Origin of the sequence: Streptosporangium sp. NPDC020145 (assembly GCF_040631275.1) — a bacterium.
Taxonomy (GTDB): Bacteria; Actinomycetota; Actinomycetes; order Streptosporangiales; family Streptosporangiaceae; genus Streptosporangium.
The window spans coordinates 108,902-166,127 of sequence record NZ_JBEXZT010000013.1; the positions used below are offsets into that span (position 1 = coordinate 108,902).

At 71.5% G+C, this 57,226-nt stretch carries 51 protein-coding genes and 1 pseudogene (2 of these 52 cut by a window edge); 31 read left to right on the forward strand and 21 right to left on the reverse strand.

From position 1 onward, the window contains the following. The 3 genes from ABZ463_RS23595 to ABZ463_RS23605 all read right to left on the reverse strand — a co-directional run. Positions 1-272 carry the 5' portion of a hypothetical protein gene (locus tag ABZ463_RS23595; protein WP_352013416.1) on the reverse strand. The gene continues 166 nt to the left of window position 1, outside the view, so the window shows 272 of its 438 coding nt (coding positions 1-272); its start codon is at positions 270-272; its stop codon lies off the left edge, out of view. 117 nt (positions 273-389) lie between these two features. Further along, positions 390-1,211, reverse strand: a complete 822-nt coding sequence (locus ABZ463_RS23600) for an NAD(P)H-binding protein (RefSeq protein WP_352013417.1) — start codon at positions 1,209-1,211, stop codon at positions 390-392. A gap of 13 nt (positions 1,212-1,224) precedes the next feature. After that, positions 1,225-1,863, reverse strand: a complete 639-nt coding sequence (locus ABZ463_RS23605; protein WP_362778952.1) for a TetR family transcriptional regulator — start codon at positions 1,861-1,863, stop codon at positions 1,225-1,227. 197 nt (positions 1,864-2,060) lie between these two features. Here ABZ463_RS23605 and ABZ463_RS23610 point away from each other — a divergent pair, with 197 nt between their 5' ends. Further along, the gene (locus ABZ463_RS23610; RefSeq protein ID WP_362778954.1) at positions 2,061-2,825 is read left to right on the forward strand and encodes a methyltransferase domain-containing protein; all 765 of its coding nucleotides are present in this window, start codon (positions 2,061-2,063) and stop codon (positions 2,823-2,825) included. 72 nt (positions 2,826-2,897) lie between these two features. On the opposite strand, the gene ABZ463_RS23615 is transcribed toward ABZ463_RS23610, so the two are convergent. Beyond that, positions 2,898-3,641: a hypothetical protein gene (locus tag ABZ463_RS23615; protein WP_362778956.1), complete on the reverse strand. Its 744-nt coding sequence runs from the start codon at positions 3,639-3,641 to the stop codon at positions 2,898-2,900. Next, a complete protein-coding gene (locus ABZ463_RS23620) occupies positions 3,641-4,003 on the reverse strand; it encodes a hypothetical protein (RefSeq protein ID WP_352013421.1) in 363 nt (120 codons plus the stop codon). The genes ABZ463_RS23615 and ABZ463_RS23620 overlap by 1 nt, the downstream gene beginning before the upstream one ends. Positions 4,004-4,169: 166 nt before the next feature. Here ABZ463_RS23620 and ABZ463_RS23625 point away from each other — a divergent pair, with 166 nt between their 5' ends. The 10 genes from ABZ463_RS23625 to ABZ463_RS23670 all read left to right on the forward strand — a co-directional run bounded on the left by ABZ463_RS23625 (position 4,170) and on the right by ABZ463_RS23670 (position 14,826). Then, a complete protein-coding gene (locus ABZ463_RS23625) occupies positions 4,170-4,292 on the forward strand; it encodes a hypothetical protein (protein WP_352013422.1) in 123 nt (40 codons plus the stop codon). Positions 4,293-4,612: 320 nt separating this feature from the next. Next, the gene (locus ABZ463_RS23630; RefSeq protein ID WP_362778960.1) at positions 4,613-6,190 is read left to right on the forward strand and encodes a YcaO-like family protein; all 1,578 of its coding nucleotides are present in this window, start codon (positions 4,613-4,615) and stop codon (positions 6,188-6,190) included. 26 nt (positions 6,191-6,216) lie between these two features. Next, positions 6,217-7,293 carry a hypothetical protein gene (locus tag ABZ463_RS23635; RefSeq protein ID WP_362778963.1) on the forward strand — a complete coding sequence of 359 codons (1,077 nt, stop codon included), beginning with the start codon at positions 6,217-6,219 and terminating at the stop codon, positions 7,291-7,293. Beyond that, the gene (locus tag ABZ463_RS23640) at positions 7,290-8,546 is read left to right on the forward strand and encodes a hypothetical protein (RefSeq protein ID WP_362778965.1); all 1,257 of its coding nucleotides are present in this window, start codon (positions 7,290-7,292) and stop codon (positions 8,544-8,546) included. The genes ABZ463_RS23635 and ABZ463_RS23640 overlap by 4 nt, the downstream gene beginning before the upstream one ends. Next, entirely contained in the window at positions 8,543-9,526 is a 984-nt protein-coding gene (locus ABZ463_RS23645) for a TylF/MycF/NovP-related O-methyltransferase (RefSeq protein ID WP_362778967.1), read from the forward strand. Before ABZ463_RS23640 ends, ABZ463_RS23645 begins: the two co-directional genes overlap by 4 nt. Before the next feature lie 5 nt (positions 9,527-9,531). Then, entirely contained in the window at positions 9,532-10,560 is a 1,029-nt protein-coding gene (locus ABZ463_RS23650; RefSeq protein WP_362778970.1) for a hypothetical protein, read from the forward strand. Between the two features lie 3 nt (positions 10,561-10,563). Beyond that, positions 10,564-11,304, forward strand: a complete 741-nt coding sequence (locus ABZ463_RS23655) for a class I SAM-dependent methyltransferase (protein ID WP_362778972.1) — start codon at positions 10,564-10,566, stop codon at positions 11,302-11,304. A gap of 11 nt (positions 11,305-11,315) precedes the next feature. Then, positions 11,316-12,536, forward strand: coding sequence for an MFS transporter (locus tag ABZ463_RS23660; protein ID WP_352013429.1), 1,221 nt, complete (start codon positions 11,316-11,318; stop codon positions 12,534-12,536). Continuing rightward, complete coding sequence (locus ABZ463_RS23665; RefSeq protein ID WP_362778974.1) at positions 12,533-13,663, forward strand: hypothetical protein; 1,131 nt, start codon at positions 12,533-12,535, stop codon at positions 13,661-13,663. The genes ABZ463_RS23660 and ABZ463_RS23665 overlap by 4 nt, the downstream gene beginning before the upstream one ends. Beyond that, positions 13,660-14,826, forward strand: coding sequence for a hypothetical protein (locus ABZ463_RS23670; protein ID WP_362778976.1), 1,167 nt, complete (start codon positions 13,660-13,662; stop codon positions 14,824-14,826). Before ABZ463_RS23665 ends, ABZ463_RS23670 begins: the two co-directional genes overlap by 4 nt. Here the strand turns inward: ABZ463_RS23670 and ABZ463_RS23675 are convergent. Both ABZ463_RS23675 and ABZ463_RS23680 read right to left on the reverse strand, forming a co-directional pair. Continuing rightward, on the reverse strand, positions 14,796-16,028 hold the full coding sequence (locus tag ABZ463_RS23675) for a hypothetical protein (RefSeq protein WP_362778979.1): 1,233 nt from the start codon (positions 16,026-16,028) through the stop codon (positions 14,796-14,798). The two genes, ABZ463_RS23670 and ABZ463_RS23675, sit on opposite strands and share 31 nt — an antisense overlap. Then, positions 16,025-16,621: a DUF2087 domain-containing protein gene (locus ABZ463_RS23680; RefSeq protein WP_352013433.1), complete on the reverse strand. Its 597-nt coding sequence runs from the start codon at positions 16,619-16,621 to the stop codon at positions 16,025-16,027. The genes ABZ463_RS23675 and ABZ463_RS23680 overlap by 4 nt, the downstream gene beginning before the upstream one ends. 82 nt (positions 16,622-16,703) lie before the next feature. Between ABZ463_RS23680 and ABZ463_RS23685 the strand changes: the two genes are divergently transcribed. From ABZ463_RS23685 to ABZ463_RS23705, 5 genes are all read left to right on the forward strand, one after another. Further along, positions 16,704-17,687: an aldo/keto reductase family protein gene (locus ABZ463_RS23685; protein ID WP_362778982.1), complete on the forward strand. Its 984-nt coding sequence runs from the start codon at positions 16,704-16,706 to the stop codon at positions 17,685-17,687. Positions 17,688-17,849: 162 nt separating this feature from the next. After that, positions 17,850-18,224: a TetR family transcriptional regulator gene (locus tag ABZ463_RS23690; protein ID WP_352013435.1), complete on the forward strand. Its 375-nt coding sequence runs from the start codon at positions 17,850-17,852 to the stop codon at positions 18,222-18,224. Positions 18,225-18,257: 33 nt separating this feature from the next. Beyond that, on the forward strand, positions 18,258-18,791 hold the full coding sequence (locus ABZ463_RS23695) for a PadR family transcriptional regulator (protein WP_352013436.1): 534 nt from the start codon (positions 18,258-18,260) through the stop codon (positions 18,789-18,791). Continuing rightward, positions 18,788-19,528 carry an ABC transporter ATP-binding protein gene (locus tag ABZ463_RS23700; RefSeq protein WP_352013437.1) on the forward strand — a complete coding sequence of 247 codons (741 nt, stop codon included), beginning with the start codon at positions 18,788-18,790 and terminating at the stop codon, positions 19,526-19,528. Before ABZ463_RS23695 ends, ABZ463_RS23700 begins: the two co-directional genes overlap by 4 nt. A 26-nt stretch (positions 19,529-19,554) precedes the next feature. Continuing rightward, positions 19,555-21,318, forward strand: coding sequence for an FtsX-like permease family protein (locus tag ABZ463_RS23705; RefSeq protein ID WP_362778987.1), 1,764 nt, complete (start codon positions 19,555-19,557; stop codon positions 21,316-21,318). A 13-nt stretch (positions 21,319-21,331) separates the two neighbouring features. Here ABZ463_RS23705 and ABZ463_RS23710 read toward each other — a convergent pair whose 3' ends face one another. Continuing rightward, positions 21,332-22,189, reverse strand: coding sequence for an SDR family oxidoreductase (locus ABZ463_RS23710; RefSeq protein ID WP_362778990.1), 858 nt, complete (start codon positions 22,187-22,189; stop codon positions 21,332-21,334). An 85-nt stretch (positions 22,190-22,274) separates the two neighbouring features. On the opposite strand from ABZ463_RS23710, the gene ABZ463_RS23715 reads away from it, so the two are divergent. From ABZ463_RS23715 to ABZ463_RS23735, 5 genes are all read left to right on the forward strand, one after another. Further along, positions 22,275-23,060 carry a helix-turn-helix domain-containing protein gene (locus ABZ463_RS23715; RefSeq protein ID WP_362778992.1) on the forward strand — a complete coding sequence of 262 codons (786 nt, stop codon included), beginning with the start codon at positions 22,275-22,277 and terminating at the stop codon, positions 23,058-23,060. 65 nt (positions 23,061-23,125) lie between these two features. Continuing rightward, positions 23,126-23,653 (forward strand): PadR family transcriptional regulator, encoded by a 528-nt coding sequence (locus tag ABZ463_RS23720; protein WP_352013441.1) that lies wholly within the window; start codon positions 23,126-23,128, stop codon positions 23,651-23,653. After that, positions 23,650-24,366 carry an ABC transporter ATP-binding protein gene (locus tag ABZ463_RS23725; RefSeq protein WP_362778995.1) on the forward strand — a complete coding sequence of 239 codons (717 nt, stop codon included), beginning with the start codon at positions 23,650-23,652 and terminating at the stop codon, positions 24,364-24,366. The genes ABZ463_RS23720 and ABZ463_RS23725 overlap by 4 nt, the downstream gene beginning before the upstream one ends. Then, positions 24,363-26,657, forward strand: a complete 2,295-nt coding sequence (locus ABZ463_RS23730; RefSeq protein WP_362778998.1) for an FtsX-like permease family protein — start codon at positions 24,363-24,365, stop codon at positions 26,655-26,657. Before ABZ463_RS23725 ends, ABZ463_RS23730 begins: the two co-directional genes overlap by 4 nt. Next, positions 26,654-29,002, forward strand: a complete 2,349-nt coding sequence (locus ABZ463_RS23735) for a penicillin acylase family protein (protein WP_362779000.1) — start codon at positions 26,654-26,656, stop codon at positions 29,000-29,002. Before ABZ463_RS23730 ends, ABZ463_RS23735 begins: the two co-directional genes overlap by 4 nt. On the opposite strand, the gene ABZ463_RS23740 is transcribed toward ABZ463_RS23735, so the two are convergent. Further along, positions 28,962-30,191, reverse strand: a complete 1,230-nt coding sequence (locus ABZ463_RS23740) for an erythromycin esterase family protein (RefSeq protein WP_362779003.1) — start codon at positions 30,189-30,191, stop codon at positions 28,962-28,964. The two genes, ABZ463_RS23735 and ABZ463_RS23740, sit on opposite strands and share 41 nt — an antisense overlap. A 46-nt stretch (positions 30,192-30,237) precedes the next feature. Between ABZ463_RS23740 and ABZ463_RS23745 the strand changes: the two genes are divergently transcribed. Further along, positions 30,238-30,624: an alpha/beta hydrolase gene (locus tag ABZ463_RS23745; protein WP_362779006.1), complete on the forward strand. Its 387-nt coding sequence runs from the start codon at positions 30,238-30,240 to the stop codon at positions 30,622-30,624. A gap of 72 nt (positions 30,625-30,696) precedes the next feature. Continuing rightward, on the forward strand, positions 30,697-31,983 hold the full coding sequence (locus ABZ463_RS23750; RefSeq protein WP_362779009.1) for a serine hydrolase domain-containing protein: 1,287 nt from the start codon (positions 30,697-30,699) through the stop codon (positions 31,981-31,983). On the opposite strand, the gene ABZ463_RS23755 is transcribed toward ABZ463_RS23750, so the two are convergent. Continuing rightward, positions 31,971-35,162 (reverse strand): BTAD domain-containing putative transcriptional regulator, encoded by a 3,192-nt coding sequence (locus tag ABZ463_RS23755; RefSeq protein WP_362779012.1) that lies wholly within the window; start codon positions 35,160-35,162, stop codon positions 31,971-31,973. The two genes, ABZ463_RS23750 and ABZ463_RS23755, sit on opposite strands and share 13 nt — an antisense overlap. Positions 35,163-35,571: 409 nt before the next feature. Here ABZ463_RS23755 and ABZ463_RS23760 point away from each other — a divergent pair, with 409 nt between their 5' ends. The 3 genes from ABZ463_RS23760 (at position 35,572) to ABZ463_RS23770 (ending at position 39,823) form a co-directional block, all read left to right on the forward strand. Next, entirely contained in the window at positions 35,572-35,730 is a 159-nt protein-coding gene (locus tag ABZ463_RS23760; protein ID WP_352013449.1) for a hypothetical protein, read from the forward strand. 92 nt (positions 35,731-35,822) lie between these two features. After that, on the forward strand, positions 35,823-36,605 hold the full coding sequence (locus ABZ463_RS23765; protein ID WP_362779017.1) for a cupin-like domain-containing protein: 783 nt from the start codon (positions 35,823-35,825) through the stop codon (positions 36,603-36,605). Further along, a complete protein-coding gene (locus ABZ463_RS23770; protein WP_362779019.1) occupies positions 36,602-39,823 on the forward strand; it encodes a lantibiotic dehydratase in 3,222 nt (1,073 codons plus the stop codon). The genes ABZ463_RS23765 and ABZ463_RS23770 overlap by 4 nt, the downstream gene beginning before the upstream one ends. Here ABZ463_RS23770 and ABZ463_RS23775 read toward each other — a convergent pair. Continuing rightward, positions 39,759-40,316, reverse strand: coding sequence for a class I SAM-dependent methyltransferase (locus ABZ463_RS23775; RefSeq protein WP_362779021.1), 558 nt, complete (start codon positions 40,314-40,316; stop codon positions 39,759-39,761). The genes ABZ463_RS23770 and ABZ463_RS23775 overlap by 65 nt on opposite strands. A 572-nt stretch (positions 40,317-40,888) precedes the next feature. Here ABZ463_RS23775 and ABZ463_RS23780 point away from each other — a divergent pair. Both ABZ463_RS23780 and ABZ463_RS23785 read left to right on the forward strand, forming a co-directional pair. Continuing rightward, positions 40,889-41,500, forward strand: a complete 612-nt coding sequence (locus tag ABZ463_RS23780; protein WP_362779024.1) for a PDZ domain-containing protein — start codon at positions 40,889-40,891, stop codon at positions 41,498-41,500. A gap of 133 nt (positions 41,501-41,633) precedes the next feature. Next, a pseudogene (locus ABZ463_RS23785) lies at positions 41,634-41,825 on the forward strand (Tn3 family transposase); the annotation flags it as partial. A 209-nt stretch (positions 41,826-42,034) separates the two neighbouring features. On the opposite strand, the gene ABZ463_RS23790 reads toward ABZ463_RS23785, so the two are convergent. From ABZ463_RS23790 to ABZ463_RS23805, 4 genes are all read right to left on the reverse strand, one after another. Then, on the reverse strand, positions 42,035-42,388 hold the full coding sequence (locus ABZ463_RS23790) for a VOC family protein (RefSeq protein ID WP_362779027.1): 354 nt from the start codon (positions 42,386-42,388) through the stop codon (positions 42,035-42,037). A gap of 307 nt (positions 42,389-42,695) precedes the next feature. Beyond that, the gene (locus tag ABZ463_RS23795; protein WP_362779029.1) at positions 42,696-43,880 is read right to left on the reverse strand and encodes a hypothetical protein; all 1,185 of its coding nucleotides are present in this window, start codon (positions 43,878-43,880) and stop codon (positions 42,696-42,698) included. A 504-nt stretch (positions 43,881-44,384) separates the two neighbouring features. Further along, entirely contained in the window at positions 44,385-44,516 is a 132-nt protein-coding gene (locus ABZ463_RS23800) for a hypothetical protein (protein ID WP_362779032.1), read from the reverse strand. Positions 44,517-44,781: 265 nt separating this feature from the next. After that, a complete protein-coding gene (locus ABZ463_RS23805) occupies positions 44,782-45,267 on the reverse strand; it encodes a MarR family transcriptional regulator (protein ID WP_362779034.1) in 486 nt (161 codons plus the stop codon). Positions 45,268-45,507: 240 nt separating this feature from the next. On the opposite strand from ABZ463_RS23805, the gene ABZ463_RS23810 reads away from it, so the two are divergent. Next, positions 45,508-46,701, forward strand: coding sequence for an MFS transporter (locus ABZ463_RS23810; RefSeq protein ID WP_362779037.1), 1,194 nt, complete (start codon positions 45,508-45,510; stop codon positions 46,699-46,701). A 968-nt stretch (positions 46,702-47,669) separates the two neighbouring features. Here the strand turns inward: ABZ463_RS23810 and ABZ463_RS23815 are convergent. Together ABZ463_RS23815 and ABZ463_RS23820 are read right to left on the reverse strand one after the other, a co-directional pair. Continuing rightward, entirely contained in the window at positions 47,670-48,935 is a 1,266-nt protein-coding gene (locus tag ABZ463_RS23815) for a hypothetical protein (protein ID WP_362779039.1), read from the reverse strand. A gap of 222 nt (positions 48,936-49,157) precedes the next feature. Next, on the reverse strand, positions 49,158-49,376 hold the full coding sequence (locus ABZ463_RS23820) for a hypothetical protein (protein WP_362779042.1): 219 nt from the start codon (positions 49,374-49,376) through the stop codon (positions 49,158-49,160). A gap of 181 nt (positions 49,377-49,557) precedes the next feature. Here ABZ463_RS23820 and ABZ463_RS23825 point away from each other — a divergent pair, with 181 nt between their 5' ends. After that, on the forward strand, positions 49,558-49,872 hold the full coding sequence (locus tag ABZ463_RS23825; RefSeq protein ID WP_352013459.1) for a hypothetical protein: 315 nt from the start codon (positions 49,558-49,560) through the stop codon (positions 49,870-49,872). 253 nt (positions 49,873-50,125) lie between these two features. Beyond that, positions 50,126-53,305, forward strand: a complete 3,180-nt coding sequence (locus ABZ463_RS23830) for a S8 family serine peptidase (protein WP_362779044.1) — start codon at positions 50,126-50,128, stop codon at positions 53,303-53,305. Positions 53,306-53,745: 440 nt separating this feature from the next. Here the strand turns inward: ABZ463_RS23830 and ABZ463_RS23835 are convergent, their stop codons facing one another. From ABZ463_RS23835 to ABZ463_RS23850, 4 genes are all read right to left on the reverse strand, one after another. After that, positions 53,746-54,618 (reverse strand): TIGR02569 family protein, encoded by an 873-nt coding sequence (locus ABZ463_RS23835; protein ID WP_362779047.1) that lies wholly within the window; start codon positions 54,616-54,618, stop codon positions 53,746-53,748. Between the two features lie 210 nt (positions 54,619-54,828). Then, positions 54,829-55,770 carry a pyridoxal-phosphate dependent enzyme gene (locus ABZ463_RS23840; RefSeq protein WP_362779050.1) on the reverse strand — a complete coding sequence of 314 codons (942 nt, stop codon included), beginning with the start codon at positions 55,768-55,770 and terminating at the stop codon, positions 54,829-54,831. Between the two features lie 306 nt (positions 55,771-56,076). Beyond that, positions 56,077-56,523: a hypothetical protein gene (locus ABZ463_RS23845; protein WP_362779052.1), complete on the reverse strand. Its 447-nt coding sequence runs from the start codon at positions 56,521-56,523 to the stop codon at positions 56,077-56,079. Positions 56,524-57,098: 575 nt separating this feature from the next. Next, positions 57,099-57,226: the 3' end of a hypothetical protein gene (locus ABZ463_RS23850; protein WP_362779055.1), read on the reverse strand. 715 nt of this gene lie beyond the right edge of the window; only the last 128 of its 843 coding nucleotides appear in the window; the start codon falls outside the window, past its right edge; the stop codon is at positions 57,099-57,101.

The window sequence follows — 57,226 nt, forward strand, 5'->3', positions numbered from 1 at the left end:
ATCGGAGCGGAGGCGTTGTCGCTGCGGATCCAGCGGTAACGGACCGTTTCCGGGGTGAGCAGCACCGAGATCTGGCCGGTGAAGGTGAAGGTGTGCCCGCGTGAGCAGTCACCGCTCCAGCTTGTGGGGCTGACCCACACGTTGGCGGTGGGGTAGGCCAGGGCGCCGGAGGCCCCGGCCGGGGGCGGGCCGGTGACGGCTCCCGCCGGTGTCGCCGGAATCGCTGCCGCCACGCTCAACGCGGCGATCGCCGCCATTCGCGTCCAGTGCATCGTTGTTCCTCTCGTGAGGCCGGTGCGCTCAGTGAACAACGGCTCACAGAACCGGTCCATGACCGTCGGCGCCGAGGACGTTCACACCGCGACCGACGCCCCGCCCCGTCGGCCCCGTCAAGGACGGAAGTCGTCGGCGTGCTCGCGGGCCCACTCGGCGAACGTCTGGGCGGGCCTCCCGGTGAGTCTCTCGACGATGATCGAGGTCTCCGGGACGGCCCTGGTGCCCGCCTCCCAGGCACGCATGATCGCCTCGACCCCCATCCGGGGGATCTTCTCGCTCAGATCGGCCCGCGCCTCCTCGGGCGTCACCACCTCGACCGGGATCTCCCTGCCGATGGCCGCGCCGATGTGCCCGACCTGTTCGCGCAGGGTGAGCGCCTGCGGGCCGTACAGCGTGTAGGCCTGCCGCCCGTGCCCCTGCTCGGTCAGCGCCCGTACCGCGACCGCCGCCATGTCCCGTTCACCGACCGGGGCGATCATCGAGTCCGGGTACGGCAGCCGCACGGCCTCGCCCTTCTTGATCGGCTCCGTCCACCACCAGCGGGTGTTGGTCGCGAACATCCCCGGGCGGACGAAGGTCCACGAGATCCCGGACTCCTCAAGGGCCGACTCCACGGCCCGGTGCTCGCGCGCTATCGGGTTGTGGGCGGAACCGGGTTGCACGACCGCGGCGGAGGAGAGCAGCACCACGTGCCGCACCCCGGCCGAACGCGCGGCCGTCACGAACCCGTCGACGCCCTCTGACCTGGCGTAGAGGAAGACCTGCGAGGCGCCCTCCAGCGCGGCGGGCAGGGTGTGCGGCGCGTCCAGATCCGCCGCCACGTGGGAGTCGTCCGGGGTTCTGCTCGTCAGCCGGACCGGCACGTCCAACGCGGCCAGACCCGCGGCGACGTGGCGGCCGACACTTCCCCTGGCGCCGAAGACAACGGTGACCATCGTGTGGGTTCTCCTATTCGTCTTCCTCGGTCTGCTCATCGGTGAGCAGCCTGACGAGCTGGGTGCGAAGGATCCGCCGGGTCTGCGGTGACAGCGGGTCGCCACCGAGGACGTCCTCGACGAGCTGCGGCATCGTGACGGGCGCGAGCGTGATCGCGTAGGCGGCCAGGAGCGCGAACGCCGGGTCGATCCCGGCGCGGACCTCACCGTTCTCCTGCCGTCTTCTGGCCTCGGCCACCGCCGCGACCGTCTTCTCCCGCTGCTGTTCCGCCCGCAGGCGTTCCTCCTCGGCGTCGGCGAACGGGCAGTCGCCCAGCGCCTGCCAGGCCACGAACCTGGCCCAGTCGGGCCGGTCGAACGTCGCGTCGAGGTAGGCGCGGATCCGTCCGGCGAACGAGGCCCCCGGCGGGACGATCGTCGCCTGGATCTCCTCCCTCCGGCGCCGGAGCTCGTCGAGCAGCCCCTGCTTGCCGCCGAAGTGGTAGGAGATGAGTTGCTGGTTGACCCCGGCCCGCGCGGCGATGCACGCCGTACGGGCTCCGGCGTAGCCCTTGGCGCCGAACTCGGCGACGGCCGCGGCGAGGAGGCGTTCTCGTGTCTCCTCCGCCGTCCGCGCGCGCCCGTCCGGAGAGGGCTTCCTCGACGAGGCCATGTGGATCACGATAGTCAACCATTTGATTGAACGAGGACTTCTCCGGGGCCGCCGTGCGGCGGCGGGGCGGCGGATGCGATGCTCCTCGAAGAGAGTGCCCGGCCGCCGGTCCTCACGTGGCGAAATCACCCCCCCGGGGCGTGTCAGGGGCCGTGCTCCGTCCGGGCCGTCGTCACCCGCTCCTCACAGGAGGTCTCTTGACCACCATTCCCGCCGGGGACTTCGACTACGAGCGTCACGGCCACGGCTACGCCGGGCAGCGCCGTACTGACCCCCGTATCGCCGCCCACGTCCACGCCGCGCTCGGGCAGGCCAGGACCGTCGTCAACGTCGGCGCGGGCGCCGGCTCCTACGAGCCGCAGGACCGGCACGTCGTGGCGGTCGAGCCGTCGGCCATGATGCGCGCCCAGCGGCCCCGCCACCTGGCCCCCGCGGTGAACGCCGCGGCCGAGCGGCTGCCCTTCGACGACGGCGCCTTCGACGCGGCCATGGCCACCGTCACCGTCCACCAGTGGAGCGACCTCGGGCAGGGCCTGCGCGAGCTGCGCCGGGTCAGCCGGGGCCCGGTCGTCGTCCTGACCTTCGACCGCGACCTTCTCGGCCTGTACTGGCTCGCCGAGTACGCCCCCGAGATCATCGCCGTGGAGCACCGGCGTTACCCGCCGATCGACCTGATCGCCTCCCACATCGGGAGCCGTGCCGAGGTGCTGCCGGTCGCGATCCCGTTCGACTGCGTCGACGGTTTCGCCGAGGCCTACTACGCCCGCCCCGAACGCTTCCTCGACGCCGAGGTCCGGGCTTCGCAGTCGGCGTGGGGCTTCGTCGACGACGCCGTTCAGGCCCGTACCGTCGATCGGCTGCGGCGCGACCTCGAAAGCGGCGCCTGGGACGAGCGCTTCGGCCACCTGCGTGAGCAGCCCGAATTCCTCGGCTCCCTCAAGCTCGTCGTCGGGCGTCCATGACCTCGTGGAACGGGATTCGTTCCACGGAACCTCCGCCTTCGCCGGCGACGGCTTCTGGGCACGGCGGGCCGTTCAGGCCTGGGACTCGGCCTTCCACGCGGGCCAGCGCTGCTCGACCGGGCGGGGAAGATCCGCGGCGTACCACGTGCGCAGCGGCACCCGCACCGGTTTCGACGGCTCAGCCGGCACCGGCGCGTCGGTCAGCCGTGCCAGGGCCTCGTGGTCGGAGGCCTCGGTCGCCAGCCGCTCGTTGCCGACCATCGGAGCTGACCACCAGTTGATCGGCACGCTGGTGCGGACCCGCTGCGCGTGGTCGCGGCTGGGCAGCACCGCGTGGACGGCGTCGCCCCGGGCGACCACGAACCGGTTGCGGCGTGGCGCGATGGTCCACGCGCGTTCGAGGCGGCGCGGGAGGAGGGCCGTGCCCTCCTGGTCGCAGACCTGGGAGGAGAAGATGGTCGCACCGCCCGCGTCGCCGAGGTAGAAGACGCTGGCTGCCGTCGGCGGCCGGACGACGCCGTCGCGCATGAACAGCGCCTCGTCCTTGTCCACGTGCCAGGGTTGGAAGTGGTAGGCGGGGGCTCGGCGGACCCACCACTCGACCCCGGCGCCGGGCCGGTCGAGCTGCGGGAGCCCGACCAGTGCCTTCAGGTGGCGCAGGACGGCCGCGATGAGCGGTGGCCCGGGCGCGTCGAGGCCGGTCCAGAAGGACAGCGTGCGGTTGGGCAACGCGGCGGCCGCGGCGCTGAGCGCTTCGAGCAGTGCCGGGGGCAGCACGTCGTCGAAGACCCGCGGCGCGAACGGATCGGCATCCATCAGGCACCTCCCCGGGAGCAGCGTTCGGCCAGCGCGGTGCGTACGACGCCGAACCGTTCCAGTGTCATGAGCGCTTCGGCCAGCTGGGGGAAGGGGATGGACAGTCTCCGTGCCAGGTCGCCCGCGGTGAGTGGCGGCCGCGCGGCGAGGTGCTCGGCGAACGCGGCCGACCACGACACGCCCCGGATCCGGCCGGCGACGGTCCCGGCGCGGACGATCTCGACGCCGTCGGTTTCGGCCCTCAGCACGACGTTCTCGGACAGGACCGGCTCATCCTGCGGCACCCAGTCGTGATAGGGCGACGCGACCTCTTCGATCCGGTCCAATGCCCAGAGATCCGGCACGCCGGCGTGAGTGACCATGCAACGACCCCTCAGAAGACATGTCAACGTCCGGGCGCTTGATTTGCCGCCGCCGAAATCCGACCATAACAGCGGCCGTCCATTCCCGCCACCCGCACCATTGATTATGTTGTCTGTGCCTGTTAACTTTTGTCAGAATCGTCGTCGACCCTCGAAAGAGGTACGCATGGCTGAGAACCTGGCTTCCGAGTCTGAGCTCCCCGCCGCAGGCGAGGAGCATGTCCAGTTCACTGTCGAAATGATGGAACTCGACAGCAACCCGATCATTCTGCAGCCGAAGTCCTACTGACGTCGCGCATGGCGAATTCGTATCCGGCTGCCTCTGGATCACGTTCTGTGGCGTCCGAAAGCAGCGATTTCGCCTATGGTCTCGCCCCTTGGGTGGTCACCGCCGCCCAGGGGGCGAGTGCATTCCTCCTGGGGCCGAAACTTTCATTGGTCCGCCTTGCGACCGATATGATCGATGCGTCCACAATTGCGCAGGCCATGGGTGCGGACAATGCGGTGGAAGCGGGTTTCATCGAGCCTCTCGCGCTTTCCGGCGATTTGGAAACGGGAGATTTCGGCCCGGACGTTTCCGGGCCCGGCGCACCGGTGACGGGAGTGCTCGTGCGCGGCGCCGGCGTGCCGGCCCGCGCGTGCGCCGCGCTGGCCCGCCGTCTGACCGCCGCCGGTCAGGCCCGGTGGGTGGTCGGGCGTCCGTCGCTCCCCGAGACGCTCGTCCTGATCGTCACGCATCGCCAGGCCGACCACGACGCACTGGCCCGCACGCTGCGCGCGGGCCGGCTCCTGCGCGTGGGCGAGTCCTTCGAGGGCCTGTACGTGACCGGCCCCGAGCCGCTGTCCGGGCCGCTGTCCGGGCCGGGGCCGGACCGGCGCTGGGCCTTCGAGCACCGGCTCGCCGAACTCGGCCTGCACGACCGGCCCTCCACGACGCTGTGGCGGTTGCGCGCCGATCCGGACGGCCTGGTCCGCGCCGTGCTGGCCGCGACCCGCCACACCGCGGACGACGCCGTCCTCGCCGACTCCGGGAGGCGGGTCTCCTTCGCCACCCCCGCCGCCCTGCGCCGTGCCGCGTTCCGCGACGTGCCGGACACACAGGCGTGGACGTTCGGGATGGTGCGCGGGCTGAAGAGCGGGCCAGGAGCGGTCGCGGGCAGCCACATCGCCACCTGCCGGACCCCCGCCTCCGGTCAGGACCACCTGGAGGGAAACAGCGGCAAGGGAACCGATCCACAGGCCGCGGTGACCGGCGCGGTAGGGGAGGCCGTCGAACGCTACACGGCCTACGAGGCCAACTGGAGCCTGCCACCGGCGGCCAAGACGTCACGCAGGGTCGACCTGGCGCAGTTCCATCCGTACGGCGACGCCTGGGACCGCGGCCCGGCGCCCACGGCCGACTACGTCGACGGCACGGATCTGACCGACCACACCACCGTCGCGGTGCCCAAGGCCCTGGTCACGTTCCCCTACGTCGGCGCCGACCGGCCCACCTACGGCGGCACGACCGGTCTCGCGGCGGCACCGGATGTCGCGGACGCGACCCTGCGCGGCCTGCGCGAGGTGCTTGAGCGCGACAGCCTCTACCACCACTTCACCGGGCTGCGGCCCGCGTACCGGCTGGACACCGCGGCCTCCCTGCGCCGCCTCCGCCTGACCGGCGCCTTCCGCGGCGACCTCTGGGTCCTGCACTGGCCGAACCGGGAATACCTCATGCCCGACGTGCACGCCTTCCACCACGATCCGCACGCCGGGCTGCTCGTGCGCTCCAGCGGATCCGGCCTGACGTTCGACGAGGCCGTCGACTCGGCGATGCTGGAGCTCTGCCAGGTGTACCACGAGGGCGTGCGCGCGCATCGCGCGGGCGCCGCGACGAGCACCGTGCACGCGCGGTGGCGGCGGCCGTCCGTCATCGACGAGTGCCGCCGGTACCTGGACTCCCAGCGCCCGCACGCCGTACCCGAGATGCCGTACCACGACGCGCCCGGACAGCTGGAGCACCTGGTGCGCCGACTCGCCGCCGCGGACCGCGGACCGATCGTTGTCCGGCTGCCGCTGCGCGGCCCCGACTGGACCGTGGTGCGGGTGCTGGTACCGGGGGCGGCGACCGTGCCGTACGCCTCGGCCAGCCGCGGCGGGGCCCGGTTGCCCACCGACGCGCCGTGGCGGCACGGCATACCGACCTGACCGGCCGACGACGACAAGGAGCCGAAGTGAGCACCATCGACGCGTTCCGTGAACTTCAGGACGCTCTGACCGCCGTCGAGGAACAGACGGAAACGGCCGACGACGACCGTTCTGCGCACGCGCTGGCCGCCGCCCTCGCGGGCTCGACGGCACTCGCCCGGGTGGACCCGGGCCTGCTCCTCGCGGAACTGCTGGCGGACCCGCGAGGCTGGCCGGACCAGTCATGGGAGAACTACTTCGGCAACGCCTGCATCACCGTGGTCAGGACCGAGACGATCCGGGTCGACGTACTGTACTGGCTGCAGAACTCCTCCACCCTGCACAAGCACGTGTCGTCCGGCGCGTTCCTGGCGCTCAGCGGCCGCCGTGTCCACCTTGAGTACGACTTCTCCGCACTCGACGCGCTCGGTGACGGTGTCACGTCCGCGACACTGTCGGCGACCAGCCGCACCATGATGCGCGCCGCGTCGGTCTCGCCGATCCTGCCGACCCTCGTCCACGAGCTCTACTGGATCGAGAAGCCGTCGGTGACGGTGGCGGTGCGACGCGCGCCCGCCCAACCCGAGGCGGGTGGCCCCGCGCATCGGCCGCACGAGTTCGTCGGTCCCGGCATCGGATACCTGCCCGCCGCCTTCCACCGCACGTCCAACGTCCAGCGATGGATCGACGGGCTCGGCATGCTGCGCCGCGCGAACCGGCGGCTGTACCTGCGAACGCTGGAACAGGCGATGACCGTGGTGGACCCGATCCATCTCATCCACGTGCTCGACGAGCTGAGCGACAACCCGCCCGACGAGGTGTCGGCGCTGCTGGAACGGGCCGCCGCGGCCCGCGCCGACGACGACCTCGCCAGACTCGCCCCGACGGTGCCCGAGTTCCGCCGCCGGAAGATCTTCTCCCGTGTGTTCGCCCCCGGTGTCGACGCGCAGCTGCTGGCCGGCCTGCTGTGGGCGGGCGCAGAGGGCGGAGAGCTGGCCGCCTTCCTCAAGGACGAGGGCGTCACCGATCCCGACCGGTTCGTCCGCGACCACGGCGAGTCGCTCAGCGCCCGGGACCCCCGCGTCGCCCCCTACGTCGAGCACGCCCGGCGGTCGCTGCGATGAGCGGGCGACCGGACATCACCACGTTGTGGGAGAGCGGGCCCGGCGTGATCGACCCGCCCTGGGACACCGGTGCCTTCACCGAGGAGCGGCTGTTCACACTCGCGTGCACCGCCGCCGCCACCCGTACGAGGCTGCCCGACCCGCAGGACGTACGGCTCTTCACCGACGACAACATCGTCAACCCCACCCAGCTCGACCCGTACCTGCCCGGCCGCGGGCTGGACAGCGGCTTCGCCGGATACGCCGACCGTCTCCGCGGTCGGGTGCGGTCCTTCGCGTTGACCGTCAACTCGCTCCAGCAGTTCGACTGGGACTTCTGGCGCGTCCTGCGCCGCCAGGCCGACGCCGTCATCGCCGCGACCGGTTCGGAGGCGGCCGGTGGGGTCGACTGCCACCTCATCGCCTCCGCGTACGGCACCGCGCCGACACTGATCCACAAGGACACCGCAGGCGTCTTCACCCACGTCATCAGCGGCACCAAGCGCTACTACACATGGCCCTTCGAGGTGTTCGGCCACGTCGCGGGTGCCGAGGCGACCCAGCGTCAGGTGAACCTGCCCGCGTCGGTGCGCGTCGAGGACCATCGCGACACGGCCACCGTGGTCGAGGGCGGCGCGGGCACCGTCATGTACTGGCCGTCGGACCGCTGGCACTGCGCGACCTCCGACGGGGAGGCGACGGTGTCCCTGCACATGGCGTACTACCAGTGGGACGACCGGCTCGCCACGATGCTGCGGCGGCTGCGCAAGCAGGCCGAGGCAGACCTGGGCGTCGCCCGGTTCCTGGGCGGCACACCGGGGGAGGAGGGCACCGACCGGGCCGACGCCGTCGAGGCGGCCGTGCGCAAGGCCCTGACCCGCGTCCTCGAAGGCACCGGCCTGGACCTGCAGACGCGCCTCAGCCGGTTGCGGCGCAGGACCGCGTCGAACTTCGAGGTGGTGCCGCCGCCGCGGCCGTGCCCCGGCCTCGCGGCCGCCGACCTGCTCACGGTCCCGGACGTGTCGGCCGTGGCGACGCTGGCCGTCGACGACACGACCTATCTGGCGGCCAACGGGCACGTCATGCGTGTGCGCGGCGGCGGATGGCTCGACGGATTCCTGGCCACGCTGGAGCCGGGTACGACGCGGACCCTCGCCGGATGGAGCGAGACGATGCGCGCCTCCGGTGGCCCGCCGGGCCTCGCCGAAGCCGCGACGCTCATGCGGGAACTGGTCCGGCGCGGCGCACTGGACCAGGAAAGGACGACGTCATGAAGCTGACAGACGGGGCGTTCGTGGCCGTCAAGGACGGCCGGCTCGTCCTCGGCCACGTCGACCGGCCGTTCACCCTCTGGCAGGTCGATCCGGGTGTCCTCGTCGTGCTGGCGGAGATCGCGCGCGGCACGGCGGCGCAGGACCTGCCCGAGGCGCTCGCCCCTCTGACCGGGCTCGACCGGCACTCGGCCGCCGCCCTGCTCGGGCATCTGCGCGGGGCCCGTGTCGTGGCCGACGAACCGGGCGTCGCCCTGCGTGACGTACACGCCGAAATCGCGAAGGTCGTGTCCGCCGCTCCCGACCTCGACCACGACCACGACTTCCTCCAAGCCGCCCGGCAGTGTGAGGACCTCACCCTCACCTCGGCCGCCGCGCAGTACGCCCTGTGGTCGGCGGTGGGACACATCGCCGGCAACGCCATCCCGGGCGCCGTGGTGGAGTGCGGCGTCTGGCGGGGCGGCAGCATGCTGCTGGCCGCGCTGGCCCTGCTCAACCACCACGTCGAGGACCGCGACCTGTACCTGTTCGACACCTTCGACTGGGCCTGGGAACCGGCCGGCGGGCACGACGGCATGGTCGGGGCGGAGGAGCGGACGACCGGCGCCGAGGCCGCGACGCCGGAGCACATGTCATCCGGCACCTCCGCCGCCGAGATCCACAAACGGATCACCACGGCGGGGTACCCGGGCGAGCGTGTGCACTGTGTGACCGGGTTCGTCCAGGACACCGTCCCCGGGCACGCGCCGGACCGCATCGCGCTGCTGCGCCTGGACACGGACCAGTACGAGTCGACCCTGCACGAGCTGCGTGAGCTGTACCCGAGAGTGGTACCCCACGGGGTGGTCATCGTCGACGACTACGGCAAGTTGAGCGGCGCCACGCGAGCCACCGATGAGTACCTCGCCGGGCTGGACCATCGGGTGCTGCTGCACCGCATCGACACCCAGGGCCGTGTCTTCGTGAAACCCGCTGAAAGGTAGGACCGATGCCAGACGTCATTGATTTCGCGGTACGCCCGCGGTTCAGCGACCGCGCGTCCCTGACCGTCGACGACGGCGTGGTGCGCATCGAGGACGGCACGTACCGCGCCGAGTTCCCTGCGCGCACCGCCGAAACCCCGGACCTCACGCGGCTGGCGCACGGCGTGCCGCCGCAGCAACTGCTGTCCGAGGTGGGCGGCTGGCTCGGATGCGGCGAACGTGAGGCGCGCGCGGCCGTCCAGCGGCTGTTCAGCACCGGCCTGCTGGTCGACCCCGACGCCGCCCGGCAGGAGCACGTGCCCGGGACGTACGTGGCGTGCAGGCTGCTCGACGTGTTCCGCCGCCGGTTCCCGGCCGCGGTCCGCGACGCGCCCCTGCTGCGCGCCCTGGCCGAGGGCCCGAACCCGGGGCTCGCGCTCGGATTCCTCGTGGAGACCTACTTCGTCGTGCGGAGCGCCCGCTGGTCCAGCGAGCCGGTGTTCCGGCACGACATGACCGGCGCCCAGCGCGCGGCGCTGGAGGATTTCCGCGACTCGGAGTCCGGCCACGGCGAGCTGCTGCTGAGCGGCTTCGCCTTCGCCGGTCTCGACGTCGACGTCCTGCGCCGGGCTCCGGAGGCCGTCGAGACGATGGCCTACAGCCACGCCTACGGCGCCTTCGCCTGGCAGGGCGTGGCGCAGTTCGCGGCCGCGCTCGTCCTGCCCGAGGTTCCGGCGCCGCGGTCCGGCGGGACGCGGTCGGGCGACGACGTGCTGGACCTGCTCGCCCGCGACCACGGCGTGCCGGACCGCCTGATCAAGGTGTTCCGCGCGCACGAGGACGACGACGTCGAGGGCGACCACGCCGGGCTGCCCGCGTTGCTGCTGTCGGAGGAGCGTCACCTCACACCGGCCGTCGTTGAGCATCTGTTCGTCATCCTGCGGCAGATGATCGACCTGTACCGGGGGCATCTCGACGCGGTGCACCGGCGGTACGCGCGGTGGACACCCGACGCGGCGGCGGCACGGCTGCCCGACAACGCGTTCCGGATCTGAGCCATGACGACGACGAGCTTCTACGATGGCCTCCTCGGGACCGTGTACGCCAACGCCATCGCCGACCAACGCTTTGTCGAGGACGACGTGTTCACCCAACTGGTCGCCGGCGCCGACGGCCCGGCCCTGGAGCTGGGCAGCGGCACCGGACGCCTGATGCTGCGCCTGCTCGCCGCCGGGCACGACGTCGAGGGGCTGGAGATCTCCGACGAGATGACCGACGTGTGCGTCACCGAGGCGGGCCGCCTCGGGCTGCGCCCGGTGGTGCATCGCGGCAGCTTCGCGCCGCTCGACGCGTCGCTGCGCGGGTACGCGGTGATCTTCTGCCCGCTCAACGCGTTCAGCTTCATCGTGGACGACGCCCTCGCCATGACCGCGGTGCGCAGCTACGCCGCCGCGCTCAAGCCCGGCGGCGTCCTCGCGCTCGCCGGTTCGGCCGGTGAGGACGCGCTGCGCGACGGCACCGGCTGGATCCGGCGCCCCGACGTGCCGGTCGCCGAGGCCACACTCGCGCAGGTCGAGGAGCGACGGACGCCCGACGCCGACGGCCGGTGCCTGCGGATCGAACGGGTCATCCGGATCGTCGGCCCCGACGGAACCGTACGGCGGACACAACACGGGACACAGCTGCGGCGGTTGCGCCCGATCGCCGCGCTCGCCGAGATGTTCGCGGACGCGGGGCTCGACACGCTGCACGCCCACGGCACCGACGCCGACTACATTCTCACCGGCCGCAAGGGATGAACCACACCACCATGTCCACCGATGTCACTCAGGTCCGCCGAGGCGCCGCCGCTGTCTTCCTCGTCGCGGTGTTCGTCTCGGCCGTCGGCGACGAGATCGCCGCCATCGCGGTCATGTTCCACCTCGCCGAGACCGGGCGGTCCTTCCTCGTCGCCGCGCTGCTGGTGCTGCAACTGGTGCCCGCCGTACTGCTCGCGCCGCTGGCCGGCCAGCTGCTCGACCGGCGTGACGCCGGGCGGATGCTCGCCCTGGTGTCCGGAATTCAGGCCGTCGTCGTGCTGGCCATGAGCGCCTGGCCGAACACGGCCGTCCTGCTCGGCGGCTCGACGCTGGTCGGCCTGTGCGCGGCCGTTTCCACTCCGGCGGCGATCGTGCTGATCCCGCTGCTGGCCGGCGAGGCCTTCCCGACCCGGGCGAACGGGCTGCTAGAGGTCAGCCGCTCGGCGTCCACGCTCGCCGGGCCGGTCGTCGGTGGTGTGCTGGTGGCGAGCATCGGGCTCCGTCCGGCGCTGCTGGTCGACGCCGTGTCCTTCGCCCTCGCCGCGGCCGCGATCGTGCTCATCAAGGTGCGCCGCCCGGTCGACGACGACGGTCGGGTGTGGTGGACGGGCGCGACCGACGGCATCAGGTTCCTAGCCCGCCAGAGCGACCTGCGCACCATCCTGCCCATCGTGGTCATCACCGTTTCGGCCAGCTCGATGGTCAACGTGGCGCTGGTGTTCCTCGTCAAGGGCCCCCTACACTCGGGAGCCACGGCCCTGGGTGTGCTGACCGCGGCGTGGGGCGTCGGCGCCCTGGTCGGCGCGGCCCTCGGATCCCGTCGCGAGTTCCGGACTCCCGAACGTGTCGTGCTGGTCGGCGCCGCCGCCATGGGCGTGGCGATCCTCGCGTACGGACTCGTCAACGCCGTCGTGCTCGCGGTCGTCGCGGCGCTCGCGGCGGGCGCGGCCAACGCCTACCAGAACATGGGCATGCGTACGGCGGTGCAGATCCGCACCCCGAACGAGCTGCTGGGCCGCGCGCACGCCGCGGCGGGTTCGATCGTCAACTCGTTCTTCCTGGTCGGTTTCGTGCTCGGCGGTGTCTTCGCCGCGGGCAACCCCCGCGCCACGTTCATCGTCTCCGGCGCGGTCACGGTCGCGGCGGCCGCCGTCGGCCTCGTGCTCATGGCCGCCCGGCGCGCGACCGTGCCGCAGGACGGCGCCGCCGCGCTCCCGGGAGATCTCAATTGATCTCCTCCTCGCGCCGCGGTGACGTCGGCGCCGCGGTGCGCGTGGTCCCCGACAGCCCGTACAGCGCGATCTGCGTGGTGGTGGCCCGCGGTTACCTCGACGACCCGGTGTCCGGTGCGGGCCTCGCCCACCTCTTCGAACACGTGTGGTTCGCGCATGAGCTCGACGCGCCGACCGTCGAGTGGGGGGAGACCCGTGAGCACGCCGTCGTGCTGCACCACGTGTGCCCGCCGGAGGAGGTTCCGGTGGTCGTCCCCGCCCTGGCGCAACGGCTGTTGCGCTGCCGCGCCGCCCTGCCCGACGCGATGGCGCCGCGCGTCGCGGCCTCGCTGAGGCTCATCGCGCTGGAGCGGCGCACCGGACGGGAACGGCGGGTCTTCGGGTTTCCGCGCCGCGACATCGCCCGGGCGTTGCGCGGCGACCCCGGCTTCGATCCTGTCGCCGTCGACACCGACGGCCTGCGGTTCGACGACATCACCTCCTTCCTGACCGGGCGCCGCCTCGCCGTGTGCGTCGCGGGACCGCAGGCGTCGCCCCTGCCGTCGCCCGAGGACCTGCTGGCCGCCTTCGCCGTACCGCCTGACCAGGACGGAACGGCGCCGGCGTCGGCGCCGGCACTGGCCGGCGGCTGGACCGTCGCCACCGACGACGTCGAGGCGAGCGCCACCGCCTGGCTTCTTCCGCCCACCGTGGACGTCGCGGCGGCGGCCTGGCTCGCCATCGGCCTGATCGAGCGATGCCCGCCACCGGCCGGGCTGCGGTGGGTGTCGGGACGGGTCGTCTCCCCGTTCGGCGCGGCGGCGGTGCGCGGCGGCCACCTGTTCGCGGTCGCCGCCGGTCTGGCGGACGGACCCGCTCCGGATCTCGTCCACGATCACCTGCTTCCGTTGCTGCGCGGCGACCTGGCACAGTTCGACGCGGTGCGCGCCACCACCGACGCGACCCGGATCGAGGCCGCCGACCAGGCCGCCATCGACGCGATCGACCTGATCGGCCCGGCGACCGGTCACGACGCGGTACGGCACGCGGTCCGCGAGGCGTCCACGGACACGATGCGGGACTTCGCCGAGCTGCTCGCCGAAAGCCCGCACGCGGACTTCCGCGCGTACGCCGGGTCGCGGCGGTGACGGCCTGGGAGCGCCGCGACGGCGACCGCAGCGTGCGATACGTGCACACCGGCGACCCACAGCCACGTCTGCACCTGCGCGCAGACGGCCCCCCACCGGACGAGCCCGTGGTCCAGCTCGTCCACGACGCGCTGACCCTCCCACGGGTCTGGACCTTCGGCGCCCGCCTCGGTGAGGCCGCCCCGCTCGTCGACCACGGCCGCGTCATCGGCGTGGACGTGACGATGCCGGAGCTCGACCCGGCATGTGTCTGGGAACAGGCGGCGCGCCTGCACGACGTCGTGCGGGCGGCCCCGGTGTTCGACGAGCGGGCCGGGCGTGCGCTGGAGCGGGCCGCCGCAGCGTCCGTCGAAACGTCGCACCGCCTCGCCACCCTGGCCACGCTCTTCGCCCGGCCGGGAATCCCCGACCGGATCCACGCCGGGCGGCTCGTCGCCGACGTCGTGCGCGCCGCCCGGAGGCTGCTTGAGGAGCCCGCGGAGGCTGTGCCGGTCGGCGTGGCCGTCACCGCGGCGCTCGGGCCGGGCACCCTGGCGTCGGGCGAGGACCCGGCGCTCGGCCTGCACCGGCCCCGCAGGCCACCGGCGTGGCTTGAGGTCGGTTCACCACGCGCGGATCTGGCCTATCTGCAGGTCCGGCGTGCGATTCCGCCGGTCCGCACGGTACGGGAGCTCGCCGCGACCCTCATCGCCAACCAGGCGGCGTTCGGGCCGTACCACTCGGAGCTTGACGACGTCATACGGTCCCGTGCGGCGGTGAGCTACCTGTGGGACTGCGTGACGGACCTCGCCCGCGGCGAGTTCGTCATGCTCGCCGCACCGGACGCGGCGACGGCCGACCGCGTGGTGTCACTGATTCACGCGGCGCACGCGGACGCGGCGCGTCCCTCGGCACGCCCGGTCGAGGACGCCAGGCGCATCGTACGGACCCAGGTGCTGCGCCGTCTCGCGTCGACGAACTCCCTGCTGCTCGCGCACGGAGAGGCGCAACGTTCCGGCCTGCCGGTGGATCTGTGGACGGCCCTGTCGGCGGCGCTGCGGGATGTGACCTTCACCGAGGTGGACGCGGCGGTGCCCGGCGTGTACGCCGAGCCGCTCGCCACCACCCTGGTCGTGCCGGTGCGGCCGGACGTTCAGCAGGCGTCCACCGCCCCGGCGGCGTAGGCGACGTCGAGCACCGCGACCACGTCGGCCGGCAGCCCGTCCTTCCCCCGCCACGCGTCGAGGCTCAGGACCGCGCCCACGGCCAGGTCGCCCAGCGCGGTGAGCAGGGAAACCAACGGCTGTCGCGGCGGGATGCGGAACGAGCGGCCGTTGACCGCCACGATCACCGTTCTCTGGTCCGCGGCGTCGGTCGCCCAGGAGAGGGGTGTACGCTGCGCCGCGCGCACGCCCGTCGCGCGCCGCCAGTCGGGCGGTGTGCGCTGAGGGAGGTCGGGGAGGATCTCGAAGTTGGCCGTGCTGTGCCGCGTCAGGCCCCACTGGTGCACGGCGGAGGTGGCGGCCGCGGCGGCGGTGTGCCCGAACGTCAGCGCTTCCGCGGCCAGTTCGTGTTCCGCGGTGCTCCATCGCGGTGTCGGCGCGCCGAGCCCGGCGCGGGCGAAGGCGCCGGCCCACACCGGCCCCATGTCGCGGAAGTTGTGCGTCGCGAGATGCAGGCTCAGCGACGGCCGTCCGTCGGACTCGCCGCAGTGCCAGTAGGACGCCGGCCAGTAGAGCACGTCGCCCGGTACGCCGGTCAGCCGCAGCGGCGGCGTGCCGACGGCCTCGGGCCCGATGCCGAGCGCGACGTACTCGTGCTCCGGGTCGCAACCGTCCGGCGCGTGGCCGACGAGCGTCTCGAACGGCCACAGCAACATCGTCTTGACGCCTTCGGCCACGTACAGGAAGACGTCGGCGGTGTCCTTGTGGATGCGGGTCGGCCCCGACGCGTACGAGCCGGCGACGATGAAACAGTCCGAGACGCCCGCGGGAAGTCCGCGCTCGGTGCCGCGCAGCCGGACGAACACGTCACGGGCGAACCGGTACAGGCCGGCGGAGTGCGACTGTGCCGAGTTGGCCACCACGCTCCAGCCGACGTTCAACGACTGTGACACCCGTCGCGCGTAGGGGCCGAACTCGGACTCGCCGGGACCGGGGAGGCAGTCGCCGAGCTCCGCCGCCACCCGCGGCACGGTGAAGACCTTGACGTCGTCGGGCCGGCGGTGGGTCCCGGCGCGCACGGCGGTGCCGATGCCGCGCAGGATGCCGTAGGTGTCGACCGCGTCGATGCCGTCGAGGCCACGCAGGACGCACGGGTCGTGCCCCCAGCCCGGTGGTAGCCGATCGAAGTCGAAGACCGGGACGGAGGCGGTGCGCCCGGTCACAACGCCCTGGCCGGCGCCGCGGCGGGGCGCCGGTACTCCGCCGATCCGGACCGCTCGACGAGGCCGAGATCCGCCAGCAGCCGCCGCAGCCGTGCGACGTCGTCGCCCGCGTGGGAGAGGATCGCGTTGACCTCGCCCTCGGTCAGGGTCTGGTCCTCGGGCAGAAGGCCGGCGAGGACCCTGGCGATCACATCGAGGTCTTCGGAGCGCTTCGGCAGGTCGACGATGCGGCCGTGGGCGAGGTAGCGGCGCAGCGGCGACTCCGGTGGGATCGCCTGGCACAGCGCGGTCATCTCCACCACCGAGTCGCCGACCCGCCCCAGCGAGGCGATGTCGGCGATCAGCGCGTCACCCTCGCGACGCAGCACGCCGGCCTCGACCAGTCGCATCACGTCGCGGGACAGGCTCCTGACGTCCAGCTCCAGAGCGCGGGCCAGCTCCGCCAGCCGCACCGCACCGGACTCCTTGTTCATCGTCACGACCGTGTTGACGATGGCCAACCGCCGGTCGTTGGACAACGCCAGCAGAATTTCAGAGGCGTCACTGAGGATGGCGGAAGTGGCGCGGGACCCCGATTTCGCTGCGGCAGACATGGGTCGACAGTTTACCAGTTGCCGAATATCTTTCAACGAAAGATGATTCATAAATGGTTAACCTCAGCGGGCGGTCGTCGGCGTGAAATTCCGGCGGCTTGGGCGCAGCGGCCTCGTGGTCAGTGAAATCGCCTACGGCAACTTCCTCACCCATGGCTCACAGGTCGATGAGGAAACGGCGATCGCCTGCGTGCGCGCCGCGCTGGACGTCGGCGTCACCACCTTCGACACCGCCGACGCGTATGCCGGCGGACGTGCGGAAACGGTGCTTGGACGGGCCTTGGCCGGTGAACGTCGTGAAGGACTCGAAATATTCACCAAGGTCTACTTCCCGACCGGGCGCGGCGCCAACGACAGAGGCCTGAGCCGTAAACACATCATCACGTCGGTCGAACGGTCGCTGCGCCGTCTGCGAACGGATCACATCGACCTCTACCAGGCGCACCGTTTCGACCACCACACTCCATTGCGGGAGACCATGAAGGCGTTCGCCGATGTGGTTCGGTCCGGCAAAGCCCTATATATAGGCGTATCCGAATGGACGGCCGATCAGATCCGGGCCGCGCATGTCCACGCCCGCGAACTCGGTGTGCCGCTGGTGGCCAACCAGCCCGAGTACTCGGCGCTGTGGCGGGTCATCGAGGCCGAGGTCCTGCCGGTCTGCCGCGAGCTCGGTATGGGGCAGGTGGTCTGGTCGCCGATCGCCCAGGGCGTGCTGACCGGCAAGTACGCACCCGGTGGCGTGGCTCCCCACGGAAGCCGGGCGTCCGACCACACCGGTGGCGGCGCCCTGAACATCCAGGGCTACCTGCGCGACGACGTCCTGGAGCGGGTGCGGTTGCTTCGCCCGCTCGCGCGCGAGGCCGGGCTCACCATGGCGCAGCTGGCGGTGGCGTGGGTGCTGCGCAACCGCGACGTCGCCGCCGCGATCGTCGGCGCATCCCGTCCCGACCAGCTCATCGAGAACGCAGCGGCGTCCGGCGTCACCCTGGACTCCGGCCTCGTCGCCCGGATGGACGCCGTGCTCGCCCCGGTCGCCACCGTCCACCTCGACCGTCGCCCCTGAGGACACGGGGCTCCGGTAAGAGGCCGCCAGGCGGTTGGTCGTGGTTCCGGGGCCGCGGAGATCCGCGCCCGGCGCGGGCAGGCCCACGGGGCCGAGTCCTCGCTCGACGGATAGTTTTGGATCGGGTTCATTTACGGACCCGATCCGTGTGCCCTGTCCGCTGTGATCGCAGAGGAGAAACGAGCCCGGCGCAGGGCCCACATCGCGGACGCGGCGATGCGGCTGTTCACCGAGCGGGGGTTCGACGAGGTAACCGTCAACGAGGCCGCCGAGGCGGCCGGGGTCGTCAAGGCGACGCTGTTCAACTACTTCCCGACCAAGGAGTCCCTGGTCCTGCACGCGCTCGACGACCTCGCCCGGGTCGTCACCGACGAGCTGCGCCGCACCGCCGCCGTGCGCGTCACCGGCGGCACGCCGGAACGGCTCTCACTCGCCGCCGAGCTCGCCGTTCCACACCATGGCCGCCCGCTACGCGAACCCCTGACGGTGCCCGCACACCCCGCCCGTGCAGGGGCTTTTGACATCTTCCATAGGTAACCGCTATCTATTTGCCAACCGTCAGGGGGTGGAGTGCAGGACGCGGTGCTGGCGATGCTCGCCAAGGAACCATCACACGGGTACCACCTGCGTGCCCGGCTGCGGCAGTGTCTCGGCCCGCTGGGCGAGTCGATGAACTCCGGTCAGATCTACGTGACCCTGACCAGGCTGGAGAAGGCGGGACTCGTCGTCTGCGAGCGGGCGGACGGACTTCCCGAACGGCCCGAGCGCAAGGTCTACGCGCTGACACCGGCCGGGCAGCGGCGGGTGGCCGCCTGGCTGACCGAGGTGGGCTGGCCGAAACCCGACCTGGCGGAGTTCCACCTCAAGCTCGCCGCCGCCGCGGCGGCCCGGCTGGCCGACCCGGTCGAGCTGGTGGCGGCGCAGCGCCGCGAGTTGCTGCGCCGTCTGCGTGAGGTGCAACAGGCGGCACTGGCCGAACCGGCGGGATCGGGTGCCGGCCTGCTGCTGGAGGGGGTAGTGCTGCGGTTACGGGCCGACCTGCGCTGGCTGGACGCCTGCGAACGGGCCTGGTCCGGGGCCGATGACGAAGTCGAGGGTGGATGAACGTGTCAGACGTCGTGGTCCGGGCCCGTGGCCTGGTGAAGACCCACGGTCAGGGGCAGAGCCGGGTCCGCGCGGTGGACGAGGTCGACCTGGAGGTGCCCCAGGGGCAGACGCTCACGGTGATGGGGCCGAGCGGCTGTGGGAAGTCCACTCTTCTGCACCTGCTGGGAGGCCTGGAACGGCCCACCGGCGGGGAGGTGTGGGTGGCCGGGCGACGCGTCGACACGCTGAGCGAGCGAGCGCTGGCACGCATGCGGCGCCGTTCGGTGGGGTTCGTCTTCCAGGCCTTCCACCTGGTGGAGGAGTTGTCCGCGGCCGAGAACGTGGAACTGCCCGCGCTATTGGCCGGACGCTCACGCCGCCAGGCCAGGCGGTGCGCGAACCTGCTGCTGGAACGGGTCGGGCTCGCCGACCGCGCCCGGCACCTGCCGTCCCAGCTGTCGGGCGGGCAGCGTCAGCGGGTCGCCATCGCCCGCGCGCTGGCCAACGAGCCGTTGGTCGTCCTGGCCGACGAGCCGACCGGCAACCTCGACACCGCGGCGACCCTCGACGTGCTGAGAATCTTCGAGGAACTGCGTTCCGCGGGACAGACCCTCGTGATCGTCACCCATGACGAACGGGTCGCGGCCACGGCGGACCGGCTGGTCTCGATGCGCGACGGGATGTTCGTCGACGACACCCGGCTGGCCGCCTCCCACCCGCGCGGACTCGGCGGGCTGATCGGACTGGGGGACTGAACGTCATGGGCTCCGCCGTACTCGTCGTGCGTCTGGTGTTGGCCGACCTGCGCAGGCACAGGGTTCAGGCCGCGATGCTCCTGCTCGCGGTCACGGTGGCCACCGCCACGATGGCGCTTGGCCTGTCCCTGCGCGAGGTGAGCGACGCGCTGTACGAGCAGACCCAGGAGGCCAGCGCGGGACCGGACGTGGTGGCGCTCTCCGGTGAGACGGGCCCCGAGGTGACCTCGGCCCTGACCTCGTTGGCGGAGGCTCCGGAAGTCGTCGCCCACCACGGCCCCTACCGCATCGTCTACGCCGACCTCACCGTGCGCGGCTCCACGTCGTCCCCGGTGGTGGTGCACGGCTTCGCCGAGACCCCCGGGGAACTCGACCGGCCGCTGGTGACCTCGGGGCGGTGGGTACGCCCGGGCGGCACGGTCCTGGAACGCGGCTTCGCCACCGCGCTCGGCGTCGGCGTCGGCGACCGCGTCACCATCGCGGGCCGGCCGTACCCCGTCGTCGGGATCGCCGTGACCTCGGTCACCTCCATCTACCCCTGGGCCGCGCAGATCGGCCCGTACGGCGGCCCCAGCGACTACAGCGGCCTGGCCTGGATGACCCGCTCAGACGCCCGGGCCCTGGCGTCGTCCCACGACCTCCCGGTGACCCTGGCCCTGGACCTCAAGCTTCGCGACCCCGCAGCGACCGAGGCCTTCCGCGACGCCCACGCCTCCAGCGCCATGATCACCTTCCATTCCTGGCAGTTCAAAGCCGAACAGGACACGGTGATCCTCAGGAACAGCCAGCCGATCCTGGTTTTCGGCGGCTGGCTGCTCAGCTTCCTGGCCGTCACCGGGGTGGCGGCGCTGGCCGCGGGACGCGCCGTCGAGCAGACACGCCGGGCGGGGCTGCTCAAGGCCGTCGGCGCCACCCCGGGACTGATCGCGACCGTCCTGCTCACCGAGTATCTGGTGCTGGCGCTGGCCGGCGACGCGCTGGGGCTGGCGATCGCCCGCCTGACGATGCCCGCCGTCGCCAGTCCCACCGCCAGCAGGATCGGCACCGCCGGGCTGACCGGCGGCACCGTCGCCACGGCGACGGTCCTCGCCGTGGTGGTGGCGGTGCTGTCCACGCTGGGCCCCACACTGCGGGCCATGCGCACGGCGACGGTCACGGCGCTGTCCGCCACCGCGCACCAGCCCCGCCGCCGCCCCTGGATCACCGCGTTGTCGGCGCTGCTGCCCACCCCGCTGCTGCTCGGGGTACGGCTGACCGCCCGCAGGCCTGGCCGTGCCGTGCTGCAGGCGTGCTCGACCGCCACCACGGTGATCGCGATCGTCGCCGTGCTGACCCTCAACGCCCAGCCGGAGAGGGGCTACGGCCTGGACGGTTCCTCCGTCCTGCCCAACCTGCGGGGCGAGCACGACCGCGGGCTGATGCTCCTCGTCACCATCCTGCTGATCACCCTCGCCGTCGTGAACACCATCACGTTCACCTGGACCACCGCCCTGGAGGCCCGGGCGAACATGGCCGTCGCACGCACACTCGGCGCCACCCCGGGGCAGATCTCCATGGGGTTGTCCGCCGCCCAGCTCCTGCCCGGCCTGCCCGGTGTCGTCGTCGGCGTTCCCCTGAGCATCGGCATGCTCTCCCTCTTCACCGCCAGGAACGCGGTGGAGACCCCCTTCCTCTGGATGGCGGGCGCCGCGCTCGCGACCCTCCTGGCGACGGCGGCGCTCACCGCGCTGCCCGCGCGCCTGGCGGCCCGCAGGCCCGTGGCGCCGACCCTCAGCGCCGAGACGGCGTGACCGGACCCCGGGTTCAGCCGGAGACGAAGGCGGCCCGGTGGTCGGCCGCCCAGGTGGCGAACGTGCGGGGCGCGCGGCCCAGCACCCGCTCGACGTCACCGGTGAGCCGGGCGTTGCCGCCCCGCGCCACCGTCCGGGAGCCGTCGACCGCGATGTCCGCGAACCCGGGATCCACTCCGGCGGCGATCAGGCTCTCGCGGTAGACCTCCAGCGGCACCTCGACCGTCTCGACGGTCCGCCCGAGCGTCTCGCCCAGTACCTTCGCCATGTCCGGGACGCTGAGCAGTTCCGGCCCGGTCAGTGTGAGGACGGCCCGTACGTGCTCCTCGGATGTCAGCGCCGTCACCGCCACCTCGGCCACGTCCCGCGGGTCGACGACCCCCTGCCTGCCGTCGCCCATCGTGTTCGGCACCGGCTGCCCCCGCAGGACCTGGGGAGCCCAGCCCAGGGCGTTGGAGGCGAAGCTCGACGGCCGCAGGATCGTCCAGTCCAGCTCACCCGAGCGCAGCGCCCGCTCCCCGGCCAGATGCCAGTCTCCTACCGTGACACCTTCGCGTTCCTCTCCCGTGCCGATGGCCGAGACCTTCACCACCTTCCGCACCCCCTCGGCCCGCGCCGCCGCGACCATCGCCTCGTCGTGCCGGGCGACCCACGGGCCGGGGGCGCTGAGCAGGAACAACGCGTCGGCACCGCGCGCCGCCCCGGCCAGTGACGCCGGATCGTCGAAATCCCCCCGGACGACCTCCACCCCCGGCGACTCCTCGACCTTCGCCGGTTCCCGCGTCATCGCCAGGACGCGTTCTCCCCGGCCCGCCAGCAACCGGACCACCTCACCGCCGACCGTGCCCGTGGCACCCGTGACAAGAATCATGCGCCAACCCTGGCGCCCCGCCCACCAGCCCCTATAGGAGTTTTCGGCACGCCTGCCCGCCCTGCGGCCCGGCTAGCGTGAGGTGGTGAGCATCGAGGTCCCGATGGCCGTGCCGTACGGCCTGCGGTCGCTGGTCAGGGCGGTGAGCGCGCTGCGGGCGGGCGATTCCGTACGGGGAGGGCGGCTTCCGCTCGTGCACGTCCCCGAAACCGACACCTCCCTGGTCTTCCGGACGACCCCGGCGGGGCGCGGAGACCTGCTCGTGGTCGGCCCGCGTACCCGCGCCTCGTACCACGCGGGCAAGGACATCCCGTACGGCCTGCGGTTGCGGCTGCGTCCCGGTGCCGCCCGGCCGTTGCTCGGCGTCCCGGTGAGCGAGGTCGTGGACCGGGTGGTCGGCATCGGGGAACTGTGGGGCGCCTCCTCCGACCGGCTGCAGGAGGCGCTGACGGAGGCGGCCGGTGACGACGGCCTCGTGCTCGGGCATCTGGAGGCGGCGCTGTCCGCCAGGGCCCCGGAGGACGGGGCGCGGGGCGCGCTGGTCCGGGCCGCGGCCCGGGCGCTGCGCGGCCGCAGGGGTGGACGGCACGAACCGCTGCCCGTCATCGCCCGTCACCTCGCCGTCAGCGAACGGCACCTGCGCGACCTGTTCGCCGACGCGGTCGGCCTGTCACCCAAACACTTCGAACGCATCGAACGCCTCCGTGCGGTCCTCTCCCTGGCCTGTGCCGACGGTCCCCGCTGGGCCCGCCTGGCCGCGGCCACCGGTTACTACGACCAGTCCCACATGACGGCCGAGTTCCGTACGTTGATGGGCGTCACCCCGGCCGCCTTCTTCGAGGGCCGCCTCCCCGCCCTCCAGTCCTGCTGACCTCTCGACCCCGCCCGCGTTTCCTTATGCACCGCGTATATACCCCCGGTATATAGTCAGGCTCCATGACAGTCCCCCTGGCCCTCCTGGGCCTGCTGGATCGTGAGCCCAGCTACGGATACGACCTGAAACGCGCCTACGACACCTACTTCGGCAGGGGCAAGCCGTTGCCCTTCGGGCAGGTCTACTCGACGCTCGGCCGCCTGGCCAGGGACGGCAAGGTCACGGCCGGTCAGAGCGAGCCGGGCGACGGCCCCGACCGCAAGCGTTACGCGATCACCCCGCTCGGCAGCCAGGAGGTGGCGGTGTGGCTCGCCGAACCGGTGGCGGCCGAGCCGTTCCTGCAGACCGTCCTGTTCACGAAGGTCGTGCTGGCCCTGCTGCTCGGCCAGGACGCGCAGGGCTACCTCGACGCCCAGCGCGCCACGCACATGCGGCGCATGCGCGAACTGTCGGAGATCAAACGCGGTGACGCCCTCGTGGACACCCTGCTGGCCGACCACGCCCTGTTCCACCTTGAGGCCGACCTGCGCTGGATCGACGTGACCACGGCCCGGCTCGGCGCGCTGGCGGAAACGGTGCGCAACGCATGACCGCCGCCATCGACGCCGTTCCCGTTCCAGGCCCACTGCTCGAAGCCCGTTCCGTGGACCGTGCCCATGGCCGGACACCGGCGCTGCGCGCGGCGAGCCTGTCCGTGGCGGCGGGGGAGATCCTGGCGATCATGGGGCCGAGCGGTTCTGGAAAATCCACCCTTCTGCACTGCCTGGCGGGCATCCTCACCCCCGACACGGGAGAGGTCTGGTTCGACGGGCGGAGACTGGACCTCCTCAACGACGCCAGACGTTCCGAGCTGCGCCGTACGGCGTTCGGCTTCGTCTTCCAGTTCGGCCAGCTCGTGCCGGAGCTCACGGTGGCCGACAACGTCGCGCTGCCGCTGCTGCTCGGCGGAACCCGGCGCAAACAGGCCTACCGGCGGGCGGGGGAGGCGCTGCTGCGGCTGAAACTGGACGACCTGGGGGAGCGGCGCACCGGTGAACTGTCCGGAGGGCAGGCACAACGGGTGGCGATCGCCAGGGCCCTGGTGACGCGGCCCAAGGTGATCTTCGCGGACGAGCCGACCGGCGCGCTCGACTCCCTCTCCGGCGAGCAGGTCATGGAACTGCTCGTCGGCCTGGCCCGCGAGGAGGGCGTGACCGTGATCGTGGTCACCCACGACGCCCGGGTCGCCGCCTGCGCGGACCGGGAGGTCGTGGTGCGCGACGGCAAGGTCACCGACCCCTACGCGAGCGAGGCCGTCCGATGACGTTCCTGCTCGGCCTGCGGCTGTCGCTGCGCGGCGGCGGGCAGGCCGCCGTCAGGCTGGCGCTCGTCACCGTCGCCGTCGCGACGGGGGTGACGGTGCTGCTGGGCACGGTGGCGCTGTTCAACGCCTTCAGGACCACCGCGAACCGCCCGTGCTGGGAGTGCACGACCGGCTCCGCGCCAGGCGGCTGGGCGCTGGGCGCCACCCCGGGCGCCGTGCTGTGGAACCACCGCCGGGACGTCTACGCGGGCCGCCCGATCAAACGGCTCGACGTCGCCGTCCTCGACCGGGGAACGGCCACGCCGACCGTGCCCGGCCTCACCGCCCTGCCCGCAGCCGGGCGGTACCACCTCTCACCCGCGCTCGCCGAACTGGTCGACGCCGTCCCGCGCGAGCAGCTCGCCGACCGCTTCCCGGGCGCCCGCGCGGGCCTGATCGGGACGGCGGCGCTGTCCGGCCCCGACGACCTGGTCGTCGTCGTGGGCCGTACCCCGGCGGAACTGGCCGCCATGGCCGGAACCACGGCCGTCGACACCGTCGCCACCACCCCCGCCGACGACGAGACCACCGCCCTGTACGAGCACGGCTTCGGCATCGCCGCGGTCGGCCTGATCCTCCCGCTGCTCGTCCTCATCGGCACCGCCACCCGCCTGGCCGCGGCCCGTCGTGAGGCGCGTTTCGCGGCGATCAGGCTGGCGGGCGCCACCGCGCGGCAGATCAACGCGATCGCGTCGGCGGACGCGGCGCTCGGCGCGGCGGCGGGTGCGATCGCCGGCGTCCTTCTCTTCCAGGTGGTGCGGCCGGTCCTGGCGGGCGTCACGGTCACCGGTTCCCGTTTCTTCCCCGAAACGGTCGCGCCGACCGGGCCGCAGTACGCCGCCGTGCTCGTCGGTGTGCCGCTCGCCGCCGTCGGCGCCGCCCTGTGGTCGCTGCGCCGGGTGCGGATCACCCCGCTCGGTACGGCGCGCCGGGTGCGGGCCTCCGCCCCGGGATGGTGGCGGACGCTTCCGCTGCCGGCCGGGCTGGGGCTGTTCGCGGGCCCGGTGTTCGCCAAGGGCGGGGACCCGGACACGGTGCTCGTCGACGTGGGCCTGGCGCTGACCATGGTCGGCCTCGTGGTCGCCGGGCCGTGGCTGACGCTGCTGGCCGCGCGACCGACCGCCCGTGTCACCTCGGGAGCGGCGACACTGCTGGCCGCGCGACGACTGGCGGCCGACCCGAAGGGGGCCTTCCGGTCGGTGAACGGCATCGTGCTGGCCGTCTTCATCGGCACGGCCGTCGCCGGTGTCGTCCCCGCGGTCGTCTCCGGCCAGAAGGCGGCGGGAGGCGGCACGCTGAACGAGGTCATGCGGGCCTCCTTCGGGTACGGCGAGGCCGCCGACGGCCTGCCGCTGCCGCCGGACACGGCGGCCGGGCTGCTGGCCGGGATACGTGCCCAGTCCGGCGTCACCGTGCTGCCGGTCTACCGCAGGACCGACGCGCCGCCCGGACCGGACGGGCCGCCGCCGTGCGACCCGGGGCCCGGTTGCCGGCCCGACTTCCTGCTCGGGCACGTGGTCGGCTGCGACGCCCTGACCGCTTTCCCGGCGCTCGGCCGGTGCGCCCCCGGCGTCCGCGAGGTGAAGGCCGACTTCAACCGGCTGCTGACCGGCGACAACATGCTCGCCGTCGATCGTCACCTGCCGATCGTGGACACCGACAACCCCGACACCTTCGCCGCCTCCGCGGGCCTTCCCCTGGCGGCGGTACTGGTCCGCGTGGAGGACCCGGCCGTCCGTGAACGAGTCCGCACGCTGCTCACCCCGTACGTCGCCGCCTCCGGCAGTACCGAGACGCCGCAGACGTTCGCCGAGGTCGCCCAGGCCCGCGCGGTGCTGCTGGAACAGGCGGAACGCGCCGCGCTGGCCGTCGTCTCGCTGACCCTGCTGGTGGCGGGATGCGGTCTGCTGGTCTCGGTCGCGGGAGGGGTGGTCGAGCGCAGGCAGCCGTTCACCCTGCTGCGGCTGGGCGGCACGCCGACACGGACCCTGTCCAGGGTGGTGCTGCTGGAGACGGCGGCCCCCGTGGTACTGGCCGCCCTGGTGGCCGCCGCCGCGGGCCTCGGTGTGGCCAAGCCGTTGATCGACCGGCTGGCGATCAGGAACGTGTCGGTGGCGCTGCCGGGCCCCGCCTACTTCCTGACCGTCGGCGGCGGTCTGCTGGCCGCCCTGCTGGTGATCCTCGCCGGTCTGCCACTGCTCAAGCGTGTGACCGCGCCCGACAACGCCCACTTCGAACAGGACCCCCGATGATCATCACACGTGTCCGGCGGCTGGCCGTACCGCTCCTGGCAGCGCTGACCGGTGCGCTTCTCGTGGCGGTGCCCGCGCCGGTGCGGGCGGAGGAGGGCCGCTACTCCGCCGACATCAGGCGTACCGAGTACGGCATCCCGCACATCCAGGCGAAGGACCACGGCGGTCTCGGCTACGGCTACGGCTACGCCTTCGCGCAGGACAACCTGTGCGTCATGGCCTTGTGGGTGCTCACCCTGCGCGGCGAACGCTCGCGGTACTTCGGCGCGGAGGCGATGTCCGACGACCCGATCGACCCGGTCTCCAACCTGGCCAGCGACGTGTACTACAAGGGGATCCAGGCGTCGGGCACGTTACGCCGGATACTCGCCCGGCCCGCGCCGCACGGCCCCGGAGCCGAGCTGCGCGCCCTCGTGGACGGTTACGTCGCCGGGTTCAACCGGTACCTGGGCGAGACGGGTGTGGACCGGCTGCCCGACCCCACCTGCCGGGGCAAGGAATGGGTCGGGCCCATCACGGCCACAGATGTCTGGACGAACCTGCTCGACCTCGCCCGGCTGGGCGGCGGCTCCTCGTTCAAGGAGGCCATCGCCGCCTCGGGACGGACGTCGGAGCAGGGAGAGGACCGGCCGGTCAGGAGAGGGCCGTCCGCCCCCGGCAGCAACGCCTACGCCATCGGGCGCGAGGCCACCCGCGACGGCGCCGGCATGCTGCTGGGCGACCCCCACTTCCCGTGGAACGGCAGCCGCCGTTTCTACCAGGTCCACCTGACCATCCCGGGCGTGCTCGACGTGTCGGGCGGCAGCCTGTACGGCACGCCCATGGTCCAGATCGGCCACAACGCCACCGTGGCCTGGACGCACACCGTCTCCCACGCCCAGCGGTTCACGCTGTACCGGCTCGAACTGGCTCCGGGCCTGCGCACCTCCTACCTGGTCGACGGGCGGCCGGAGCCGATGGGCAGGCAGGAGGTGTCGGTCACCGTCCGGGACGCCCGGGGCGGGACCCGCGCCGTCACCACCACCCTGTACACCTCCAGGTACGGCCCGGTGCTGGCCACCGGCTGGACCGGGAAGGAAGCGCTCGCCCTGGCCGACGTCAACGCCGCCAACCTGCGCTTCGCCGACGAGTGGCTGGCCATGGGCGCCGCCCGCGACCTCACCGAACTGCGCCGGGCACAGGACACCTACCAGGGCATGCCCTTCGTCTACACGCTCGCCGCCGACTCCAGGGGCGAGACGTACCTCGCCGACGCCTCGGTCGTGCCGCACGTCACCGACGAACAGGCCGAACGCTGTCGCGCCGGGGACGACCTCGAGGCGCTCGTCCTGGACGGCTCCACATCGGCGTGTCTGTGGGGCCGGGACGCGGACGCGATCGAACCGGGCGTCTTCGGCCCCGCCGCCCAGCCCAGGCTGACCCGCGCCGACTACGTGACCAACGCCAACGCCAGCCCCTGGCTGACCAATCCGAAGGCCCCGCTCACCGGCTATCCGCGCGTCTACGGTGACGTCCGTACCGAACGGGACCTGCGCACCCGGGTCGGCCTCGACATGGTCGCCCAGCGGCTTTCCGGCGGCGACGGGCTCGGCGCCCCCGGCTTCACGCTGGAGACCCTGCAGCGGACGGCCGTCGGCAAGCGCAACCTGAGCGCCGAACTGCTCCGCCCGGACCTGCGCGCGCTGTGCCGGGTCAGGCCGGTGATGACCGCGAGCGACGGTGGGAAGGTCGACGTCCGCCGGGCCTGCGCCACGCTGGCGGCCTGGGACGGACGGGCCCGCCTCGACAGCCGTGGTGCCATCCTGTGGCGTGAGTTCCTGCAGAACCTGAACCGCCCGCACAGACGGTCAGAGGCGGCTGACCCACGGAAGAGCTGGTGGAAGGTGCCGTTCGACCCCGCGCACCCGCTCACCACGCCACGCGGACTCGACGTCGCCGACCCGCTGGTGGCGACCGCGCTGGCCGACGCCGTACGGTTCTTCACCGCCAACGACATCCCGCTGACGCTCACGCCGGGTCAGGCCCAGCGCTACGGCGCCGTCCCGGTGCCGGGCTGTACGGAGGGGGAGGGGTGCTTCGACCGGATTCGCACCGGCGGCCCGCTGGGTGAGCAAGGGCGTTACCCGGACGTGAACACCGGCTCCAGCTTCCTGATCGCCGTGGAGCTGACGCCGGCCGGGCCGCGCACCCGTACCGTGCTGACGTACTCGCTGTCGGCCAACCCGGCCTCGCCGCACCACACCGACCAGACCGAGCTGTTCTCCCGCGGCCTGTGGGTGACGGAACGGTTCACCGAGGCCGAGATCAGGGCGTGTCCGGAGCTGACGACGACGTCGTTGCGGTAGGTCCCAGGTCCCTGACGAACACGATCCCGTCGTTGTCCGCCAGATGGGCCGGATCCAGGGGGAAATAACCGAAATATGGGGACACACGGGGGGTGAGCCGTGTGTCCCCGAGGGCGGAGACCAGGTCATGGGCGCCGACGACGGACCGCTCTTCGGAGAGCCCGTACAGCAGGCCCTCGACGGTCTCCGGAGGAGGGGTGCCCACCCCCCGGTGCCGGAGCGTGCCGAGAGCCGTCGCGAGGAAGGCGTACTCCTCTCCCAGGCGCGCGCTCACGAGGGCGCCCGCGCTCCACCACTCCAGGTTCAGGGCACCCAGCCGCATCGTGCTCCGCTCCCGCTGGAGATGACGGTTGTGGGCGTGGACCAGTACCGGCCCCCGTTCGGCGAGAGCGAGGAGGTTGGCGGCCATCATCGCGTCGCGCAGGCCGATCAGCCTCGTCATCCGGCCCGGCGAGGTGTCGGCCATCCAGGAGTGGTAGAGCAGCAGGCCGGTCGCGGTGCGCCCGTACAGACGAGCCCGCTCCCACTCCTCCCGCGATGACGTCGCGATCAGGTCCGGCGTCTGCGCGTCGAGCAGCGCGACCAGGTCGTCGGCGAGCAGTCGCAGCCGTACGGCCTCCTCGGACCGTCCGACCGAGTGGGACGGGTCCATCATCGCGGCGGGGTCGGTCCACCGTTCGTCGGCGCCGAGCAACCGGTCGAGTGTCTCCCCGGTGCAGGCGAGCAGGCCAGCGTCCACCCGGGCCGCGAGGTAGGTGTGGAGCGCGGTGAGGGCGGGCCGGGGGCTCGCGGCGCCACTGATCTCCAGCGGGCCGTCGAACCCGGCGAAACGCAGTCGTTCGGCGGCGGGCCTGTCTTCGTTGTGGGCGCGCATCCGGCGCACGAGTTCGCGGTTGGCCGGGGACGCGCCGAAGCCGTGGCTGAATCCGCGTTCCATGACCTCGTCGAGAGTGCCCGCTCCCCCGGTGACGTAGTCGTCGACGACCAGCCCCGCCAGGCAGTCGCTCTCGATCGCGATCGTCCGGTAACCCTCCTGTTCGACGAGCCGCTCGAAGAGGTCGTTGCGCAGATCGAGCAGGACATCCTCGCCGTGGGTCGGCTCCCCGAGGGCGAGCAGCCGTGGCGGGGAGGGGAACAGCCCCATGACGGACTCCACGGGACGCACGACGCCCCTGACATCAGCAACCATGCCTTAAACGGTATCGTTGATCACTCTGTTGAGACTTTCCACGACAATGGCAGGGTCTCTGAAGGGAAACCCTCAAAGCAGGCTCAAGGCCCCTTCCCTGCGCGGGGCGTGGCCCGGCCGGTACCCGACCGGTCGCCTCATCACGGAGTTCAGGACCCCGCAGCCCCTCTGGTGGGAAAAGCTGAAGGCCGTCAGCGCGTCCACGCTGCTGGTCGGCGGCGGGCCGAGCAGCCACGTCTCGCCGGACGCGCTGGCCAGGGTGTGCGAGATCGTCGGAGACTGCCGCCTGGTGACCGTCGAGGACGCCGGGCACCGCGTGCACAGCCTCAAACCGGAGGAGTTCTGGTCGGTCACGGCTCCCTTCCTCCTGACGGACAACCCGGGGGACGGCCAGGCGGACGGCCTGGAGGAAGGCGGCATGACAGACGGCTGACAGCGCACTGAGTGCGGTCTGTGCGCGGAGGGGCCGAGGGTGGGGACGTCCATCCTCGAAAGGAACAGTCCGATGCCCCGTAATCTCCTCCCGCACGACCGTGCCGTACGGCGCCGCCGCCCGCGCGTGGCCGCCGCGCTCGCGCTGGCGGCGAGCCTGGTCGCGAACTCCGTGGCCCTGGCGTCCCCGGCCGCCGCGACCCAGAGCAGCGCCTCCCAGACCGGTGACGAGGCGCGAAGCGCCCAGCTGAGGCGGCTGGCACGCGAACTGGTCGCCGCCGGAGCGCCCGGCGTGATCGCACGGATCGACGACGGCGACGGCCGACCGGTCGAGATCGCCGAACAGGCCTCCTGGACGAGGAGGGACCACCTGCTCAAGGCGGGGGACGAGGTCCGGATGGGGTCCAACACCAAGACCATGATGGCCACACTCGTGCTGCAGCTGGTCGCCGAGGGCAGGGTCGCCCTGTCCGACCCGGTGGAGAAGTGGCTGCCGGGCAGGGTGCCCAACGGCAGGACGATCACGCTGCGCATGCTGCTGAACCACACCGCCGGCCTGTTCGACTACACCGAGGACCCCGCGCTCCGGCCGTCGATCCTCGGCAGGGACCGGCGGCGATGGACCCCGGAGAAGCTGCTAGCCGTGGGCGTGAAGCACGACCCGCTGTTCGCGCCCGGCACGAAATGGTCATACAGCAACACCAACTACGCCGCGATCGGCGCCGTTCTCGAACGGGTCACCGGGACGAGCCTGGCGAACCTTGTCCGGGACCGGATCGCCCGGCCGCTCGGCCTCAGGCACACCTACTACGCCACGGACTCCACCTGGCGCGGGCCGTACGCCCGCGGCTACGAACCGGACGCCGCCCACATGCCGCCGACGGTGCCCGCCGGGCTCAGGAACTTCGCCGGGACCCGTCACGACGGGCACGTGGACGTCTCGGGCAACGACCCCGGGTGGGGAGGACCGGCCGGGGCGATGGTCTCGACCGCACAGGACTGGGCCCGCTTCTCCACCGCGCTGATGTCCGGCAAGCTGCTGCCCGCCGCCCAGCTCGCGCAGCTGCGCGCCACCGTGCCGGTCGACCCCCGGGAACCGGACGGTGCCGGCTACGGGCTCGGCGTCCAGACCAGCGCCACCCCGTGCGGCACGTTCTGGGGCCACGACGGCGGCATCCCCGGCTACCTCACCACCAACGTCACCGACCGCGCCGGTGGCCGTACGGCGACCCTCATCGTCCTGGCGGAGTCCTGGGCCGAGTACGAGAGCGACCCGAAGCTCGCCAAGGCGGCCCAGGCGTTCCAGCTCGCGGCGATCTGCGCCATGTTCGGCAAAGCCGCCCCGGCTCACACCGGCTGACCCGCACGGCCGACCCCGGCGGAGGTGACGACCGAGGACACCAGCCGCTCGGCCTCGGCGCGTGACGTCGCCGCGCCCACGGCGTAGGCGGCCGTGAACCCGGCGGCTCCCAGGACGGCGGTGACCCGCCGCTCGACCGTCCGCGCGTCCGCGTCACCGGGATCGTCCCGCCCCCGCAGTACGGCGGCGGCCCCGAGCAGCCGTCCGGCCCGCTCCGCCCGGTTCCGGCACAGCTCGATCGCGGCGGTCGCGACCGCGATCGAGGCCGCGACCGGCGTGTGCCAGGCCAGCGTCAGGCGCACCGCCGGGTGGTCGAGCCGGCGCGCCGCCTCGTCGGGCGCCCCCTCCGCGACGTCCACCTGGGCGAGCACGGCCAGCAGCAACGCGGTCAGGTGCGGGGTCGCCCGGCCGGGCGGAGCCTCGGTCAGACCGGCCTCGGCGTGTTCGCGGGCGGCCCCCGGCCGTCCGGCCTGCCACTCCAGCCGTGCCAGGCCGAGACACACCTGGGCCTGTGACTCCGCGGACCCGGCCCGGCCCGCCTGGGCGAGCAGGTCCGTCAGCAGCCGTCGCCCGCCGTCCGCGTCACCGGTCTGGGCCAGACGCAGCGCGGTGGCGACCTCACTCTCCATCGTGTGCTCGGGCATGCCGAGCTCCCGGAAGTGCCGGGTGGCCCGCTCGGCCAGCACGGGCGAGGCCGGTTCGCCGGCCCGCTGCGCCGCCGAGTTCAGGGTGCTCATCGTGGTCGCCAGCCCCCACCGCTCGCCGAGCTCCTCGAAACCGGTCAGCGCGTGCGACAACAGATGTCTCGCCTCCACGGCCCGCCCGGTGTTCATGGCCAGCACGCCCCGGACCAGCAGGGTCAGCGACCGGCTCCACGGATCGGTCTCCTCGTCGGGGGAGCCGGGGATGTCCGGTGCGCCCGCGCCTATGGCGAGCACCAGCCGGGCCATCCTCAGGACGGGGTGGGTGCCGGAGGCCTCTTCGAGTGCCTTCCCGATCCGGTCGAAGGCCTCCTTCGCCTCCTCCGGCTCGCCGACGGCCTCGACGGTGGCCAGTGCGTGCGCGACGACCACCAGCGCGCGGGCCTGCGGCTCCGCCGGACCACGAACCTGGAGCACCCGGTCGAGCAGGTCGAGTGACTCCGGTGGATGGTCCCGAAGGAACCAGAACCAGCACAGCGCGACGCCGAACCGGACCGACAGACCGGCGTCGCCCGACTCGGCCGCCCAGCGGATCGCGGCCGACAGGTTGTCCCGCTCCGCGGACAGCCGTACCAGCCAGCGAAGCTGCTCTGAGGTGCGCAGATGTAGGTCGGCGGACTCGGCCGTCCGCAGGAGGAAGGCGACGTGCCGCCCCCGTACGGCCTCCACCTCGCCCCGCTCCGCCAGACGCGCCAGGCCGTACTCCCTGATGGTCTCCAGCACGCGGTAGCGCGGCTCGACCGGGTCGGCGGACTCCACCGGGTGCAGCAGGGACTTGTCGACCAGCGCCGCCAGCGACTCCCGCACCTCACCCAGCCCGCCGACGGCCTCCGCCGCGTCCTCGGCGAAGGTGCCGGGCACGACCGACAACCGTTCCAGCAGCGTCCGCTCGTCGGAGCCGAGCAGGTCCCAGCTCCAGGCCACCGCCGCGCCAAGCGTCCTGTGCCGTGGCAACGCCGTACGGCTGCCGCCGGTGAGCAGCCGGAAGCGGTCGTCCAGCCGCGCCGCGACCGCCTCGACCGGCAGGGCGCGCAACCGCGCCGCGGCCAGTTCGATCGCCAGCGGAAGGCCGTCCAGACGGCGGCAGATCTCGGTCACCGCGGTCAGCGCGCCACCCTCGGGGGCGAAGTCCGGCCGGACCGCGGCGGCCCGGTCGTGGAACAGGCGGACCGCCGCGCAGGCACGGGCCCGCTCGGGGCTCGCCCCAGGTTCGGGGAGTTCCAGCGGGAGCACCGGATGCAGGGTCTCACCGTCGATCCGCAGGGGTTGCCTGCCGGTGGCCAGCACCCGCAGGCCCGGACAGCGGGCGAGCAGGGTCCCGGCGAGCGTCGCGACGGCCTCGATCACGTGCTCGCAGTTGTCCAGCACCAGCACCAGGTCGTCGTCCGCGAGCGTCTCGGCCAGATGGTCCGGGACGTCCTCCCGGGTGACGGGCCGGGACGGCACACCCTCCCGGCGGCTCCGCAGCAGGTCGAGCACCACGCGGGGCACGTCGTCCGCGGCGACCGGGGCCAGCGGGACGAACCACACCCCGCCGGGCGGCGAGAGCCGTCGGCCGACGGCGTTGGCCAGCCGGGTCTTCCCCGCTCCGCCGGGGCCGACCAGGGTGACCAGCCGGACGCGGCCGAGCAACCCGACCACCCGGCGGACGTCCTCGTCGCGGCCGACGAAGCTGGTGAGCGGGACGTCCAGGTTTCCGTGCGATCGGCGGGGGCCGGGAGACGTGCCGCGCAGCACCGCCAGGTGGGCCTGCTGAAGGTGCGGTCCCGGATCACCGCCGAAACCGTCCGCGAGCAGGTCACGGATCCGCTGGTAGGCGGCAAGGGCCTCGGCGCCCCGGCCGTTCAGCGCCAGGGCCCGGATCAGCTGGGCGTGCAGCCGTTCCCGCAACGGGTGCGCGGCGGTCAGCGACTCAAGCTCGGCGACAAGGCCGGGCTCCGCGCCCAGCGCGAGGTCGGCCTCGATCCGGTCCTCCAGGGCGGACAGCCTGGCCCGTTCGAACCGCTCCGCCTCGGCGTCGGCGAACGGCGCCTCACGCACGTCCACCAGAGCGGGACCGCGCCACAGTTCCAGGGCCTCGCGCAGGGTCGCGGCGGCCTCGGCGGGCCGGGACCGCGCGTACGAGTCGCGCCCCTCGCGGGCCAGCCGTTCGAACCGGACGGCGTCGACCGCCTCCGGCTCGACGGCCAGCCGATATCCGGCGGGCCCCAGGGTGAGCAGCCCGGGGTCGCCCAGGACACGGCGCAGCCGGGAGACCAGCGACTGCAGCGCACGCTGGGGGTCCTCCGGCGCCTCCGCACCCCACGGTTCGCCCCACAGCGCCTCGGTCAGGGTCGCGGGCCGTACGGCACGCCCGGCGTCCAGCGCCAGCCGGGCCAGCAACGCCCGAAGCCGCGCGCCTCCCACCTGCGCGGGACCGGAGGGGGTGTCCAGCACCAGGGGGCCGAGGACACCGACGCGCACCCGTTCACTCGCCATGACCAGCAGTCTGCCAAACCGGCACATCACGACCGACCCCTGAGGCGTACGCCGATGACGGTAAACCGGACCGTGCGTCGGCGATGCCCGCGCAGGTCGTCGTCGTACGGCTCCGCGTCGGGTCCCTCGGCGAAGACGCCGGTCGGCCTCCCGCTCCTCCGCCAGGCTCCGGCGAACAACCGCCTGCCGTCGGGTGCCCGACGGGAACGGTCCCCTTCGAGGGCTCCCGGGGCCGGTGACCGTTTGCGAACGCCGCCCGTTTGTTTACCGGTCACCACAATTAACACGAGGAAATGAAGGGCATAAGGAAAACCGCACCGGCGGAGCCGGTAAGCAATTGACACGGAGCCGGACGCCCGGATTGTCCCGGGACGGGTTCCGGTCGTCGTAACGAGAAAGGATGATATTCATGGAAGAAACAGCGGAAAAGCCGCGGAAGAAACTCTCACTGGACCGGGAGACGGTGCGCAACCTCAATGACCCCATCCTGAGCACGCAGGGATGGAGTCTGTGGACGTGCGACGACGCCGGCTCCGAGCATGAGATTCAGGGCGAGCGGGTCAAGTAGACGAAAACGGTGGGTCGGCGTTGAATCTGAAACCGGTTCCACGTGTCTCACGTGGTGACTTCCGGCCGGCACGCCTCGCCGGCCTTCCTCAGGTGGTCGTGGACAATGTCTCCGGATGGCGGGCCGTCAAGAGCTGGAACAGCGCCTACCTCAAGTCCGTGGCAGGCCACCGCGAGGTCGCCGTGCGAGAGACGAACGGCCCACCCAGCAATATTTTCCAGAATCTGGCCCGCGGCGGGCGTACGTCTTTCGGTGATTATCTGGACTGGGTGGTGGAAACCGCGCACGACCTACGGCCTGTCACCGAAAGACACGCCGACGTCGGCGCCATCACCAAGGCGGTCGCCGCCAGCGGCTTCGAGGACTCCTATTACCTCGACGCGAAGCTGAGCCAGTTGTCAGAGAGGCTCGCCGCCGACGCGCCGGCCCCGGACTGGTTCCGCGCCTCCCCTGTGGACACCAATCTGTGGTGCGGCGTCCTGGGCACCTCCTCCGGACTGCACTGCGATGTGACTCCCAACTGCAACGTCCAGGTGATCGGCCGCAAGCATTTCGTTCTGTTCCCGCCCTCGCAGTCCCGGCTGGTGTACCGCATTCCCCGGATCACCCACTGCCGCTTCGACCCCAACGTTCCGGACTTCGACAGGTTCCCGCTCGCACGGCGGGCGTCTGGCTGGCAGTGCACTCTGCGGCCGGGGGAGTCGCTCTACATCCCGGTCGGCTGGTATCACCAGGTGACGGTGGTGACGCCGTGGGCGCTGAACGTCAACTTCTTCTGGCCGCGTCCGTTTCCGCAGGGCGTCATGACGCCGTCGCTGTGGCGGTTCCTGCTCCGGCGGGGGTCGGCCCGGGTGAGGCGGCTGCTGCGGGGATGACGGGTGCAGAGGAGGAGCCGGCCTGGCGGCCTGCGGAGTTCTTCGTGCTCCGCACACCGTACCTTCCGCTGGACGCGTTGTTCGCGCTGGGCGGTGACGGCCTGGTGGAGACGGATTTCTCGCATGAGCGTGCGACGGCGGAGCACGCGCGTGCCCTCGACCGGCTGCGGGCGCTGTGCCTGCGGCCCGATGTGCGCGAGGCCCTGTGGGTGGCCTCACCGTCGCTGGAGGGGCGGCTGGACGGCTGGGCGCGTGACCCGCGGGGCGGGCTCAGGATCGGCCATGGTCTTCTTCGGTATGTCGCGCGCATGGCGGGGCGCCCGACGCCGTTCGGGCTTTTCGCCGGGTGCTCGCTCGGGACGGTCGGTGAGGAGACCCGGCTGCGCCTCGCGAGCCGGGAGGCCTACCGCCGCCACACGAGTTTGGACGCCCGATATCTCGCTGCCCTGGCGGAGTCCCTGCAGCGGGATCCGGCCCTGCGGCCGCGGCTCAGGTATCTGCCGAACTCCAGCGTCTACCGGGCGGCCGGGCGTCTGAGGTACACCGAGACGCGCCCTGCCGGCGCCGGGACGTCGTACCATCTGGTGGCCGTCGAACCGACGGCCCACCTGGAGGCCGTGCTTGAGCGGGCCGCGGGCGGGGCCCTGCCCGGAGAGCTGGCCTGCGCCGTCGGCGCCGTCGACCCCGAGGTCGGCCGGGACGAGGCGCTCGACTTCGTGGACCGGCTGATCGACGCACAGCTCCTGGTCTGCGAACTCGGCCCCACGGTGAGCGGGCCCGAGCCGGTCGACGACCTCCTTGACCGGCTGGACCGGGCGGGCGGAGAGCGCGCCCGGCCGGTCGTCTCGGCCCTGCGCCGGGCCCGGACCATGCTCGCGGGTTTGGACGAGTCGCCGCCGGGGGCCGATCCGGAGCGTTACCGCGAAGTCGCCGCGGCGCTTCCGGCCCTGGCCGAGGTCCCGGTCTCCTTCCACGTCGATCTCACGAAGCCCGCCGGGACGACACTGGGACGAGACGTGCTCGCGGAGATCGAACGCGGGGTGCGTCTGTTGCGCCGCGTCGGCGCGGGGCGGCGCGGCGACCCTCTGGCCCGCTTCCGTGAGGCGTTCCTCAACCGGTACGACCGGCGCGAGGTGCCGCTGTGCGAGGCCTTGGACGACGAGATCGGTGTCGGATTCCCCGCTGACGGCCCGTTCGGGGCGGCACCGGCTCCGCTGCTGGACGATCTGGCGTTCCCGGCTCCTCCACGGGCCGAGGACACTCGGCTCAGCAGGCGGGACGCGCTTGTCACGCGCTGGCTGACCGAAGCCGCGTGCGCGGGCGTGGCGGAGCTGTCGCTGGGCGAGGCCGAGGTGCGGGCCCTTGAGGAGGCGGGCGAGGCAGCCTCGCCGCCGGACTCCTTCGGGGTCGTCGCCACGATCATCGCGGCCGACGAGGACGAGGTGGCCGCGGGACGCTACCGCATCATGTTGTCCGCGGTGGGCGGTCTGTCCGGAACCACGCTGATGGGCCGGTTCTGCCGGCGTGACGACCGGTTGCTCCGCCATCTGCAGCGGCACCTACGGGCCGAAGAGGCGCTGCGACCGGAGGCGGTCTACGCGGAGATCGTGCATCCCGTGCCGGGCAAGGTGGGCAACGTCCTGGTCCGGCCGCGCCTTCGCGAGTACGAGATCGTCTACCTCGGCCGACCGGCCGCGCCGGAGCGGCGAATGCCCCTCGACGACCTCACGGTCTCCGTCACCGGCGAGCGGGTGGTGCTTCGCTCGCGTTCGCTCGGCCGCGAGGTTCTGCCCCGGCTCACGGTCGCGCACCGCTTCGACGGAGCCGGCAGCCCGGCCTTGTATCGTTTCCTGTGCCACCTGCAGCGCCAGGGGAGGGCGGGCGGGCTGTCCTTCTCGTTCGGAGGCCTGGACGACGCGCCCTATCTGCCGAGGGTCACCGCCGGCCGGCTGGTGCTGTCCCGGGCCCGCTGGCGTCTGTCGGACGCGCAACTGGCGTCCCTGGAGGGCCCGACGGCCGCCGCCCGCTTCGCCGCGGTTCAGGATCTGCGACGCCTGCTTCGCCTGCCGCGATGGGTCGCGGTCGTGGACGCGGATCGGAGACTGCCCATCGACCTGGACAACCCCCTCTTCGCCGACATGGCCGTCCACCTGTTCCGCGAGCACCGGCCGGTGCGGCTTGAGGAAGTGTTCTTCGGGCCGGACGAGGTGCCCGCGACGGGGCCGGAGGGTCGTTTCGCGCACGAGATCATCGTGCCGTTCCTGCGCACGAGCGCTCCCGAGCCCACTGCCGGTACCCCGGCGCGCCAGGAGAGGCCGCTCACCCGAAGTTTCCCGCCCGGATCGCCCTGGCTCTACGCCAAGCTGTACAGCGGCCCGGTCGGTGCCGACACCATACTCCAGCAGGTCGTGCGGCCCCTGGTACGCGCGGCGGTGTCCGACGCCTCAGTCGATCGCTGGTTCTTCGTCCGGTACGCCGATCCCGACCCGCATCTGCGGCTGCGGCTGCACGGAGATCCCGGCCGCCTGATGAACGAGGTGCTGCCCGCGCTGCTCGCCGCCTGCGCGCCGTTCCACGCCGAGGGCACCCTCTGGCGGATCCAACTGGACACCTACGAACGCGAGGTCGAACGCTACGGCGGAGCCGACGGGATCGTTCTGGCCGAGCGGCTGTTCCACGCCGACAGCGACGCCGCGCTCAAGGTGATCGGGGAGACTCCCCGCGACATGGACGCACGCTGGCGGCTGGCGCTGGTCGGTCTCGACCGGCTGCTCGACGATCTGGGCCTGGACCTGGCCGGGCGGCTCTCCGTCAGTACGGCGGCACGTGATCGTTTCCGCCGCGAATTCGGTGCCGACACCGCCTTCGCCCACCGGCTCGGCGCCCGCTACCGGCGGGAGCGGACGCGACTGGAGTCGCTCCTGGCCGCACCGGACCATCTGTACCGGGCACGCTCCGAGGCGTTGCGCCCCATCGCCGGCGACCTGGCGGCGCGCGCGGGGGCCGGCCGGCTCACCCGTCATGCGACCGCCCTCGTCGGCAGCTTCCTGCACATGCACGCGAACCGGATGCTGCCCGCCGCCGCGCGCGCCCAGGAGCTTGTCCTCTACGACTTCCTCAGCCGCTGGTACCGCTCGCGCGTGGCCCGGACTCTCATCGAGGCCGCGACAGAAGCACCGCGTCGTGCCACCGGCTGGTCTCATCGAATCCAGCGGTGACGAACATGTCGGCGTACCGCGGGTTGAGGTACATGACGTAGAAGTCCCGGGGAGCCTCGGCGAGCGATTCGAGAATGCGCTCCACGACCGCGCGCATGGTCTCGGCACCGAACGGATGGAAGAAGTAGGCGACGGTCACGGACGTCGGGACGGCGAAGGACCCGGCGTCCGCGCACGTGACGCTCAACGCGCAGGGACGGCGGCGGCCGAACCTGGCGATGTTCGCGTTCGCGATCGCGCACAGCTCCGGCGACGCTTCCACCCCGATCGCCGCGGCGAAACCGTGTCTCGCGGCGAGCATGAGCACCCGTCCTTTTCCCGCCCCGAAATCCACGAACACCCGCCCGTCGGTGGTCAACGGGGTGTTTCGCAGCATCTCCGCGAAGAGCAGCGGATTGGTGCCCTCGTGCGCGGTCGCGCAGCCGGGCGGCTCCAGAGAGGTGTCGGTCCCGTGCCGGACGTCGAACAGAAGCTCATGCGAGACCAGCCGCATCGTCCGGACGACACCGTATCTCCGTCGCGCGGCGGGAAACGAACGCGTGATGAGCCGGAACTGCCCGGCGAGCCGACCCAGCATCGCGCGCCCAGCCCTCCCGCCGCGACCGTGAACGTCACCTCATCCTGTCAGGGGCGTCGAGCCGAGTCCCGGGGAAACGCCGAGACGCCGCCCACGGCCTGGCGGCCCGTTCCTGCCCTGCGCACGTGTGGCGGGAGGCAGCCGCGAGTCGGTCGGACTTCGGTCCGATTCCCTGTAGTAAGGTCCGACCTTGCCGGACACTCGCAGCCATGAGACGACTACTCACTGTATTGGACGCTGTGTTCCGCGCGTATGGACAGCCCCGGCGCCCATCGACGGTCACCGCTGCCCGGCCGCCTTCAGGAAGGGCGTTCCCCGTGAACCTCAGCAACTCCGTCGGTGCCCACCGGCCGCGTGTCCGGCGCACCGCGGTCACCGCGTGCCTTATGTCGGCCGTCCTGACCGCCACGGTCTTCGCCCCCGCCTCGTCCGCGTTTCCGGTCACCGGACCGGCAGTACTTTCCGCGCAGGTCGAACCACAGCAAGAGGTGCCTGAACTCGATGCCCCGGGCGCCGCCGAACCCGTGACGTATCCGCCGGACCATCGCGCCCGCCCCACATCGGGCACCTTCGTCTTCACCGCCCCTCCGCACACCCGCATCACGCGCCTGGAGATGAACTGCCGCCCCCGGCCCTGCGCGGAGGCGATCGCCACCGATGGCTCCACCGCCACCGCCCGCACGGGCCCCGGGCGCTGGCGCTGGAACGTGCCGGTACGGGTCTGGCTTCAGGCCGCCGCCAACGCCCCCATGCAGCGGGCCCGTTACAGCGGAAACCTGAGCGTCGACGGTGAGCGGCAACCACTCGACGTGGTCATCACCGAGGGGAAGCAGGGTCTGTTCGGCGTCGTCCGTGAGGACGCCCCCAACAACAGCGGTGCGCTGGTGTCCGACGTGGTGCCGGGCAGCCCTGCCGACAAGGCCGGGATCCGGCCCGGTGACGTCATCGTCTCCTTCAACGGCAGGGTCATCACCAATGCCAGGGAGCAGAGTGCCGCCCGTGTCGGAGTGTTGCGCGCGGGAGCCGTCGTCCCCGTCACCTACCGCAGGCCCGACGGCGGCGTCGGAACCGCCGAAGTCACCCTGGTCGACACCCTTTGAAATTCTTCGAGGTGGATGCCCGGTTCCCCGAGGCCGCCAAGATGGAAAGCCCGTGGGCGGAGGCGAACAAGCTTCTGAGGGTGCGGAAGCTTACAACCGGCTGAAATCCTGTTCGGCCTCCGAGGTCGCCTCGATGATCGAGAGCGTGTCGCGGCGGTACACCGACACGCACGGCGCCTTGATCGTCGGGTTCGCCTTCGCGTACATGCTGGACTTCAAGCTGAGGCCGAGGCTGAAGAACATCGGCTCGGCGAAGCCGTACCGGCCGACGGCCGGCAAGGACAAGAACTGGCCCCACCTGGCGCCGACGCTGTCCACCAAGACGATCGACTGGCAGCAGTACGACCAGATCGTGAAGGACGCCACCGCCCTGCACGCTGGGCATCGCCGAGGCCGAGCGGGTCTCGCGCCGCCCCACCCGCGGCGTACCGGATGGTCAGCACGTCGGCGATCTGTGCCGGAGACCACTTCCGTGTCAATTCTGTCCGTGTTGCTGCGGGGGATGCGCGGGCCCGGACAACCGCCGGCCTCCGCTCAGCTCTTCCGGTCGCTCAGGACGCAGAACTCGTTGCCCTCCGGGTCGAGGAGGGTCACCCAGTGCTGCTCCTCCTGCCCGTTGTTGGCGCGCCGGGCACCGAGCGAGAGCAGCCGGGCGACCTCGGCCTCCTGGTCGTCAGGGCGGAAGTCGGGGTGGAGCCGGTTCTTCGACGTCTTGCCCTCGGGGACGGGCACGAAGAGCAGCCCCGGCATCCGGTCCGGCTCAGGCCGGATCTCGATGATCTCCTCGGATTCGTCGACCACCACCCAGCCGAGAGCCTCTGCCCACCAGCGCCCGAGAGCGACGGGGTCGGCGGAGTCGACGATGATCTGTTCCCATTCCAGTGCCATGGGCCTGAGCATAGACAGGACCGGCGGCCGTCCCTCCGTGAAGGAGCGGGCCGACTCGTGTACTCCTGTGAGAACCAGGTGGAGCACGAGCCGTCCGGAGACTCGGCAACCGCGGCGTCCGACCGTTCCGGTTATGGCCTCCGAGGATCTGGGACGGCCGTGTCGCGGGGTCTTGGGAAGACACGGACGAATCTTCGTCAGCTCCCGGAGAAGGTGCCTCTCCACTTCCAGCCTGGTTTCGGGCCGACATGGACACGTCAGCACCTGGAGGCCCGCGTAGCGGACTGATGACGTCAGGTCGCGACGCCTATGGAGCCGGTTCCGGGGGAGTGGCGGGGGCGCGGAGTTCCGCTGTCACCGCGCGTTCCCTGAGCTGGGCGGCCTCCAGGCGCAGAGCCTCCATCTGCTCCCGCAGATCGGAAAGCCTCACCTGCTCCATGGCCAGTTGCATGAGCGCCCTGTCCCGCTCCGCCTGTGCCTCGGCGATCCGCGCGGCGGCGCGTTCCTCCGCCTCCGCGACCTTCGCCATGGCCCGTTCCTCCGCCTCGGTGACCTGGCGCGCCGCTCGTTTGTCCGCCTGGGCCGACTGCCGGTCGGCGCGGGCCGCCTGCGCCCGGGCCTCGGCGGCTTCGGCCAGCGCCTGTGCCCGGCCCTGAGCCTCGGCGTCCGCCCGGGCCTGGGCCCTGTCCCGTTCGGCTTCGGCCGCTCTGGCCTGGGCCTCGGAGGCGACGGCGGCCCGCTCGGCCTCCGCCCTCGCCCGCTGCGCGGCCTTCGCCGCCCGTTCGGCCTGGTCACGCTCGGCGCGGGCCTGTTCCGCCTGCTCTCGTTCCTGTACGGCCAGCGCCTGGGCCTGCTCGGCGGCGGTCTCGGCCGTCTCGATCCGCTCGGCCGTCTCCCTCAACGTGGCGTCCCTGGCCGCCTCGGCGTGGTCGGCCCGTCGTCTGGCCTCCTGTTCGGCGTGCTTGGCGAGCCGTTCGGTGGCCGCTGCCTCGTGCAGGGCGGCCAGCGCCTGTTCCCTGGCGGTCTCGGCGTCGGCCAGGGCGATGTCCCGTTCGGCGTTCGCCTCCTCGACCTGGCGGGCCATGGTGTCCCGCTCCCGGCGGGCGTGTCCGGTGGCCTCGCGGGCCAGCCGTACCTGCTCGAAGGCCTGTTCCCGCTCGGTGCGCGCGATCGCCACCCGGGTGTGGGCCTCGGCCTGCACCGCGCTCAGTTTCGCCTCGACCCCGGCGGGACTCAGCTCGTCGGCCAGGATCTGCGCCAGCGGCGCGATCGCCGCCGCCATGCCCTTCTCCATCCGCTCGTAGAACTCCTCCGCGCGGGCGAGCGCGCCCTCAAGGCCGGGGGTCGCGCGTTTCAGCTCCCGTTCGCGCTTGGCCGCCGCCTGGCAGTCACCCTGCGGGCAGTAGGCCTTGGGCCGTCCTCTTCCCTGGCGCTGCTCGATCGGCATCCCACAGTGCTTGCACGGCGTCACCGCGCCGGCTCTCTCGCTCACCCCTCCAGGCTAGCATTTTCTGTTTTCCAGAAATTCAAAATCAATAATCACGCTTCGTTGCGTTGACGGTACAGATCGACTACTACCGGGAATGACAATTCCCGCAAGTAGGCGGATCGGAGGTCTTCTGCGACGTGGATTGTCCGTTTGTGCGAATCCGCACGAGGTGTCAGTGCGCAGCTCAGAGGCCTTTTTGAAGGCTCGGTGGCCGCCTGGCGCCCTCACCGCACCGCTGCGTCCCAGAGGACGGATGAGAAAGCGTCACGGAGCCTGAGGCCCTGCAGGACTGTGGGGCCTCGCGGATCGTGACCAACGGCGCCTCGGTGACCCGCGACGTCTCATTGATGGCCAGCCCCCTGGGAGTGCTTCCGGCTCAGAGACGTGACACGTTCCTCAACTCACAAACGAATGGCCATGCCCCGACCTTCGATGTCTCGCCGACAGCCAGACCGTGCTCGTGGCCAATGAGAATTGGCCACGAGCGGTGAAGCCCTATAGGACGGGTCACAGGCCGACGTTGCGCATGGCGTTGTCGCGCCGGCGGTCGACGGCACGGATGTAGCGCAGCACGGCCGGGGTGGCCGGAGCCCAGCGGCCGCGCTTGGCGATGAGGCCCGGCGCTCGGGTTGGTGTCACCAGGCGCAAAGTGGAGTGTCCGAGCTGGTCAGAGGGCTCGGACGGCGGGTGGCCGCCGGGGTGGTTACGGCTGTGAGCAACCGGGGCGGGGCAGCGGCCGGATCATAGCGTTCAGGAGTCCTAGGGTGCTGACCTGGTCGGATGTGATTCGGAAGATCCGGCAGAGCTACGTTCTGTCTGGTAAGACCTCACGCTGAGCTACTTTGCCCCTGGTGACACCGACCCAGGCCCCGAGCCTTGTCGAGGTCCCGGAGCTTCGTCGTGCTCAGCGTGTGGCAGCGGGCTCCGGGAGCCGTCGCGACATGTTCATCTCCTCGACGGTGGCGACCAACGGGGCCAGCTCGGGGTTCTTGGTGGCCTCGTCCAGCGCCTCCCGGAGGGCGGCCTCGTTGGTCGGCCTGGCCGCTTCCAGGAGTTCCAGGCCGGACCCGGTCACGTCGGTGTAGATGCCGCGGCGGTCGGTCGCGCAGAGGTAGCGCGAGAGCAGGCCGCGGTCCTCCAGCCGGGTGACGAGGCGGGTGGTGGCGCTCTGGCTAAGCACGACCGCGTCGGCGACCTGCTTCATCTGCAGGTGCCCGCCCTCACCGTCGTGCTGGCGGCTGAGCACGTCGAGCAGCGAGTACTCGCGCACGCTCAGGTCGTGCTTGGCCTGAAGGGCACGCTCGATGTGCGCCTCGATCCGGCCGGCCAGGAGGTAGAGAGCGGCCCAGCCGTTGGCGAGGGCGGTGAGCGCGGGGTCCGTGGCGGTCATGGGTGCGACTCTCCTTCCATGGTGCATGCCCTCCAAGATAAACCCTTGCACGCAATACCGGCTAACACGTGTATCCCGCTCATGCAAGTATCACCCTCATCGCGCCCGGACGCGCGTTCCGTCGCCGCCGTCGCCCACCATCGTTGACGAACAAATACCCGCATTTGCACTTAGCCCGCGTATGCAATTATTGTCTAAGCGTGTAAGGCGCAACAGCAATCGTATGGAGGGCGGCACACCATGCCTCTCGCGCTCCTAGCCCTGGCCATCGGGGCCTTCGGGATCGGTACGACCGAGTTCGTGGTCATGGGCCTGCTGCCCGAGATCGCCGACGACTACGGGGTGTCCATCCCCTCCGCCGGACTCCTGGTCACCGGTTACGCGATCGGCGTCGTCATCGGCGCCCCGCTGATGACGGCGCTCGGCACCCGGATCGGCCGCAAGACGATGCTCATGATCCTCATGGGCCTGTTCGTGGTGGGGAACCTGCTCTCCGCCGTGGCACCGATCATGGGCGTGATGCTCGCCGGCCGCATTGTGGCCTCCCTCGCCCATGGCGCGTTCTTCGGCATCGGCTCGGTGGTCGCCGCCGACCTCGTGGCCCCGGACAAGAAGGCCGGCGCCATCGCCACGATGTTCACCGGCCTCACCGTCGCCAACATCGCCGGCGTTCCGCTGGGCACCTTCATCGGCCAGGCCGTCGGCTGGCGCGTCACCTTCGCCGTCGTCGCCGCGCTCGGCGTGGTCGGACTGTTCGGCATCGCCAAGCTCGTCCCCGCTCTGCCCCGCCCCGAGGGCGCCCACCTGCGCCGCGAGCTCACGGCGTTCCGCAACCCCCAGGTCCTGCTCGCCATGGCAATGACCGTCCTCGGCTTCGGCGGTGTCTTCGCGGCGATCACCTACATCGCCCCGATGATGACCCACGTCGCCGGGTACTCCGACGGCGCGGTGACCTGGCTGCTGGTCCTGTTCGGCGTCGGGATGTTCCTCGGCAACCTGCTCGGCGGCAGATTCGCCGACCGCAAGCTGATGCCGATGCTCTACGCCTCCCTCGGCGGACTCGCCGTCGTCCTGGCCCTGTTCACCCTCACCGCACACAACAAGATCCTCGCCGCGGTCTCCATCCTGCTCGTCGGGGGGCTCGGCTTCGCCACCGTCCCACCGCTGCAGAAGCGCGTGCTCGACCAGGCGCACGGCGCGCCCACCCTGGCCTCCGCCGTCAACATCGGCGCCTTCAACCTCGGCAACGCCCTCGCCGCGTGGCTCGGCGGCCAGGTCATCGCCGCCGGCCTCGGCTACACCGCCCCAAACTGGGTCGGCGCGCTGCTCGCCGGGTCCGCCCTCCTGCTGGCCGTCTGGTCCGCCGTCCTGGAGCACCGCGTCCCCGTGCGGGAGGGCGCCGTCACCGCCGCTCCCGTTCCCGCTCACCACTGACCGTCCTCCTCCCCGTTCCTTCCGGCCCAGGACTCCCGAAGCTGCGACGAGCCGCAAAGCAGGCGGATCAGTCCAGCTCAGCGCGGGTTTTCATTACCGCCCGCCGGGGCCGGGTTTCGGCGGCCCGTCCCGGGTCGGCATGGGGGACCGGATTGGCGGGGCGCTCGGAGTCAGAGCCGTGACCTGGGACGATGTGGTTCCGCTGACCGGACAGAGTCGTAGTCCTGTCCGGTCAGCCTCCTCCTTTGCCCCTGGCCGTAGCTTCGGGAGTCCTGGGCCGAATACGGCGGAAACAGGTCACTCCGGGACGCTGACCGGACAGAACCTGCGTTCTGTCCGGTTCCTGAAACGGCGTCTGACCAGCTCAGCGGGGTGAGGCCGCAGCGGGAACCAATCCGGCCCCACACCGGGCACCGCCATCCACAGCCGAAACCCGGTGTACGCTCCCACCGCCTGACCTGCGGTCTCCGGCGGACGCAGCCCGTTTCCGCCGTATTCCGGGACCGTCGCGTATCGCATCAGATGCGAATTGGCGACCCCTCGCGCCCGACGGCTCGGACTCGACGAAGAGGCTGCTGTGCGCGCCGTTTCGGCCGACTGCACTCTACCTATCCGAGCGCGGTTTGAGACAGGCGAGAAGGTAGGGATCCATACGCTGACCTGGGGCGCTATACAGCCTTCGCATTGGATGCGAACGACGGAGAGTGACGGTGTCCAGGACGAACGACCGGCTTCCAGGTACCGCTCGGCTGCAGCTGGCCGATGGGGTGACGTTACTGCACCCCCCCGGGAGCAGGTGTTCGAAGTGATGGTGGACGGCTGGCACAATCAGCAGCTGGCCAGGAATCTCGCCCTCTCGATGACTGGGAACCGAATACGTGGGAAAGGGGCCATGACCCGATCTTGGTAGTGCTTCCCCGCAGGTCGACGCCGGCTTCTGGTCAGGTGATGCCGCGCGGTTGAGAAGCTCAGGGATCAATGGCCAGGAACTGCAGTTTCGTGTTCGCGGCCTCATGAACCTCAGGTGCCAGGGGATCGGCAGTCAACTCCCGCAGACGCGAGCGGACTGCGGCCGTATCTGGCGCCGCCTCACACGCGCGCTGCTGAACCGTTGGCTCGCAATCGTCAAGTCCCTCGACCATGACGGCTTCGGCTTCATGCGGCGCACATCCCCGAAGCCCGTCCAGGAACGCTTCTCGGGCAAGTGAATGAACTGTGCCTTCCCATGCGGCCATGAGCTCGCTTGCGGCTTCATGGATCCCCAACCGGCCCAGGCCTCGTGCCGGAACCTCGGCAGCGCACCATTCCCCAGCGACGACTGTGCGGTGCAACGCGGCCAGCAACACCGGCGCATCGCCCCGGTCGCCGACCTCTGCCACCACACGCTCCCCGAACGCGACGAGTGTGTCGTCGCCGCTGCCGATCCACGTGCGGGCGCGTGGCAGCGCGTCTGGCCCAAGGTGGTGGAGCGCCTGTGGGATACCCGGCAGCCACCCGGCCGCGTTGCGTAGGCCGGAGTCTTCGGCGAAGTCGAAGACGATGCGATCGCCGCGCCTGCCCAGTTCCTCCAGCGCCCGCGGCTGCTCGAAGCCGCCGGCAGCGACAAGCCCGATCAGGTCTTCGTTGTCGATGGCGACGATTTCGGGTCGTGTGTCGCGCCTGGCCGGTCCGGGTGAACGGGAGGCCCTGAGTTCGTCGATGATTCGCCGGACCCGTGGCTGGGACTGCGCGAACGTTGTCCACGGCTCCGTGTCGCACCAGATCGCCTGTGCAAGCTGGGCATCGTCGCGGTTGGCGATGATGTCGTCAGCGAGCCCGTCCCAGATGGTGGGAAGCTTCATCGCCCCGCTGTCGACGATCGCCTCCAGTGCCGTGGACCAATGCGGCCCGTCGATCGCGTACCCGCGCAGCACGGCCGCCGCGTCGAGTCGACCGACCATCGGAAGCAGGGCAAGGACCTGCAAGGCAAGCTCAACCGGTTCAGCGTCCTCGCCGTCGTACGTGAGCAGGTGCTGTTGGATCGGTGCCAGCGGCAGGTCGAGCCGAGCGATGAGGCCGGCGAGGTAGCTGTCGCGTTGATCAACTTGTCGGTCCCAGCGCGTGTCCGTAATCACGCACTCATACACCGTGTCGGCGGCGCCGGGGGCGGTCGACGTACGATGCACTGCGGCACCGCGTCCCCGTTGGAGCTGACCGCGGAACGAGGCCGGACTGTCGTATTCGATCATCGACATGCAGTATCCCCGTGGTGGAGGCGCCGAGCGAGCGAATAGGGGTCCTGTCGGTCGTATCTTTGAGGTGCGGGTGACGTCGATCGATCACACCGCCTACCCGACGTTCAAGCGGATGGGCGTCGCGTGATCTGTCCGACGCGTTCACCCCGTCGGACGACGAGATCGAGTGGGCGCGGGACAAGTCCTCGACCGACGCGCATCTGCTGGCCCTGATGGTGTGGCTCAAAAGCCACCGACGCCTGGCCACTCGAAGGCGTCCTCCGCGCCGTCGCCGAGCACGGCCCACGCGCCGCGCAGCTCGGCGTGCGACCGGGTACGGCTGCCGTCGAGGCGTTCGCACGCCAGGTCGCCGACGCGGTCACCCCGCCGTGGTCTGCCGCCCCGCCCGCCCAGCGGGCCGCGCTGACGCCCCGGCGCGGCACCCGATTCGCTGAACGGCACATGCTCCTGGCCGCTCGGCTGGCGTTTCCGCCATCTGGTGGTGAACCCGGATTCCCCGTCCGCGGGCATCGCCCTGGTGGAGACTTTCGCCCAGACGCTGGTAGCCCCCGCCAGTATCCGCCCCCCGCCGTAGGAGACGACCGGTGCCCCCCACTACCCCCCCCGCCCCAGCGCGGCGCTTTTGACCGCGCTGCCCGACCTGGAGCGGCTGCTGGAGCAGACCCGTACGACGCTGGGCCCGGCGATGAACCAAAGCCGCAAGGCCCGCGACGCCCACGGCTACACCGAGGCGATGCGGACGCTGCTCAAAGGCATGTTCTTCATGGTCGAGGCCACCCGCGCCGGACACGTCGGCGACGTGGCCGCCGTGCACGGGGCGCTGCGTGAGGCCGACGACGTCGCCCAAGCCGCCACGGCGGCTGGGCGGATGGCTCCCGCGCCCTGCTGGGGTATCTGGAGGACGCCGATATCCCGACGTTCACCCCGATCTTCGTGATGGCCCACATCGACGAGCAACTGGCAGCCGACTGTCTGATCCGGCCGCTCAGCTCCTACGCGTGAGCGGCGGAACGGCACCTCGCGTGACCCCCTGTCCCACCACGGGATCCGGCGCCGTGGGCGCGCCGGGTGCGGACGTGCTCGGCGGCGGCTGGGGAGGCCTGTAACCAAATGCGGCCAACTGCCCAAGGGAAGCGGATGATCCATTTCCTTTGAATCGAGAGGTGCGCATGAGCTTGGGCAGTGGCTTGATGGCCGCGATTCTGACCGTGGCGGTCGGCGTCACGGTTGTCCAGGATCCCGTTCCCCAAGGGGAGAACGTCGTAGGAGAAGGGCGGACGACACAGGAGGCGCGGGGGACGGCACAGCAGACCGGCAGCGTGACCCTGGTGACCGGCGACCGCGTCGTCGTGACCGGCAGGAGTCACCGGGTGGAGCCGGGGCCCGGCAGGAAGGTGCGCTACGCCGTACAGCGCCGCGGCGGCCATCTCCTCGTCCTCCCCTCAGACGCGATGCCGCTGGTGGCCGAGGGAGTGCTGGACGAACGGCTGTTCGACGTCACCCAGCTTCTTGAATGGCGGTACGGCGACGCGGACAGGACCGACATCCCGGTGATCGCGCAGTCGGCCCAGGGACTCGCGCCCGCCCCGCGAGCCGCGCGGCAGACCAGGCAGCTGGCCGATCTCGGCATGACGGCCCTGCGCCTCCCCAAGGCACACGCCGGCGAGACCTGGAAGGACCTGATCGACGGCCCCCGGGCCCTGGCCGCGGGCAGGACCAGACTCTGGCTCGACGGCCGCCGCTCGTTCAGCCTCGACCGGAGCGTCAAGCAGATCGGCGCCCCGGAGGCGTGGAAGCAGGGCCTGACCGGCAAGGGCGTCACGGTGGCCGTGCTCGACAGCGGCTACGACACCGACCATCCGGACCTGAAGGGCGTGGTCACCCAGGCGCGGAACTTCAGCGACGCCCCCGACATGCGAGACGGTGAGGGCCACGGCACGCACGTCGCCTCGATCATCGCGGGGGCCGGCGAGAAGTACCGGGGTGTGGCGCCGGATGCCAAGATCGCCCTCGGAAAGGTGGGGGACGAGAACGGGGTGACCGACTCCGCCCTGCTGGCGGGCATGGAATGGGCCGCCTCCGAGGTCAAGGCCAAGATCATCAACGTGAGCATCGGCGGGCAGGACACACCGGACATCGACGTCCTGGAGGAGGCGGTGAACACGCTGTCGGCCCGGACCGGCGCGCTGTTCGTCATGTCCGCGGGGAACGAAGGCAGGCTCGGCAAGGTGAGCAGCCCGGGCAGCGCTGAGGCGGCTCTGACCGTCGGGGCCGTCGATCGGGCGGACCAGATCGCCGAGTTCTCCAGCCGCGGCCCCCGGGTGGGCGACCACGCGATCAAGCCGGACCTCACCGCCCCCGGCGTCGACATCGTGGCCGCGGCGGCCGAGGGCACCGCCGAGGGCCCCTACGCCGCGCACAGCGGCACCTCAATGGCCGCCCCGCACGTGGCGGGGGCCGCCGCGATCCTCGCCCAGCGCCACCCCGACTGGAACGGCGAACGGCTCAAGGCGGCGCTGACCGGCACCGCCGCGCCCACCGCGGGCGCCACGCCGTATGAGCAGGGCACCGGGCGGGTGGACCTGGTCCGCGCGCTGGCGCAGCCGGTCGTGTCGCCATCGGCCGATCTCTGGGTGGTCTTCCCCTGGCAGGAGTCCGGCAGCCGGAAGACGACCAGGACCCTCACCTACGCCAACTCCGGCGACGTCCCGGTCACCCTGGACCTCACCACGGACGTCGACGTACTGAAGCTGCCGGTCCAGCGGCTTGAGGTGCCCGCCGGAGGAGAGTCCTCGCTCACCCTCACAATCGATGCCGAGGGGAAGGCGCCGGGAGACTACCCCGGAATCATCACGGCCACATCGGGCGGCACCGTCCTGCGCACCCTGGCGGGCGCGTACGTGGAGCCGAAGTCCCACGACGTGACCATCACCGCGACCGGTCTCGACGGCGGCTCCGCCGTCGTCCAGGGGCACATGTACAACCTCAAGACCGGCGCCCAGGAGTATCTGCCCTTCAGGGACGGGGCGGCCAAGGTCCGGCTACCCGAAGGAGAGTGGAATCTCTACGCGGAGGTGGTGACCGAGTCCACGATCGCGATCACGACCGCGCACGTGCCGGTGAAGGTCGACGGCGACCGGCGGATCGCACTGGACGCGCGCCAGGGCAAGCAGGTCCGGTTCTCGCTGGACGAGCCGACGGCCGTACCCGACCAGGTCCTGGAGTTCGCCCTGGCCAACGGGTCCTGGAACTTCGCGTGGATCGCCTGGGCCGACCCCAACCGGTCCTTCTTCGTGCTTCCGAGCCGCCAGGCCGGACTGAGCTACAGGACCAGGACCGTATGGCACAGGAAGGACACCGTTCCCAGTCCGTACCGCTACGACCTCGTCGACCATCGCACCGGCGGTATCCCGGACGATCCCTCCTACACCGCGCGCACGAGTGACCTCGTCAAGGTGACCGCGACCTACCGGGCGTCCGGTGTGGCCGCCAAGGGAGAGATCGCCCTGGGCCCCCTCTTCCCCGAGTCCGGCTCATCGATCGTGTATCCGACGCGTGACGTCAACCTGCCCGGCACCATGACCCACTACCGCACCCCCGGGTTCGTCTGGGACTCTCAGTTGCGGTCCGGCACCCTCTCGACGACGGGCACCGACCGGTACCCGGCGGGCGGACCTCACCGCGAGCTGTGGAATCCCGCGGTGACCGGTCCCGCGTTCGCGACCTCCGGCGGCGCCCGGACGGGCGATGAGCTGACCTTCTTCCCCGGCGGTCTGTTCACCGACGGCGTGGCCGGGCGGACCGGCACCGACGCCTCCGTCACCGGCGACGTCACCCTGACCCGGGACACCAAGGTGGTCGCCAGGGCCGACCTGGCGGACTGCGCGGTTCGGGTGAGGAACTGCCTGACGGCGAAGCTCCCCCCGGACGCCGCCGTCTACACCCTCACCGCCGCGGCACGCAGGCAGGTGCCGAACGCGACGCTGTCCACCGCGGTGGACGCGGTCTGGACGTTCCACTCGGCCGGTACGGCCACGCCGCGACCGCTGCCCCTGATGGCCGTACGCTACGCGCCGGCCGGCCTCGACGACCTCAACCGGGCCAGGCCGCGGTCGCTGACCCGGTTGCCCGTCTGGGTCGAGAGGAACCCCGGAGCTCCCGGGGCCGAGGTGAGGTCGATCAAGCTGGAGGCGTCCTTCGACGACGGCGCGACCTGGCGTCCGGTTCCCGCGATCCCCTCCCGGGCAGGGTGGACGGCCCTTCTGACGAACCCCGGCACGCCGGGATTCGTCTCACTGCGCGCCACGGTGACAGACTCCGCCGGCGACGGCGTCACGCAGACGATCACCCGCGCCTACGCCGTCGGCTGAGCCCCCTGAAAACGGCGTGCCCGGGACTCGGATGTGCGGAGTCCCGGGCACGCCGTTCTCTCCCTCCGCGGACGGCCACAGGATGCCGGGCGGACACTTCTCCGGGCCAGGTCTCGTACTCGGCCCCGGCGCCCGGGGCGGTCGCCGAGACGGGCCGTACCTCGTCGGTTCCCCCGGCGCGGACTCACCCGTCCAGGCCCGGCGCTCGGGTCGGTGTCACCAGACGCAAAGTAGAGCGTCCGAGCTGGTCAGAGGGCCCGGGCTGCGGGTGGCCGCCGGAGTGGTTACGGCTGTGGACGACCAGGGTGGGGCAGTGGCCGAATCATGGCGTTCGGACGTCCCAGAGCATTGACCTGGGCGGATGTGATTTGAAAGACCGGACAGAGTTAACGTTCCGTCTGGTCATGATCACACGTTTCCGCAGGTGGCAGCCTCTACCGCTAATTTCTGTACTCAGGCTCCCGAAGGCCGATGCCGAAGTGATGATCTGTGTGAATCCGTTCCGCCACCAGACGGGTCACACGTGCGAAGCGTGCCAATTCCTCTTGAGGGAGCGTCCCGCTCGGGCCTTCGAAGAGGGCCGTGGTGGCCAACCGGAAGGTCAGAGCCCTGATAAGCATCTGGAGCCCATCGCGGCCGGGAAGCACCCTGTCGACGAGTTCAGGCTCTGCACGATGATAGAGGAGGCCGTCGGCGACGACGATGGCCTCGGCATACCCGGCCGGCCGCCAATACGGCGAGAAGTCGATCACAGCAGGCGGTCGCCCGGACATCAACAGCACATTCCCCGTAAGGTCCCCGTGCACGAGCTGGCTGGGCGCGTCCACGGGACGCTGGAGATCCTGCAACGTCGCCAGCAGCCCGTTGGTGTGAGCCGATGTCACCGAACTGATCTCGCCCCACGCGATGCGGTCGGCTACCGCCCAGGGATGCTGGCGCCGGTCAAGCAGGCCGGGCCGGGGCAGATGACGCAAGGCCCGGTGAAAGGCCCTGCCCGCGGCTATCAGCGTCGCCCACTCGCCGGCCGGCCCCGCTTGGCCGTCCACGAACTCGAAGGCCGCCCACCCGGCTACGACGTAGCTTCCGTCATCTGCACGACAGGGCCGGGGAACTCGAAACTCAGACGTGGAAGTCAGGCCCGCGAACACCTCTGCGCACCATTCGGCCTCCTCCGTGGTGTTCACCGGCTTCAAGACCGCGTTCCCGACGCGGAAGCTCTGCCCCTGGCCACCAGCAAGCGGGCGGGGTGCTCCCGCCAGACGGAAGGCTGCGAGCACGCCTGCGGGGGGTTCGGTCGTCGTTCTCAAGGTCATAGCGGGCAGAGTGCCGGATCGCCAACTCGTCGGGCACCTGGATTTCGGCGTACGCCGTGAGGCGTCCGGTTGATCGGTTGGGCGGAGTGCGGAGGAACTTCGGCAGGCGCAAGGCCGATCGGTCAAGTTCAGCTCGCACCTCCGGTCACAGCAGGTACCCGGGGCGACGCCGGTGGCTACGCGAGGCCGTAGACCCCGTACGTCGAGGCGTCACAAGCTGGTGCGCCGCCTCAGGGTGCCCATGTGCTGTCCGACGTCCAGCCCTTTCCCGGCGGCCCACCCGTCGTCATGGCAGGTCGCCAGATGCCGATCGGCCGCGTCGCCGATCAGCGACACCACCGTGCCGGTCTCGCCTCTGGCCCGCATGCGCTCCACCAGTTCCAGCGCCGCCCACAACGCGGTGCCCGAGGAGGCGCCAACCGGCAGCCCGGTCACCTCGCGGATGTGCCGGGCCGCCGCCAGACCGGCCGCGTCGGGCACGGGGACGACCAGGTCCACGAGGTCGGGCCGGAAGCCGGGCTCGACGCGTGGGCGTCCGATGCCCTCGATCCGCGAGGGCATCCCGGTGCCGTAGTCGGGCACGTCGAGGGTCCATCCTGGGAAGTAGGCCGAATTCTCGGGATCCGCCACCGCGACCCGGCAGTCCGCACCGTGGGCCCGGATCCACTGGCCGAGGGCGGCCGAGGTCGCTCCGGTGCTCGCGCCCGTCACCACCCAGTCCGGCCGCACCTGTCCGAACAGCTCCTCCGCCAGGTCGTGCGGCGCGGCCCGCCCGAACTGGTCCAGGAAGTGCCCGTCGATCTCCCGGACGGCCTCGTAGATCGCCGGCGGCGGCGTCACGAATCTGCATTCCCCGCCCAGTTCCTCCACCGCCCGCGCCCGCGCCTGGCTGCGCTCGCCCGGCATGACCACGATGTACGGCAGCCCGAGCCGCCGCGCGAACCACGCCTGGGCCACGGCCGCGTTGCCGCCGGTCGCCTCCACCACGGTCACGCCCTCGGTGACCGAACCGTCGAGCACGGCCTGGCGGAACAGCGCCCTGGCGTGCCGGTACCGTAGGCTCCCCGTCGGTTGCGCGGACTCGTCCTTCAGCAGCAGCCTGATCCCGGGCGCCGATATCGGCAAGTCGATCAGCGGGGTGGGTTCACCCACCGCCAGCACATCGAGCGCTCGCGTGTTCCAATTCACCACCCCACCATGTCAGGCGCGGTTCGGAAGACCGCGCCTGTTCGCCACCGGCGAGCGGGTCAGGGGATCCGTGCGCTCCGCCCTGAAATGACAGTCGCGGTTGCCCGTTCGGCCCAGGTGCAGATGAACGTCCGACTCACCACATAGGACACGGTCTTAACGAGGGGCCGATCACGCTACGGCTTGACGAGTGCCGGAGTCGACGCGGCCCCGACCAGGTTCTCTGGTTCCTGGCCGAGGCCGATCGTCGTCGTGGTCAGTCGGTCGCGTTCATGTGTGGGAACCGCGCCACGGCGGCGTCGTCGACCAGGGTGATGCGGTGGTCGCCGGTGCGCTGCTGAATGAGGAAGGCCAGCGTTGCTGGGCGGTGTCGCCGTCGGCGTAGCCCAGCAGGTGCGCGATGTGCGCCCAGGCCACTTCTCGTCGTCGCGCCATGTCGATCAGCAGGCGTTCGTTGCCCTCGGCGCGTCGGCGTTCCGCAAGGTGCAGTGTCAGCGCGTCGGTGACGTCTTCCGCGCTGGCTCGTTCGTCGTCGCGCAGCGCCACATTCCGCCATTCTGCGCGTAGGTCGTCCAGGGCGATCGCGTTGATCAGACGCGCGTCATCGTTGTAGGACTCGCCTTGCGGCAGTTTCGGGTGGCGCCTGCAGAGCCCCTGGCGGGCCGGTACGGTCGCGTTGATGTCGTCGGCGACGATCTCGCCGCGCGGGAATTTCACGCGGCTCGTCGTTACCCGTGTGTCCTCCGTCGCCGGTGCGGTAGGCGGAATGATTATGGTGTGCGGCGTTCACGGGTGGGGCGGGCTTGCGAGGGCCCGCGTTGCCCGCCACGGTGATCCGGCGGCCACCCCGGCCGAAGTGCTGGCCGAGTGGGCACGCCCCGCCTCGACCGGCCGCGCTTCGGTGAGGGCCGAGGTCGCCCGGCTGCGCACCACCGGCACCCGCCCCGGCGGCGCGGAGCCCGGAAGGCCTTTCCCCACGCCACGAGCCGCCGTTGTACGGCCCGCTCGACCCCCCGCCGCCGGGGCGGTAACCGACGGGCAACGGCGTTTCGAGCGTTTCGGGGGAGCCTTACATGTGCGCGCGTGAAGCCAGTCCGGCGGCGGCTGTGACGGGCAATGCTTCGTGGCCGGAAATCGGCAACGCTATTTGGCCGATCTGTCACCGTCAGCGACGCGGTTGAGCCAGATCACGTTAGGTGGAACCTAACCGCGGTTGTGCTGTTCCGGCAGTCAGCGCACGTACGGCGCCGCACCTTCTGCCGCGGCGCCATACTCATGTGGGCATTTCCCGGTCAGCCCTTGGGACATCCGGCCATCTTCTTCTCCACGTATGTGGTCAGCTCGGGAGTGAACTTCACCCGGTCCGGCTGCGCCCAGACAAGCACCCGCCCTGGGGCCGTCGGCACCGCGTCCTTGACGA

What these genes read in the sequence shown, in the direction of transcription:
- ABZ463_RS23605 (WP_362778952.1), bottom strand. Translation starts at nt 1,863, where the DNA reads ATGGCCTCGTCGAGGAAGCCCTCTCCGGACGGGCGCGCGCGGACGGCG.
- ABZ463_RS23680 (WP_352013433.1), bottom strand. Translation starts at nt 16,621, where the DNA reads ATGTCTGCCGCAGCGAAATCGGGGTCCCGCGCCACTTCCGCCATCCTC.
- ABZ463_RS23740 (WP_362779003.1), bottom strand. Translation starts at nt 30,191, where the DNA reads ATGGTTGCTGATGTCAGGGGCGTCGTGCGTCCCGTGGAGTCCGTCATG.
- ABZ463_RS23735 (WP_362779000.1), top strand. Translation starts at nt 26,654, where the DNA reads ATGATCATCACACGTGTCCGGCGGCTGGCCGTACCGCTCCTGGCAGCG.
- ABZ463_RS23750 (WP_362779009.1), top strand. Translation starts at nt 30,697, where the DNA reads ATGCCCCGTAATCTCCTCCCGCACGACCGTGCCGTACGGCGCCGCCGC.
- ABZ463_RS23710 (WP_362778990.1), bottom strand. Translation starts at nt 22,189, where the DNA reads ATGATTCTTGTCACGGGTGCCACGGGCACGGTCGGCGGTGAGGTGGTC.
- ABZ463_RS23625 (WP_352013422.1), top strand. Translation starts at nt 4,170, where the DNA reads ATGGCTGAGAACCTGGCTTCCGAGTCTGAGCTCCCCGCCGCAGGCGAG.
- ABZ463_RS23790 (WP_362779027.1), bottom strand. Translation starts at nt 42,388, where the DNA reads ATGGCACTGGAATGGGAACAGATCATCGTCGACTCCGCCGACCCCGTC.
- ABZ463_RS23730 (WP_362778998.1), top strand. Translation starts at nt 24,363, where the DNA reads ATGACGTTCCTGCTCGGCCTGCGGCTGTCGCTGCGCGGCGGCGGGCAG.
- ABZ463_RS23745 (WP_362779006.1), top strand. Translation starts at nt 30,238, where the DNA reads ATGGCAGGGTCTCTGAAGGGAAACCCTCAAAGCAGGCTCAAGGCCCCT.
- ABZ463_RS23755 (WP_362779012.1), bottom strand. Translation starts at nt 35,162, where the DNA reads ATGGCGAGTGAACGGGTGCGCGTCGGTGTCCTCGGCCCCCTGGTGCTG.
- ABZ463_RS23810 (WP_362779037.1), top strand. Translation starts at nt 45,508, where the DNA reads ATGCCTCTCGCGCTCCTAGCCCTGGCCATCGGGGCCTTCGGGATCGGT.
- ABZ463_RS23835 (WP_362779047.1), bottom strand. Translation starts at nt 54,618, where the DNA reads ATGACCTTGAGAACGACGACCGAACCCCCCGCAGGCGTGCTCGCAGCC.
- ABZ463_RS23725 (WP_362778995.1), top strand. Translation starts at nt 23,650, where the DNA reads ATGACCGCCGCCATCGACGCCGTTCCCGTTCCAGGCCCACTGCTCGAA.
- ABZ463_RS23760 (WP_352013449.1), top strand. Translation starts at nt 35,572, where the DNA reads ATGGAAGAAACAGCGGAAAAGCCGCGGAAGAAACTCTCACTGGACCGG.
- ABZ463_RS23830 (WP_362779044.1), top strand. Translation starts at nt 50,126, where the DNA reads ATGGCCGCGATTCTGACCGTGGCGGTCGGCGTCACGGTTGTCCAGGAT.
- ABZ463_RS23660 (WP_352013429.1), top strand. Translation starts at nt 11,316, where the DNA reads ATGTCCACCGATGTCACTCAGGTCCGCCGAGGCGCCGCCGCTGTCTTC.
- ABZ463_RS23815 (WP_362779039.1), bottom strand. Translation starts at nt 48,935, where the DNA reads ATGTCGATGATCGAATACGACAGTCCGGCCTCGTTCCGCGGTCAGCTC.
- ABZ463_RS23700 (WP_352013437.1), top strand. Translation starts at nt 18,788, where the DNA reads ATGAACGTGTCAGACGTCGTGGTCCGGGCCCGTGGCCTGGTGAAGACC.
- ABZ463_RS23600 (WP_352013417.1), bottom strand. Translation starts at nt 1,211, where the DNA reads ATGGTCACCGTTGTCTTCGGCGCCAGGGGAAGTGTCGGCCGCCACGTC.
- ABZ463_RS23645 (WP_362778967.1), top strand. Translation starts at nt 8,543, where the DNA reads ATGAAGCTGACAGACGGGGCGTTCGTGGCCGTCAAGGACGGCCGGCTC.
- ABZ463_RS23615 (WP_362778956.1), bottom strand. Translation starts at nt 3,641, where the DNA reads ATGGATGCCGATCCGTTCGCGCCGCGGGTCTTCGACGACGTGCTGCCC.
- ABZ463_RS23805 (WP_362779034.1), bottom strand. Translation starts at nt 45,267, where the DNA reads ATGACCGCCACGGACCCCGCGCTCACCGCCCTCGCCAACGGCTGGGCC.
- ABZ463_RS23720 (WP_352013441.1), top strand. Translation starts at nt 23,126, where the DNA reads ATGACAGTCCCCCTGGCCCTCCTGGGCCTGCTGGATCGTGAGCCCAGC.
- ABZ463_RS23650 (WP_362778970.1), top strand. Translation starts at nt 9,532, where the DNA reads ATGCCAGACGTCATTGATTTCGCGGTACGCCCGCGGTTCAGCGACCGC.
- ABZ463_RS23770 (WP_362779019.1), top strand. Translation starts at nt 36,602, where the DNA reads ATGACGGGTGCAGAGGAGGAGCCGGCCTGGCGGCCTGCGGAGTTCTTC.
- ABZ463_RS23775 (WP_362779021.1), bottom strand. Translation starts at nt 40,316, where the DNA reads ATGCGGCTGGTCTCGCATGAGCTTCTGTTCGACGTCCGGCACGGGACC.
- ABZ463_RS23640 (WP_362778965.1), top strand. Translation starts at nt 7,290, where the DNA reads ATGAGCGGGCGACCGGACATCACCACGTTGTGGGAGAGCGGGCCCGGC.
- ABZ463_RS23620 (WP_352013421.1), bottom strand. Translation starts at nt 4,003, where the DNA reads ATGGTCACTCACGCCGGCGTGCCGGATCTCTGGGCATTGGACCGGATC.
- ABZ463_RS23655 (WP_362778972.1), top strand. Translation starts at nt 10,564, where the DNA reads ATGACGACGACGAGCTTCTACGATGGCCTCCTCGGGACCGTGTACGCC.